Genomic DNA, 54,343 nt, shown 5'->3' with positions numbered 1-54,343 from the left:
GAGTGTGCAGGTGCGGGTGGCCCGCGCAACTGAGGTAATCGAACCGCAGCTGGTCGAACATGATATAGAGGATGTTCATCGGCGCCTCCCGCTCAGTGCTGGCACATTAATAAACAAGTGAAGCAATTTTGGCGAGGGGATCTTCTTGACCTCCTCCGCTGCCATCTGAACTATGCCCCCAGTCTTTTCTTTCCCCAATGGCATTCATGACCGGAAGTTCAGCCTCCACCACAATCCGCCCTGCCGCTATGGGCGACTGCTCCAGCCTTGCAGTCCTGTCAGTCGAGGTCTGGTCCGGCACTTATTTGCGCAACGGGATCAACGGGCATTTCGCGGACTACGTGCTCAGCCAGTATACTCCGGCGCATTTTGCAGCGGTGCTTGAAAACCCGGCCGAGCGCCTGCTGGTCTCACAGAACCGGGATGGCATCGATGGATATGTCCGGATCTCGCACGGGCGCCCCAGCCCGGCCGGCGGTGCATCCCGCACCGAAATTTCGACACTCTATGTCCAACCGCGGCATCACGGGCGCGGCATTGGTCTTTGCCTGCTGCAGGCCGGGCTGCAGCACTGCCGCGACAGCAGTTGGGACGCCCCCTGGCTCACCAGCAATTCGGACAACGCCCGCGCAATCTCGTTTTATTTGCGGAACGGTTTTGAGAAGACAGGCCAGACCCATTTCTGGATCGGCGGCAGCCGGTACCCGAACGATGTTCTCCAGCTCCGCGCACTATAGCGGGCGTCCGGGCTGATTGACCCGGCGCGCGCCCGCCCGTCATCAATCCTTCTTGCGAAAGACCTCCTCCCGTTGGGCCCGATGCGTTTCAAAGCGCCAGCGGCGGGCGGCAGCCCCTGTCTGCGGCAAGTTCCCGGCAGCCGCAGCATCAATTCGTTACAGTTTTTCAGTCACACGACGTTTTGCGTTACATTTCTCTTGCCGCGAATCATCTTCCGGCGTATCACCGACCCAACGGTCGGCTTTTCCTGCCGCCGCCACAGGAGACGCGAACACCCATGGATGCTTTCATCTGCGATGCAACCCGCACCCCGATCGGCCGCTACGGCGGCGCGCTGAGCCAGGTGCGTACCGATGACCTTGCCGCCCTGCCGATTGCCGCCCTGGCGGCACGCAACCCGGATGTTGACTGGGGCTCCTTGGATGACGTGATCCTGGGCGATGCCAACCAGGCCGGCGAAAGCAACCGTAATGTGGCCCGCATGGCGGCCCTGCTGGCGGGCCTGCCCACGTCTGTGCCCGGCACCACCATCAACCGCCTTTGCGCCTCCGGCATGGATGCGGTCGGCATGGCCTCGCGCGGGATCAAAGCGGGTGATTATGACATGGCCATCGCGGGCGGCGTCGAAAGCATGTCGCGCGCGCCCTTCGTGATGCCCAAGGCCACTTCCGCCTTCACCCGCGCCAATGCCGTCTATGACACCACCATCGGCTGGCGCTTCGTGAACAAGAAGATGCACGAGATGTACGGCACCGACTCGATGCCACAGACCGCCGACAACGTGGCCGAGGATTACGGCGTCAGCCGCGAAGATCAGGACGCATTCGCTGCCCGCAGCCAGGCCCGCTGGGCCGCCGCGCATGAGGCCGGCATCTTCAAGGACGAAATCACCCCGGTCACCATCCCGCAGCGCAAGGGCGATGATCTAGTGGTCGACACCGACGAACACCCCCGCCCCGGCACCTCGGCGGAGAAGCTGTCAGGCCTCAAGGGTGTCAACGGCCCGGACAAGAGCGTGACCGCAGGCAATGCCTCCGGCGTCAACGACGGCGCCGCGGCGATCCTGATGGCGAATGAGGTTGCGGCCGCGAAGAACGGCCTAAAACCGATGGCCCGCATCGTCGGCATGGCCGCCGCTGGGGTCGAGCCGCGCATTATGGGCATCGGCCCGGTGCCTGCCACCCGCAAGGTGCTGGCCCGTACCGGCCTGACCATCGAACAGATGGACGTGATCGAACTGAACGAGGCCTTTGCGTCCCAGGGCCTCGCCACCCTGCGCGAGCTTGGCCTTCCGGACGATGCGCCCCATGTTAATCCCAACGGCGGTGCGATCGCACTGGGCCACCCGCTCGGCATGTCCGGCGCGCGGCTGGTGCTGACCGCCGCCTACCAATTGCAGCGCACCGGCGGGCGGTATGCCCTGTGCACCATGTGCGTCGGCGTCGGTCAGGGCACCGCCCTGATCCTCGAACGCGTGTAACGAAACCCTGAGGAGGTCCCAGACATGTATGCTCAGATGATCAAATCCGAAGCGACCCAGGACGATCCGGAAAAGCTGGCGGCCTTCCAGGCGCGCATCGACGCGGGCGAGAAGATCGAGCCCAAGGACTGGATGCCCGAAGGCTACCGCAAGACGCTGATCCGCCAGATCGGCCAGCACGCCCATTCGGAAATCGTCGGCCAGCTGCCCGAGGGCAACTGGATCACCCGCGCGCCGACGCTGGAGCGCAAGGCGATCCTGCTCGCCAAGGTGCAGGATGAGGCGGGCCACGGCCTCTACCTCTACTGCGCGGCGGAAACACTGGGCGTTTCGCGCGACGAAATTACTGAGATGCTGCTTGACGGGCGCATGAAATACTCGTCGATTTTCAACTACCCGACGCTGAACTGGGCCGACATCGGCGCGGTCGGCTGGCTGGTGGACGGCGCAGCGATCATGAACCAGGTGCCGCTGCAGCGCACCTCCTTCGGCCCCTACTCACGCGCGATGATCCGCATCTGCAAGGAAGAAAGCTTTCACCAGCGCCAGGGCTATGACGCGATCCGCAAGATGGCCGAGGGCACGCCCGAGCAGAAAAAGATGGCTCAGGACGCGCTGAACCGCCTCTGGTACCCGTCGCTGATGATGTTCGGCCCGTCTGACAAGGACTCAGTCCATTCCGCCCAGTCTATGGCCTGGAAGATCAAGATGAACACCAACGACGAGCTGCGCCAGAAGTTCGTCGACCAGACTGTGCCGCAGGCCGAATACTTGGGCCTCACCATCCCCGACCCGGACCTGAAGTGGAACGAGGAGCGTGGCCACTACGATTACACCGACCCGGACTGGAGCGAGTTCTTTGACGTGATCAAGGGCAACGGCCCCTGCAACACAGACCGGCTTGCTGCCCGCAACAAGGCCTGGGACGACGGCGCCTGGGTCCGGGACGGCCTGCTCGCCCACGCCAAGAAGAAAGCCGCGCGCCAGCACGCCGCCGAGTAACCCCAAGCATTCCGGCGCTCCGCCCTGCCGCGCAGCGCCCCCTCAGCCAGGAGGATTTGAGACATGAAAAACGAATGGCCCCTCTGGGAAATCTTCATCCGCGGCCAGCACGGCATGAGCCACCGCCACGTCGGCTCCCTGCACGCGCCTGACGCCGAGATGGCGATCAAAAACGCCCGCGACGTCTATACCCGCCGCAACGAAGGCGTGTCGATCTGGGTGGTGGAAGCAAACCACATCGCCGCCTCCTCGCCCAGCGACAAGGGCCCGCTCTACGAGCCGTCGGAGTCCAAGGTCTACCGCCACCCGACCTTCTTCGACATCCCCGAAGAAGTGGGGGCCATGTAATGACCCGCGAAGAGGCATTTACCCAGTTCCTGCTGCGGATGGGGGACAACACCCTGATCCTCGGACACCGGGTCAGCGAATGGTGCGGCCACGCGCCGGTGCTGGAAGAAGACATCGCGCTGGCCAACACCGCGCTGGACCTGATCGGCCAGACCCAGATGTGGCTCGGCCTGGCCGGTGAAGTGCAAGGTGAAGGCAAATCCGCTGACGACCTGGCCTTCCTGCGCGACGCCTGGGACTTCCGCAACGTGCTGCTGTGCGAGGTGCCGAACGGCGACTTCGGCCGCACCCTGATGCGCCAGTTCCTGTTTGACGCCTGGCACTCGATCCAGCTGGGCCGGCTGATGAAATCCTCGAACGAACGGGTCGCCGCGATTGCCGAGAAGGCCTCGAAAGAGGTGGCCTATCACCTGGAACGCTCCGCCGACACGGTGGTAGGCCTGGGCGACGGCACCGAGGAAAGCCACCGCCGGATGCAGGAAGCGCTGGACTATCTGTGGCCCTATGTGGGCGAGATGTTCCAGTCCGACGAGGTCGACGCGGAAATGGTCAAGGCGGGCACCGCGCCCGATCCGGCTACCTTGCGCGAAGAATACGACGCGCTGGTCTCCCGCATCCTGGGCGACGCGACGCTGACCATCCCGGAGAGCCGTTTTGCCCATAAGGGAGGGCGCACCGGTGCGATGCACACCGAGCACCTGGGCCACCTGCTGACCCAGATGCAATGGCTGCAGCGCGCCTATCCGGGCGCCAAGTGGTAAGACAACGGCCAAAGAACTGAGGGCATCGCCCGTCCGGCAGGGCGGGCGGGAAACTCCCGCCTCGAGGGAGGCTGGACGGGTGTTGCCCGGCGCACTGCCGGGCAGAACAGCCAATGAGGGTAACCGCATGAGCCAAGTGACAACTCAGCCAAGCATTGACCAGATCTGGGAATGGCTCGACGCCGTGCCGGACCCGGAAATCCCGGTGATTTCGCTGGTGGACCTGGGCATCATCCGCGGCGTCGCCTGGGAGGGCGAAACCCTGGTGGTCACCGTCACCCCGACCTACTCCGGCTGCCCCGCCACTTCGGTGATCAACATGGACATCGAAACCGCCCTGCGCGGCCACGGCATCACCGATCTGCGGCTGAAGACCCAGATATCCCCCGCCTGGACCACCGACTGGCTGTCCGAAAAGGGGCGCACGAAGCTGGAGGACTACGGCATCGCCCCGCCCCAGCCCGCAGGCGGCCCGGAAAAATGCCCGCACTGCGGCAGTAAACATGTCACCAAGGTCAGCCAGTTCGGCTCGACCCCCTGCAAGGCCCACTGGCGCTGCCAGGACTGCCTCGAACCCTTTGATTATTTCAAGTGCATCTGAGGAGACCCTGATGGCGCGCTTTCACGACCTTGAAGTCACCGACGTCCGCAAGACCATCCGCGATGCGGTGGTTGTCACCCTGAAGCCCGCGAACGGCGCGGCTGAAGAGTTCGATTTCACCCAAGGCCAGTATCTGACCTTCCGCCGCGACTTCGACGGCGAGGAGCTGCGCCGCAGCTACTCGATCTGCGCCGGCAAGGACGAAGGCATCCTGCAGGTCGGCATCAAGCGCGTCGACGGCGGCGCGTTCTCGACCTGGGCCAATACCGAGCTGCAACCCGGCGACACCCTGCAGGCGATGGCGCCGATGGGCACCTTCTTCACCCCGCTCGATGCGGCGGCCGAGAAGAACTACCTGGGCTTTGCAGGCGGCTCCGGCATCACGCCCGTGCTGTCGATCCTCAAGACCACGCTGGCGGCGGAACCCAAATCCTCCTTCACGCTGGTCTATGCCAACAAGGGCGTGAACACGATCATGTTTCGCGAGGAGCTGGAGGATCTCAAGAACCTCTACATGGGCCGGTTCAACGTGATCCACGTGCTGGAATCCGACGCCCAGGAAATCGACCTGTTCACCGGCCTGGTCACCGAAGAAAAATGCGCCCAGCTGTTCGAGCACTGGATCGACATCAAGTCGGTTGATACCGCCTTCATCTGCGGCCCGGAGCCGATGATGCTGGGCATCGCCAGCGCCCTGCGCATTGCCGGCCTCGATGACAGCCAAATCAAGTTCGAGCTGTTTGCCTCTGCCCAGCCGGGCCGCGCCAAACGCAAGGCTGCCGCAACAGATGCTGCGAGCAGCGCCAACCAGACCAAGGCCGCAATCACCCTGGACGGCGCCACCCAGACCATCGAGATGGGCAAGGACATGACGCTGCTGGACGCGGCGCTGGAAAACGCGATGGACGCGCCCTATGCCTGCAAGGCCGGGGTCTGTTCCACCTGCCGCTGCAAGGTGCTGGAGGGCGAGGTCGAAATGGTCGCCAACCATGCGCTGGAGGATTACGAGGTCGAAAAGGGCTATGTGCTCTCGTGCCAGGCCTATCCGGTGACCGATAACGTCGTGGTCGATTACGACCAGTAACGCCTGTGCGAGGGAGGAAAGATCATGACTGACGAGATGAGCATCGCAAGCTATCTGGCCCAAGGCGGCGTGCTGAGCAACCCGTCCAACGTGCCGCCGCGCTACCGCGCCGAGCTGATGAAGATGATGGCGACCTTTGTCGACAGCGAGCTGGCGGGTGCTGCCGGCTTTGCCGACATCATCAACGAAGGCCCTGGCATCAAGGCGCGCATCGCCGCCGCCAAGATCGTGCTGGAAAAATCCGACAGCGCCGAAAAGGTGCTGCGCATCATGGGCGATTTCGGCGCCGATACAGAGCGTTACGCCGACCACCACCCCTGGACCGCGCGGCTGGAGCGGGCCGCCGACATCGGCCAGACCCGCACCAAGCACGACATGCGGCTGGCCGTGTTCAACTACCCGCTGGAAGGCTGGGCGGATGCGGTGGTGATGAACCTGCTGATGGGCAGTGCCGTTGCCGTGCAGCTGGAAGAACTGAGCCATGTCTCCTACCAGCCGCTGGCCGAGGCGTTCCGCGCCATCCAGCCGATTGAGGCGCACCACGCGGAATTGGCCGAGGAAGGCCTGATGGTGCTGGTGGAGGCGCAGGGCGCAGAGGCCCTGCAGGAGCTGGCAGACTACTGGTGGCCGCGGGTCGCAGCCAGCTTCGGCTCGGAGACCTCGCAGAAATTCGAAGACCTCAAGGCGATAGGCCTGCGCCGCACCCCGAATGCGGAGCTGAAAGCCCGCTGGGAGCAAAACGCAGCGGCCATTCTGGCCAAGGCGGGCCTGAAGCCCGCCGCCTGACCCCCAGCAAAAAGCTCCCGCCCGGGCATCCGCGCATCGCTGATGCGCAGCCCCGGTTGGGCCCGGCGCGCCTGACGGCGCGCAGGGACACCGTGGCCTGAGGCCTTGTGCAATTCCACAGGGGAATGGTGCGGGGCTGCGGAATGGCGTTTGCGGCTCCCTGCCCCCATCTTTGCAATGACGAACCGATGGAGGCAGACATGAGCACCGGCACAGCACCCCTTCCCGCAGGCACCAGCATCGGCCATGTGCATCTGAAGGTTTCGGACCTGGAGCGGGCCCTTGCATTCTACAGCGGCGTGCTGGGCTTCAACGTGACCCAGCGGCTGGGCAGCTCGGCCGCGTTCCTGTCAGCGGGCGGCTACCACCACCACATCGGCCTCAACACCTGGCAGTCGCGCGGCGGCCCTGCCCCGGCGCCCAACATGACCGGCCTTTACCACACCGCCATCCTGCTGCCGGACCGCCAGAGCCTGGCCGCGGTGCTGCGGCGGGTGCTGGACGCAGGCATCGCGCTGGAAGGCGCCGCCGATCATGGCGTGTCCGAGGCGATTTACCTGCGCGACCCCGACGGAAACGGGGTGGAGCTGTACCGCGACCGGGCTGAGGAAGAGTGGCCGCGCGGGCCGGACGGCAGCCTCCAGATGGGGTCTGACCCATTGGACTTGCAAGCTTTGCTCGCAGAGGTTGAGTAGGTCAGCAGCCCTGTCCGAATGTTTCGCGCGCGAAACAATTGGTCAGATATGCTGACTTAATGGACGCGACGTCAGATTTTGCACCGTTTCAGAATAGCTCCATGAAACCAAACGGAAAAAGACGCTTCGCCGATGCCACCCCACCGGCACCGGCGGGCGATGTTAGGTCTGGACCTCTGACCTTTCCCTGCCTACCCTAGCGGCAAGCACAGGGAGGCAGAACCATGGCTGTGGGCCGCACAATCCGCACTTATTTCAACGGCAGCTGGCAGGATGGCAATCCGGCGGTGATGCGGGCTGCGGACCATGCAATTTGGCTCGGCTCGTCGGTGTTTGACGGCGCACGGCTGTTTGACGGCGTGACCCCGGACCTGGACCTGCACTGCGCCCGCACCAATGCCTCTGCCACAGCGCTGATGATGGAGCCCACCCATTCGGTGCCGCAGATGATGGAGATCATCCGCGACGGGCTGGAGGGTTTCGCCCCCGGCGCCGCAGTCTATATCCGGCCGATGTACTGGGCCGCTGACGGCGACGAGACGCTGATCGCGCCCAAGGCGGAGAGCACCCGGTTTGCCGTCAGCCTGGAGGAGATCCCGATGGCAGCCCCCGATGCCGCCGCCACGCTGTCTCGCACCCGCTTCCGCCGCCCGGTGCTGGAAAGCGCGGTGGTGAATGCCAAGGCGGGCTGCCTGTATCCCAACAACGCCCGGATGCTGCGGGAAGCGCGCAGCAAGGGGTTCAGCAACGCGCTGGTGCTGGACGCCATGGGCAACGTGGCTGAAACCGCCACCACGAATGTCTTCATGGTCCGCGACGGCGAGGTCTTCACCCCGATCCCCAATGGCACTTTCCTGGCGGGGATCACCCGTGCCCGCCACATCAGCAACATGCGCGCCGATGGCATCACTGTGCATGAATGCGTGCTGGGCTATCAGGATTTCGAGGAAGCGGATGAGATCTTCCTCTCAGGCAACATGAGCAAGGTGACCCCGGTCACCGCGTTTGACGAGTGCCGCTATCAGGCCGGCCCCGTGGCCAAACGGGTGCGGGAGCTCTATTGGGACTGGGCTGCCAGCAACCGGTAACCTGCGCGGCCCCGCTTGCAAGTGCTTGCGCCCGTTCCGGGCCTTTCTGCGAAACGCGGCTGCCCGGTCGGGCATGGCTCAGTGCCGCGGCACGGTGCCGCGCCGCGCATCTGCGCGGCGCCCGGCCCAAAGCCGCCAAGGGTGTTTCGGCGCAGCCGGAGCATCCTGCGGCTGCGGGAGGCCCTGCGAGTGCCGCAGCCCCACCGGAGCCGGGCAGGTTTGACCGGCGGAAAGTCTAGGACCAGAAATACGCAGCGTTGACGCTGCTTTGGCTCTATTGCCTGACGGCGCAGGTTGCGCCATGATCCGCGGTGCAACAACGAGAGAGCGAAGATGCGCAAATTCCTTGTGGTCCTGGACGACAGCCGCGAATGCCTGAACGCCATGCGCTTTGCCGCGATGCGGGCGGCGCACACCGGCGCGGGCGTCACCATCCTCTCGGTGATCCCGCCGGATGAGTTCAACCACTGGATCGGCGTCGGCGAAGTGATGCGCGAGGAAGCGCGCGAACGCATCCACGCCCATTTCGAGGTTTTCGCCAAATGGATGCGCGACCGCCAGAACGTCGACCCGGACCTGGTGATCCGCGAGGGCGAGGCGGTGCCGGAAATCCTCGACTATATCGAGGGCGACCCGGAAATCGGCGTTCTGGTGCTGGGCGCGGGCACCGGGCGCAAGGGCCCCGGGCCGCTGGTCACCCAGATGACCAAGAACTCCGGCACCCTGCCGGTGCCGATCACCATCGTGCCCGGCGATCTCAGCAAGGAAAAACTGGAAGCGATCACCTGACGGGAAGGCAGACCGGGGCAAGGCAGAGGCGATGAATGGCAGGATCACATTCTGGTTCGAATTCGCCTCCACCTATTCCTATCTCAGTGTGATGCGCTTCGGCGAACTGGCCGCCGCGCGCAATGTTGCTGTGACCTGGAAGCCGTTTCTGCTGGGTCCCATCTTCGCGGCCCAGGGCTGGGACACCTCCCCCTTCAACATATATCCGGCCAAAGGGCGCTACATGTGGCGAGACATGGAGCGGATCTGCGCCGCCCGCGGTCTGCCTTTCTGCTGCCCGGACGTATTCCCGCAGAACGGGCTTATGGCGGCGCGGCTGGCCCTGGCCGCGGCGGAGGAGGACCGGATCGAACCCTTCACTCAGGCAGTGTTTCAGGCGCAATTCGGCGAAGGCGCGGATATCGCGGATGAAGGTGTTTTGCTGGGCTGCTTGCGCAAAGCGGGTCTCGGAACCGGACTGATGCAGCGGGCGCAGGCGCCTGAAATCAAATCGGCACTTCGGGCGCAGACCGAGGAGGCCATTGCCGCGGGTATTTTCGGTGCGCCCAGCTTTACCTGCGGGGCGGAACTGTTCTGGGGCGACGACCGGCTGGAGCAGGCCCTGGACCACGCGGCAGGCACCCAGATTTAGAATCGTTCCAAATCTTGACTTGCCGCGCCTCAGGGCGCATATCGGGGGCACGCTTAACGGAGACCCGACATGTTCATTCAGACTGAATCCACGCCCAACCCGGCGACGCTGAAATTCCTGCCGGGCCAAACCGTTCTGGAGGTGGGCACCGCCGACTTCCCCAGCGCTGACGCCGCGGGCAAATCGCCGCTGGCCTCCCGTATCTTTGCGGTTGAGGGCGTTACCGGCGTGTTCTTCGGCAATGACTTCGTGACGGTGACCAAAGCGGACGCTGTCGAGTGGGACCACATCAAGCCCGCCATCCTGGGCGCGGTGATGGAACACTACCAGTCCGGCCAGCCGGTGATGGCGGACGGCTCTGCCGATCCGGCTTCGGGCCATGCCGAGCATTCCGGCGAGGACGCGGAGATCGTCAACCAGATCAAGGAACTGCTGGATAGCCGTGTACGGCCGGCAGTGGCCCAGGACGGCGGCGACATCACCTTCCACGGCTTTGACCGCGGCGTGGTTTATCTGCACATGCAGGGCGCCTGCGCCGGCTGCCCGTCCTCGACCCTGACCCTGAAAATGGGCATCGAGAACCTGCTGCGCCACTACATCCCGGAAGTCACCGAGGTGCGCCCGGTTGCCGTCTGACCGGCTGCGAAAGGACATCTGATGGCTTCCGAACCGCTGGTTCTGGGATTTGACACATCGGCCGCGCATTGCGCGGCCGCTTTGCTGCGCGGGGAGACCGTGCTGGCCTCCCGGCTGGAGGAAATGACCCGCGGCCAGGCCGAACGGCTGATGCCGCTGCTGGAAGAGGTGCTGGCTGACGGCGGTGCCGCGTGGCAGGATCTTGACGCTATCGGGGTCGGTATCGGCCCCGGCAATTTCACTGGCATCCGCATTGCGGTCTCCGCCGCCCGCGGTTTGGCGCTGGGGCTGGAGGTGCCGGTTGTGGGCGCCGACGGGTTTGAAGCCCGCGCTGCCGAGGGCACCCTGCCTGCGGTGCCTGCGCCGCGCGATCAGGTCTATGCCGCCCTGCCCGGCGAAGCTCCGCGCCTTATGCCGCGCCAGGAAGCCGAGGACGCCGCCCGCGGTGCCGGGCTGGCCTTCGCGCCTGAGGCAAGCCCGGCCGGGATTGCCGAAGCCATTGCACGCATCACTGCCGGGCGTTTTGAAACCGTGACAGAGCCGCCGGCGCCGCTGTACCTGCGCGCGGCTGACGCCGCGCCTTCCAGCGACGTGCCGCCTGCGCTGATTGATGAGTGATCCGCTGACACCGGCGCAGATGGCCGCCACCCATGCCGCGGGCTTCACCCAGTCGCGGCCGTGGTCCGCGCTGGAGTTCGCAGCCCTTCTGGACAGCCCGCTGATCTTTGCCGCCGGGGATGCCCGCTGTTTCGCGCTGGTGCGGGTGATTGCCGATGAGGCGGAGCTGCTGACCATCGTGACGGATCCCGCCCATCAGCGCCAAGGGCTGGCCCGCGCCTGCATGGCAGGCTGGGAATCACTGGCATGCGCGCGCGGCGCCGCAGAAGTGTTTCTGGAAGTGGCCGAAGACAACGCGCCCGCGCAGGCGCTGTACCGCTCCTGCGGATTCGCGGAATGCGGGCGCAGGGCGGGGTATTACCGCCGCGAAGGCGCCAATCGCGCGGATGCGATCCTGATGAGAAAGTCTTTACGCTAGGCCAGTTGCGCGGATTTCGCACCAAATGGTCAAAAAGCGGTTGACCCCCTCCCTGCCCTGCAGGCTAAATTGCCGCACCCTCTAAGGCCTGAACGGGGCCGGGCAGCGGAAAACCCCCGCTGCATTCAACAAAAATGACAGTGGGAGTTAACCTGATGACCCTGATGAAACCGCTGATGGGCGCAGCCGCGTCGCTGGCCCTGACCGCAGGTGCCGCGCTGGCGGAACCGGCGCTGATCTTTGATCTGGGCGGCAAGTTCGACAAGAGCTTCAACGAGGCCGCGCACGGCGGTGCCCAGCGCTGGGCCGAAGAGACCGGCGAAACCTACCGCGAGATCGAACTGCAGTCCGAAGCCCAGCGCGAGCAGGCGCTGCGCCGCTTTGCCGAGGCCGGCGCCAACCCGATCGTGATGGTCGGCTTTGCCTTTGCCGATGCCCTGGGCCAGGTGGCTGCCGACTACCCGGACACCAAATTCACCATCATCGACATGGTGGTTGAAGGCGACAACGTGCGCTCGGTTGTCTTTAACGAACATGAAGGCTCCTATCTTGTGGGGATGATGGCCGCGATGGCGTCCAAATCGAACACCGTTGGCTTCATCGGCGGCATGGACATCCCGCTGATCCGCAAGTTCGCCTGCGGCTATGCCGAAGGCGTCAAGGCAGCCAACCCGGATGCCACCGTGATCGCCAACATGACCGGCACCACCCCGGCAGCCTGGAATGACCCGGTCAAGGGGTCTGAGCTGACCAAGGCGCAGATCAGCCAGGGCGCAGACGTGGTCTACGCCGCGGCTGGCGGCACCGGCGTCGGCGTGCTGCAAACCGCAGCCGATGAAGGCATCCTGTCAATCGGCGTCGACAGCAACCAGAACCACCTGCACCCGGGCAAAGTGCTGACCTCGATGACCAAGAAGGTTGGCAACGCAGTCTATGAGGCGTTCCAGGACGGCCCGGACATGGAGACCGGCTTCTCGGTCATGGGTCTGGCCAACGGCGGTGTCGGCTATGCCATGGATGAGCACAACGCATCGCTGGTCTCTGCCGAGATGCAGGCTGCCGTGGACGAAGCTGCTGCCAAGATCGCCTCGGGCGAGATCAAGGTGCATGACTACATGTCCGATGACAGCTGCCCTGCGCTGAGCTTCTAAGCAGAAAGCCCCAGGCCATGACGGATTCTCTTCATATTCTGTTTGCGGCCTGGGGCGACCCATCGCCCGAAGCCCGCGCCGAAAAGACGGACGCGGCCATCGGGCCGGATTTCTACTATTCCGATCCCAACACCCCCGCCCCCATCACCACACGCGACGCCTATCTGGACTATATCGCGCAGTTCAGCGCGATGATGCCGGGCGCCGCGGCGAAGGTGGTAGCCGTCTCGGAACACCACGGCCATGCACGCGCCACGGTGGATTTCGAGAAGGACGGCCAGCGCATGGTGCGCGGCCAGTATTTTGCCGATCTGCAAGACGGCAAGGTGGTGCGGCTGATCGGCTTCACAGGCATGGGAGAGCCCGATTGACCGCCCCCGCCATCGAACTCAAAGGCATTTCCAAGGCCTTTGGCCCGGTCCAGGCTAACAAGGACATTTCCATCAGCGTCGCCCCCGGCACCATTCACGGCATCATCGGTGAAAACGGTGCGGGCAAATCGACGCTGATGTCGATCCTCTACGGCTTCTACAAAGCCGACAGCGGCGAAATCTGGATCAAGGGCAAGAAGACCGCGATTCCCGACAGCCAGGCGGCGATTGCCGCAGGCATCGGCATGGTGTTCCAGCATTTCAAGCTGGTGGAGAATTTCACTGTGCTGGAAAACATCGTGCTGGGGGCTGAGGACAGCGGCATGCTGATGCCTTCGCTGCGCCGCGCCCGCAAGGAGCTGAAGGCGCTGGAGGAGGAATACGAGCTGTTCGTGGACCCCGACGCCCGCATCGACGAGATCGGTGTCGGCATGCAGCAGCGGGTGGAAATCCTCAAGGCGCTTTACCGCAAGGCCGAAATCCTGATCCTCGATGAGCCGACCGGCGTGCTGACGCCGTCTGAGGCCGACCAGCTGTTCCGCATCCTCGACCGGCTGCGCGCTGAAGGGAAAACCATTATCCTGATCACCCACAAGCTGCGGGAGATCATGGAATACACAGACACGGTGTCCGTCATGCGGCGCGGTCAGATGACCGCTACCGTCAAGACGGCGGAGACCAGCCCGGAGCATCTGGCGGAGCTGATGGTGGGCCGCAAGGTGCTGTTGCGCGTCGACAAGGTGCCCGCGCAGCCCGGCGCCCCGATCCTGGAGATCGAGAACCTGAAGGTTGTGGACAGCGCCGGCGTCGAACGCGTCAAGGGCATCGACCTCACCGTGCGCGCAGGCGAGATCGTCGGCATCGCCGGTGTGGCCGGCAACGGCCAGTCGGAGCTGCTGGAGGTTCTGGGCGGCATGCGCCCCGGCACCGGCAGCATCAAGCTGCATGGCACCCCCCTGCCGCTGAACGGCCAGGGCTCCGATGCCGCTGCGCGCCGCGCCGCCCATATCGGCCATGTGCCGGAGGACCGCCAGCGCGAAGGCCTGATCATGGACTTCCACGCCTGGGAGAACGTGGCCTTCGGCTACCACCGCGACGCGGCCTATCAGAGCGGCATTCTGATGAACAACACAGCGCTCCGGGCCGATACCGAGGCCAAGATGGTGAAATTCGACGTGCGCCCGCCCGATCCCTGGCTGGCGGCCAAGAATTTCTCCGGCGGCAACCAGCAAAAAATCGTCGTGGCGCGCGAGATCGAGCGCAACCCCGACCTGTTGCTGGTCGGCCAGCCGACCCGCGGCGTCGACATCGGCGCCATCGAATTCATTCACAAGCAGATCGTCGAGCTACGCGACCAGGGCAAGGCGATTCTGCTGGTCTCGGTCGAGCTGGAGGAGATCCTGTCTCTGGCGGACCGGGTTGCGGTGATGTTTGACGGCATGATCATGGGCGAACGGCCCGCCGATCAGACCGATGAGAAAGAACTGGGCCTCTTGATGGCCGGTGTCGCGGGGGAGGCCGCGTAAATGGACAAGATGCCGAAATGGGCCGATGTGGTCCTGATCCCGCTGATCAGCCTGATCCTGGCCGCTCTCCTGTCGGCGCTGGTGATCCTCGGGATCGGCGAAGACCCGGTGGCTGCGGTCAAGCTGATGGTCGATGGCGCCCTGGGCTCCACCTATGGCTGGGGCTACACGCTCTATTACGCCACCAATTTCATGTTCACCGGGCTGGCGGTGGCGATTGCCGCCCATGCGGGCCTGTTCAACATCGGCGGCGAAGGCCAGGCGATGCTGGGCGGGCTTGGCGTGGCGCTGGTCTGCCTGCTGATCCCCTGGCCGCACTGGACGCTGGCGCTGGTCTTTGCGGCCCTTGGCGCGGGCCTTTTCGGGGCCGCTTGGGCCGCGATCCCCGCCTACCTGCAAGCCAAGCGCGGCAGCCACATCGTGATCACCACCATCATGTTCAACTTTATCGCCGCGGCGGTGCTGAACTATGTGCTGGTCAATCTGCTGCGGCCCGAAGGCTCAATGGACCCGGCCACCGAACGCTTCCCCGAGGCGGTGCACCTGCCCTCCCTGCATGAGCTGCTGGCGCCGATCGGGATCGAGTTTTCAAAATCGGCACCGGCAAACGTCAGCCTTTTGGTGGCCGTCGGTGCCTGCCTGTTTGTCTGGCTGCTGATCTGGCGCACGCCGCTGGGGTATGAAATCCGCTCCCTCGGCAAATCGGAGCCGGGCGCGCGCTATGCTGGCATCTCTTCGGTCCGCACCATCATGATCGCCATGCTGATCTCCGGCGCGCTGGCCGGCATGATGGCTGTGAATAACGTGATGGGCGAGGCAGAGCGGCTGGTTCTGAACGCCACCGAAGGCGCCGGTTTCATCGGCATCGCGGTGGCGCTGATGGGCCGCAACCATCCGTTCGGCGTGTTCCTGGCGGCGATCCTGTTTGGTTTCCTCTACCAGGGCGGCGCTGAGCTGGCACTCTGGACTTCGATCCCGCGCGAGCTGATCGTGGTGATCCAGGCCCTGGTGATCCTGTTCACCGGCGCGCTCGACAACATGGTGCGGATGCCGCTTGAGCGGATCTTCCTGGCGATGCGGAAGGGGCAGAACTGATGGATTTCCTGACGATCATCCAGCTGCTGGATTCCACCGTCCGCCTGGCGACACCGCTGCTGCTGGCCTGCCTTGCGGGCCTGTTCTCCGAACGCGCGGGCATCTTCGACATCGGCCTTGAGGGCAAGATGCTGATGGCCGCCTTCTTCTCCGCTGCCGTCGCTGCCGCCACCGGCAATGTCTGGCTGGGGCTTCTGGCCGGCATCGGCTCCTCGCTCTTGCTGGCGGGCCTGCACGGGGTGGCCTCGATCACCTTCCGCGGCAACCAGCTGATCTCCGGCGTGGCGATCAACTTCCTGGCCGCGGGCATGACGGTGCTGATTGCCCAGGACTGGTTCCAGCAGGGCGGCCGGACACCTTCGCTGATCGGCGGCGGGCGGTTCACCCCGTTTGACCTGCCCTTTGCCGAAAGCCTTTCCGGCGTGCCGGTGCTTGGTCCAATCTATTCCGAGCTGCTCTCCGGCCATTCGATCCTGGTCTACATCGCCTTCCTGGCGGTGCCGGCCACCTGGTGGGTGCTGTTCCGCACCCGCTTCGGCCTGCGCCTGCGCGCGGTGGGGGAAAACCCTGCTGCCGTTGACACCGCCGGCGTCTCGGTTGTCGGCCTGCGCTACGGCGCGGTGCTGATCTGCGGCCTGTTGTGCGGCATTGCGGGCGCCTATCTGGCCACCGCGCTGCAGGCGGGATTCGTCAAGGACATGACCGCGGGCCGCGGCTTCATCGCGCTGGCCGCGCTGATCTTTGCCAAGTGGCGGCCCTGGCATGCCATGGGCGCCTGTCTGCTTTTCGGCCTGCTGCAGGCGATCGCGCTGCGGTTCCAGAACATCGAACTGGGCGGCATCACCATCCCGGTGCAGGCGATGGACGCGCTGCCCTATGTGCTGACGGTGGTGATCCTGGCCGGCTTCGTCGGCAAGGCGATCCCGCCCCGCGCCGGCGGCGAACCTTATGTGAAAGAGCGCTGAACACAGCACCAGAAACAAAGAAACGCCCGGCCCCGCCGGGCGTTTCTGTATCCCCCCTTCGTCTATTCCCGGTCAAGGACCGCGGCAGCGGCGGCGCGCAGGCGCCGTTCACCCTTGACGCGGAGAAAATTCGAATAGGTCCTCTGCGGGACAGCCCTGCCCCTCAGAGGCTTCTCAGCAGTCTCTCGTTCCGCCGCTCGCAGAGCGGCGCCCGGCCCAAGGCTGCCAAGGCGAAGGCGCTGCCCTTTACCTGCAGGCGCGGGAGCTTACGCCCTTAGGTCCAGTTCACCACCCTCTGTCGGTCCTGTCCTCCGCATTGCCGCCTGGCCGGTTGACCCGGCGCCTTCCGGTTGCTGTATGGCCCCATGCACATCTTCCTTCCCATCGCCGAGGTCTCGGTCAACTTTCTGCTGCTGCTGGGCATCGGCGGCGCCGTGGGGGTGCTCTCGGGCATGTTCGGGGTCGGCGGCGGCTTCCTGATCACGCCGCTCCTGTTCCTGATCGGCATTCCGCCGGGGGTTGCGGTTGCCACCTCCGCCAACCAGGTGGTGGCCTCGTCAGTGTCCGGGCTGATGGCGCATTTCCGGCGCCGCACGGTGGACCTGAAGATGGGCTATGTGCTGCTTTGCGGCGGCCTTTTGGGCGCCGCGCTGGGAATGGCGGTCTTCAACTGGCTCAAGCGGCTTGGTCAGGTCGATCTGGCGGTGCAGCTGTGCTATGTGCTGTTCCTCGGCGTGATCGGCGCGCTGATGTTCATCGAAAGCATCAATGCAATCCGCAAGGCACGGCAGGCGGGTGGCGCGCCCGCCTACAAGCGGCGCCAGCGGTCCTGGGTACATGCCCTGCCCTACAAAATGCGGTTCAAGGCCTCCGGGCTCTATATCTCTGTGATCCCGCCCGTGCTCGTCGGCTTCGGCGTTGGCATCCTGTCGGCGATCATGGGCGTCGGCGGCGGCTTCATCATGGTGCCTGCGATGATCTACATCCTCGGCATGCCGACCAAGGTGGTGATCGGTACCTCGCTGTTCCAGATCATCTTTGTCGCCGGGTTCACCACGGTGATGCATGCCACCACCAACCACACGGTTGACGTGGTGCTGGCACTGTTCCTGCTGATCGGCGGCGTGGCAGGCGCCCAGCTGGGCACCCTGATCGGCGCCAGGCTCAAGGCCGAGCAACTGCGTGTTCTGCTCGCGCTGCTGGTTCTGTCGGTCTCGGTCAAGATCGGGTTCGAACTGCTGCTGGAACCTGCCGACCTGTTTTCCCTGACTGTGCTCAATCTGCCCTGAACCGCGGGCCGGCAGCTATAAGTCCAGTTTGCAACGGCAAATCAGTCCTGCACGCTGCAGAGCGGCATAGATCATTGATTTTTGATATGACTGCGGTTTAACAAAGAACATGCAGATCTACCTTCCCATAGCTGAGGTCTCAGTGAATGCCTTCCTTCTCCTGGGCCTTGGGGGAATGGTTGGGGTTCTCTCGGGCATGTTCGGAGTTGGCGGCGGCTTCCTGATGACGCCGCTTCTGTTCTTTATCGGCATCCCGCCCGCGGTGGCGGTGGCCACCGAGGCGAACCAGATCGTCGCTTCCTCTTTCTCCGGCGTGCTGGCGCATTTCCGAAGGCGCACGGTCGACATCAAGATGGGACTGGTGCTGCAGGCCGGCGGCCTGATGGGCGCGGCGCTGGGGGTTGTGGTGTTCAACTACCTCAAGGCGCTCGGCCAGGTCGATCTGCTGGTCAAGCTCTGCTACGTCGTCTTCCTGGGCGTGGTCGGCGGGCTGATGTTCATCGAAAGCCTGAACGCGATCCGCAAGTCCAAGAAGGCAGGCGGCGCCGCTCCGGCGGCCCGGCGCCAGCGCGGCTGGGTGCATGCGCTGCCGTTCAAGATGCGGTTCCGCACGTCGGGCCTCTATATCTCGGTGATCCCGCCCATTCTGGTCGGCGTCTGCGTCGGCATCCTCGCGGCGATCATGGGCGTCGGCGGCGGCTTCATCATGGTGCCCGCGATGATCTATATCCTCGGCATGCCGACCAAGGTTGTTGTCGGCACCTCGCTGTTCCAGATCATCCTGGTCACCGGCTTCACCACCATGCTGCACGCCACCACCAACTATACCGTGGACATCGTGCTGGCGGTTCTGCTGCTGATCGGCGGCGTGGTCGGCGCCCAGATCGGCACCCGCATCGGCGTCTACCTGAAAGCCGAGCAGCTGCGCATTCTGCTGGCGCTGATGGTCATCGCGGTCTGCGTGAAACTGGGTCTCGACCTGCTGCTGCAACCCTCCGAACTGTTCACGCTCGGCGACGCGGGGGGCCACTGATATGCGCAAGCTGATGCTTTCCGCCCTGACCGCCGCCGCCCTGGCGCTGCTGCCGCAGTCCGCGGCTTTGGCCGCCAAGGAAGAGGTGGTCCTGGGCCTCAGCCAGGACCGGGTCGCGATCACCGCCACCTTCGATGGCTCGGAAATCCTGATCTTCGGCGCGGTGAAACGGGAAACCCCGATCCCTACCGATGAACCTCTAGAGGTTGTCGTGGCTGTGTCCGGCCCCGCCCCCGCCGTGATGGTTCGCCGCAAGGAAAAGAAGGTCGGCATCTGGGTCAATGTCGACAGCGTGCTGGTCGACTCGGCCCCGGCCTTCTACGCGGTTGCCACCAGCGCGCCCTTTGACACGGTGCTGACCGACACCGAGGACTTGCGCTACCGCGTCTCCATCGAACGCGCGATCCGCTCGGTTGGCGCGGCGATGCACATCCGCGGCGCCCAGGCCTTTGCCGATGCGGTGGTGCGGATCCGCGAGAAGAACGGACTCTATTCGCTGCGCGAGAACACCGTGGCGGTGGATGAGCAAACCCTGTTCCGCACCGCCATCAAGATGCCCGCCGACCTGACAGAGGGCGATTACCAGACCCGCATCTTCCTGACCCGCGGCGGCGAGGTGGTGTCGAGCTACGAGACCACCATCGACGTGCGCAAGGTAGGGCTGGAGCGGTTCCTGTTCTCCCTCTCGCGCGAGCAGCCGTTCCTGTACGGCCTGATGTCGCTGGCGATTGCCATTGCCGCCGGCTGGGGCGCCTCAGCAGCCTTCAGCCTGCTTAGAAACCGGTAAGAGGGGCGCGGCCCCTAAGGCGGAAACGAAGAGGGGCCGCGCCCCTCTTGGCCTTGCGGCCAATTCACCCCTAAGTATTTGCAGCAAAGAAGAAGCCCCGGTTTCTCCTTTCTGACAATCTTCCCGTCCCGCGGCCCGGCAGGCGGCTTTGCCGCCGGGAGGGGAGGCGCGCTGCGCGTCAGCGCAGCGCCACGCCCAACGGGAGCGGTGCATCCTGGATGCGCCAGCGACGGGCGGGAGCGCTCAGCCGCGGCCGATGTAGGGCATCTTGGTCGCCATTACCGTCATGAACTGGACATTGGCCTCCAGAGGCAGATTGGCCATGTACAGCACCGACTTTGCCGCGTCCTCAACTGCAAAGGTGTGCATCGGTTCAGCGCCCGGGCTGGCCTCGGCGTGGCGCTGGCTCAGATCCTCGACCATCGGGGTGCGGGTGTTGCCGATGTCGATCTGGCCGCAGGCAATGTCAAAGGGGCGGCCGTCCAGTGACAGGCTTTTGGTGAGGCCGGTGATCGCCGCCTTGGTCGCGGCATAGGGCGCTGAGTGCGGGCGCGGCACGTAAGCGGCGATGGAGCCGTTGTTGATGATCCGCCCGCCCTGCGGGGATTGCTGCCGCATCTGCCGGAAGGCGGCGCGGGCGGTCAGATACATGCCAGTGAGGTTCACGTTGACGGAGGCAAACCAATCCTCCAGCGGGATTTCGTCGATGGTGCCCGGCGGGGTGAAGATGCCCGCGTTGTTGAACAGCACATCCAGTCGTCCTGCCGCCATCACAAAGCTGTTCACCGCATGATCGACCGCTGCCGGATCGGTCACATCGGCGGGCAGCACATGGGCGCTGGCGTGCCCCTGCGCCACCTCCTCCAGCATCTCCGCCCGGCGCGCGGCCAGGCCGACCTGCCAGCCTTCGGCCAGGAATAGCTCCGCCACGGCGCGGCCGATGCCGGAGCTGGCGCCGGTGATCAGGATTGATTTGCTCATGCCGGGGTCTCCTCCTGTGCTTCCAGCGTCAGCGCGGCAGCAGGCACCGCCTTCAGGTCATCCACCGGCAGCGGGCCGGTGGGCTTGGCCAGCCGGTTTCGGACCACCCAAATCAGCCGTTCCTGGGCGCGGGTAATCGCCACATAGGCCAGCCGCTTCCACAGCGGCTGCCCCGCCTCCACCCGGCCCATGCGGGCAGCGGCATAGATGTCGGGAGCAAAGACCTGCGCGGTCTCCCACTGGCTGCCCTGCGCCTTGTGGATGGTCACCGCCGCGCCATGCAGGAAGGTGGCGCCCATGCGGGCCGCATAGGGAATGAAGGGCTCTTCCTCATCCGGCTTCTCGATTTTGACGATGGACGCCGCAGAGACCTGCGGATCCTCTGCCCCCATCACATGCAGGCGGGAGAACCCGGGCTTGCGGCCGGAGCCGAGGAAGATCACCTGCGCCCCCTTGATCAGGCCGCGGGCCTCCAGGTCCAGGCGTTTCTTGCGGTGCTTCATCGGCAGTTCGATACCGTCGCAGATCAGCGGCTCACCCGCGATCAGTTCATCCTCCGGCGCGCCATGCACAGTCCGGAACGCATTGATCAGCCGGATACGGGTGTTATTGCGCCACACCAGAACCGGCGACCGCGCCATCAGGTCGACCTCCACCCGCTGGCCCCAGACCACGCGGTCATCGCGGCGTGCGGTGTCTTCGATCATCCGTTCGAAATCCTCGAACCCCAGCTGCGGGTCGGCCAGCGCGTGGGCCAGGTCCAGGATCGGGTTGCCCGCCTCCTGCCGGTGGATGCGGTTCAGGATCAGGCGGCGCGGCTCCGGCAGCGCATCGAACACCATCGACCCCGACTGGTTCACCGGCGCCAGTTGCGCCGGGTCGCCGAACAGGATGAGGTTCGGGAAGATCTCCTTCAAGTCCTCGAACTGGCGGTCGTCCAGCATCGAGGCCTCATCGACAAAGCCGATGTCCAGGGGCTCCTCGCGCCGCTTCCAGCCGGTGATGAAGTCGGAGCCGCGCAGGCCGGCGGCAGCGAGGGCGCCGGGGATCGACTTGTTCTTCTCGTAAAAGGCGGCGGCACGGGCCAGCGCCTCCTCTGTCAGCCCTTCGATTTCGGGCTGATCGCCCTGCCCGGCCAGCCATTCGGCGATCTTCTCAAATTCAGGGTCGTAGACCGGCGTGTAGAGAATGCGGTGGATGGTGGTCGCGGGCACCCCGCGCAGGCGCAGCACGCTGGCGGCCTTGTTGGTCGGCGCCAGGATCGCCAGGGTGCGGCGGTCATCGCCCTTCTTGCGGCTCTCATAGTCGCCGGAAACAACCTCGACCCCTGATTGTTCCAGCGCCTTGTAAAGCTCCGCCAGCAGCAGCGTCTTGCCCGATCCCGCCTTGCCGATCACCGCCATCACCCCGGCATCGCCGCGAGGCGGGTGCAGCAGCCCATCATCAAGGTCCACCCCCGCCTGGCGCAGGAGTTCGGTCACGCTGTCATAAGCGGTGGCCTGGTCATCGGAAAACTGTACGGGCAGAGCTGTCATGGCGCGACCCTACATCCGCGGAGCCGGGTCCGCCAGCGGAACCGGCTCCGGCCAACAGTTATCTCAGGCCGTAAGCGCCATCGGCTCCAGCGCCTCTGCGCTGCCAAAGGAAAGATCGAACCACAGGCGCGACAGTTCCGGCGAGATGCCTGCCTTGCCGGCCACGTTCTGATAGACCTGCGGCGCGTATTCCCACAGCCCCAGGCAGATGCGGTCCCGTCCTTCTCCCCGGGTGCCGATCACCTCCGGGCTGAAACCCAGGCTGCGGTAGATCCGCACCATGCGGCGGTCGAAAACACCGGCGAAATGCTGGACGCTGAAATTGCGCATGATCTCCACCCCGCCCAGGGTCAGCGCGCCGACCACATTGCGGCCCGCCTGGCGTGACAGGCAGAACCGGGTGCATTCCCAGATCAGCGGGCTGCAGACCGGCACACCGCCCGCGAGGTCCAGAAACACGTCATTAACCATCACCGGGCCGGTGGTCGGCAGGAACCGCATGGAGCCGCCGTGGCTGCCATCGGGCATTTCCCAGATCACATAGAGCGGGTCCAGCGCGTCATACTGATCGCGTTCCTCGCCGTTCCGGTCGACCTGCACGTCCCAGCCGAGCCGGGTCTTGAACTGGTCCGCCCGGTCCCGGAACATCGACTGCGCCAGATCAGCGTGAGTGTGCAGATCGCGGCCATAGATATAACGAAGCATGATTTAGTCCCCTTCTGGTTGAACAGTAGGGACAGGGTACGGCCATTAACCACAATCTCAGAGTGTATTTACGGTAGCTTTCACACCCGCGCGTTAAATCACAATCAAACCGAGCGACATCGCCCGGGCAATTGCATGGGTGGTATTGATCGCCCCCAGCTTGAAGCGGGCGCTTTCGATGTAGACGCGCAGCGTATGCTCCGAGATCGACAGGGTCTTTGCCACCTGCGCGCGGCTGTAGCCGATCGCCAGCAGGGTCAGCGCGTCCACCTCGCGCGGCGACAGCGGCTGGGCCTGATCCGGGCTGCGGTCGGGCTCGAACTCCAGCGCCTTGCGGTTGAAGTAATGCGCCATCAGGATCATGTCGCGGCTGTAGCGCTCGGTCAGCTTTTCCCAGGTTTCATCGTCGCAGTTATGGCTGACCGTGAACACGGCAAACTGCCCGTTCGGCCCGCGGACCGGGATCGAATAGCCCTGGTTTCCAACCCCGTGCTCCAGCGCGTCCTTCAAAAATTCGCGGGCCGGTTTCGGCGACCAGTCCAGACGTTTCCAGTCAACCGGGTGAAAGCGCTGGTAGCAGCCGGCCACAACCGGATCGACGCGGACATAGGCCTTTTCCTGGTACCGTTCGACCCAAGCCTGCGGATAGGTGCCGAAATAGTAGTGGTCGCCGGCGCTGTCGACCCAATGGTACATCGCATGGTCGACACCAAACACGGCACAGACCTGCTCGATGATCTGCTGAAGACCATCCAGTGTACCGGTGGCGTCCAGCGCCTCCAGGATACGGTCCAGTTCTGCTTTGCCTGCCATTGTTCGTTTGCCGCCGTAATTCGCTGCTTTGGATGTGATTGCTGCAATACCCGATGCTCGGGGCATGGCAGTTAACTTCGGCTTTGTTTGCAGCGGCTCAGTTGGCCTGGTCAATGGCACTTCTGACTTAATGGTCAAATTTTACCAAAGGACGCCGTTTATAGGTGTCCGGCGGCTGCCGCATGCCACCCAAGGTTTACCCCACTTGCATGATTGGGCGCAATCCTCCCCGAAACAGCGAGGCAGCTACAGGTAAGCATCTGAAAAAATGAAATTATAAATGAAATTTCCCGCGAACCGCCGGCGCGATTCGCGGGAAGGATTTTTGCCCGGGCTTGGCGTACCCCTCAGTCTCAGGCGTCAAGCACGTCCTGAAGGGTGCGCAGGCCGGTCTTCGGCGCCTGCACCAGCACCGACATGTTGCCCGGCAGGTGCTCGTTGCGCAGCATCTTCATGTGCGCTTCGGGCAGGTCGTTCCAGGTGAACACTTCGGACATGCAGGGGTCCAGGCGGCGCTCAACCATCAGCTTGTTGGCAGCCGCGGCCTGCTTGAGGTGGGCAAAGTGCGAGCCCTGCAGGCGCTTCTGGTGCATCCACATGTAGCGCACGTCGAAGGTCAGGTTATAGCCGGTGGTGCCGGCGCAGATCACGACCATGCCGCCCTTCTTCACCACGAAGGTGGAGACCGGGAAGGTGCTTTCGCCCGGGTGCTCGAACACCATGTCGACGTTCACACCCTTGCCGGTGATATCCCAGATCGCCTTGCCGAACTTGCGGGCTTCCTTGAACCATTCGGCATATTCCGGAGTGTTCACCGTGGGCAGCTGGCCCCAGCAGTTGAAGTCCTTGCGGTTCAGAACGCCCTTGGCGCCCAGCCCCATGACGAAGTCGCGCTTGCTCTCGTCCGAGATCACGCCAATGGCGTTGGCGCCGGCGGTGTTGATCAGCTGGATCGCATAGGAGCCGAGGCCGCCGGAGGCGCCCCAGACCAGCACGTTCTGACCCGGCTTCAGGTCGTGCGGCTCATGGCCGAACAGCATCCGGTAGGCGGTCGCCAGCGTCAGCGTGTAGCAGGCGCTTTCTTCCCAGGTCAGGTGCTTGGGCCGCGGCATCAGCTGCTGAGCCTGCACGTTGGTGAACTGGGCGAACGATCCGTCCGGGGTCTCATAGCCCCAGATCCGCTGGCTGGGGGAGTACATCGGGTCGCCGCCGTTGCATTCCTCGTCGTCGCCGTCGTCCTGGTTGCAGTGGATCACCACCTCGTCACCGACTTTCCAGCGCGTAACCTTGGCGCCCACCGCCCAGACGATACCCGAAGCATCGGAACCCGCGATATGATACGGCGCCTTGTGGCCGTCGAAGGGCGAGATCGGCTTGCCCAGGGAAGCCCAGACGCCGTTGTAGTTGACGCCGGCCGCCATCACCAGAACCAGCACCTCGTGGCTGTCCAGCTGCGGCACGTCGACAACCTCCTGCACCATCGCGGTGTCGGGGTTGCCATGGCGCTCCTTGCGGATCGCCCATGCGTACATCTTCTTGGGCACATAGCCCATCGGGGGCATTTCGCCCATTTCATAGAGATCTTTCTCGGGCGCCTCGTACGACATGACGTCAGTCTGGGTATCCAATGCCATGATGGCCTCCTTGTGTATCCTGTCCTTTGCCGCGGTGCAGAATCGCGGCGATTACCTGAGGGATAGGATTGGAAGAGTAATATTGCAACCACTTTTGCGGCATTTGGGTAATTTTATGACCCTGCGGATGCAGCATTGCCTTTAGCAGGTGCAGAAAAACCACGGCTTCCGCCGGGCAGTTCGCTGCCTCCGGGCAGCAGGTGGCGGATCGAATTGGCATAAAACGCCAGCAAATCCTGGCGGTCCTCGACCGGCACAACTTGCCCGCCGTTCTCGGTGACCAGGCCGCGCCGCAGCAGATGATGCAGTCCCGTCTCGGCCGCATAAGGCAGGTTTTCCCGCGGGATATGCACCTGCGCCAGCGGCATTGCCGCGACCAGATCTTCCAGCCGGTGTTCGATGGCAGCGCGGCTGAGCGGGCCGTGTCGCAGCAGGATGGCCGCGATCAGAGGCACGGGCAGCACCGGAACAATGGCGCTGATCCGCTGCATCAGCTCCCGCGCCAGCGGTTTGGTGATATCGCCCTCGCGCCCTGCCCCGAACCCGGCCAGGCTGAGCGGGCGGCCGAAACTCACCGCGGCATAGCCGGCCCGGCGGTGGCGGCCGGTCAGCCACAGCCACAACTGCCGCAGCAGCCGCAGCGCCACCAGCCCGATCCGGGCGCGGAAGCGGCGGTCGCCCGCCTTGGCGGCAGAGGTCAGGATCTTGTCTTCCAGCACCCGGTCGTAATTCAGCGCCACCGGCACAAACACCACGTCACGGCGGTCCGGATCGCATCCCTCGACGATGTATTTCAGCAGCCCCAGCTTGGGCGCGGCCAGCGCGCCATCGAGGCTCAGCCCGCCCTCGGGAAACATCGCCTGGGTGGAGCCGCCGCGGGTGGCCAGCCGCACATAGGCGGCCAGCACCTTGCGGTAGAGATCATTGCGCGAGCGGCGGCGGATGAAATAGGCGCCCATCGCCCGGATCAGGCGGCTGAGCGGCCAGACCCGCGCCCACTCCCCCACCGCGTAAGACAGCGCCGAGCGTTCCGCCGCCAGATAGGTCACCAGCACGTAATCCATGTTGGAGCGGTGATTCATCACGAAAACGACAGTGGACTTGGGGTCGATGGCCCGCAGCGCCTGCTCGTCCTGGTGCCCCAGCCGCACCCGGTAGACCGCGTTGGACAGAAACCGCGCTGCCCGGATCGCCAGGCTGAAATAGGCAAAAGCGGAAAACCCGGGCACGATCTCGCGCGCGTATCGGCGCACCTGCTCAAACGCCACGTTTTCCGGGATTCCCTCCGCCGCCGCATGGTCCGCTGCCGCCTGGGTCACCTGCGGGTCGTGGATCAGCCGCTGGATCATGTCATAGCGGCGGGTCAGCTTGAACGGCTCGATCGGGCGTTCCAGCCGCTGATTCAGCCGCGCCACCGCGCGCTCCAGCCGCCGCCGGAAGAACCATCGCACCGACGGGAACAGGAAGTGCGACGCAAAGGTCACCGCGGCAAAGCCCACGATCAGCACGAATAGCCACAGCGGCAGTTCCACGGTTTGCGTCATAGTTGAACAGTTGCCTATGGCCTCCGCCTTTACAAGCGCCAAGCCACCCGGGATTCCCGCCCCGGCAGCGGAATTGCCGCAACGCAGCGAATTGACATGGGTTGAAAATTGCAGTTTACATCAGCGTGACGAAATAAAATTACCGCCACACTGACTCGCGAGGCCCGACATGCCGCAGATGCAAAAAGACCGCCCCTGGCTGATCCGCACCTATGCCGGCCATTCCACGGCATCGGCATCCAACGCGCTTTACCGCGCCAACCTGGCGAAGGGGCAGACCGGCCTGTCCGTCGCCTTCGACCTGCCGACCCAGACCGGCTATGACAGCGACCATGTGCTGGCCCGCGGCGAAGTGGGAAAGGTCGGCGTTCCGGTCTGCCACCTGGGCGATATGCGGGCGCTGTTCGATCAGATCCCGCTGGAGCAGATGAACACTTCGATGACCATCAATGCGACCGCACCCTGGCTGCTGTCGCTTTATATCGCGGTGGCCGAGGAACAAGGCGCTGATGTGTCGAAACTGCAGGGCACGGTGCAGAACGACCTGATCAAGGAATACCTCTCGCGCGGCACCTATGTCTGCCCGCCCAAGCCCAGCCTCAAGATGATCGCGGATGTTGCAGAGTACTGCTACACCAACGTGCCCAAGTGGAACCCGATGAACGTCTGCTCCTACCACCTGCAGGAGGCCGGCGCGACGCCGGAGCAGGAGCTGGCCTTTGCGCTGGCCACCGCGCAAGCGGTGCTGGATGAGCTGAAGCCGCGCATCGCCCCGGAGGATTTCCCGGCCATGGTCGGCCGCATCTCCTTCTTCGTGAACGCGGGCATCCGCTTTGTCACCGAGATGTGCAAGATGCGCGCCTTTGTCGATCTGTGGGACGAGATCTGCGAGAAGCGCTATGGCGTTGCCGACCCCAAGTTCCGCCGCTTTCGCTATGGCGTGCAGGTGAACTCGCTGGGCCTGACAGAGCAGCAGCCGGAGAATAACGTTTACCGCATCCTGATCGAGATGCTGGCGGTGACATTGTCCAAGAAAGCCCGCGCCCGCGCCGTGCAGCTGCCCGCCTGGAACGAGGCTCTTGGTCTGCCCCGCCCCTGGGACCAGCAGTGGTCGATGCGGATGCAGCAGATCCTGGCCTATGAGACCGACCTCCTGGAATACGGCGACCTGTTCGACGGCAACCCGGCAGTCGACGCCAAGGTGGAGGAGCTGAAGGAAGGCGCCCGCGCCGAGCTGGCCAACCTGGAATCGATGGGCGGCGCTGTCGCCTCCATCGAATACATGAAGGGCCGCCTGGTCGACTCCAACGCCGAGCGACTGAACCGGATCGAGAAGAACGAGACCGTGGTGGTCGGCGTCAACAAGTGGACTGAGGGCGAACCCTCGCCGCTGCAGACCGAAGACGGCGGTATCATGGTTGTTGACCCGGCGGTGGAGCAGGAACAGATCAGCCGCCTGAATGCCTGGCGCGGCGCACGCGACAATGATGCGGTGCAGTCGGCGCTGGCCGCCCTGCGCGCCGCAGCGCAAAGCGGCGCCAATATCATGGAGCCTTCGATTGCTGCCGCCAAGGCCGGCGTCACCACCGGTGAATGGGCTGAGGAAATGCGCAAGGTCCACGGCACCTACCGCGGCCCGACCGGCGTGTCGGCCTCGGTGTCGAACAAGACCGAGGGGCTGGACGACCTGCGCGATGCAGTCAACGCGGTCAGCGACGTGCTGGGCCGCCGGATCAAATTCGTGGTCGGCAAGCCGGGCCTGGACGGCCATTCCAACGGCGCCGAGCAGATCGCCTTCCGCGCCCGCGACTGCGGCATGGACATCACCTACGACGGCATCCGCATGACCCCGGCCGAACTGGTGGAAGCGGCGCAGAAGGACGACGCCCATGTGGTTGGCCTGTCGATCCTGTCGGGCAGCCACCTGCCGCTGGTGGAGGAAATGATGCAGCGCATGCGCGACGCCGGGCTGGACCACATTCCCGTGGTGGTCGGCGGCATCATCCCGGACGAGGACGCGCAAAAGCTGAAATCCATGGGCGTGGCCCGCGTCTACACGCCCAAGGATTTCGAGCTCAATTCAATCATGAGCGACATTGTCAACCTGGCAAAGCCACCTGAAATTGCAGCAAATTGATATTTAATAGGCAGTTTCCTGCAAATCGCCAAAAAAGATGCTGAAATGCGTCTGGCAATTGGGCCATAAGGAATGACATACCGGCTTTTCCGGTATGTCATTTTTATATGGAGTTCAGAATGACCTTCGATCTTTCAGCTATGAGCAGAAAAGAGCTTCTGCAGCTGCAAAACGATGTTGAAAAGGCATTGCAGGAAGCAGAACTGCGCGAGCGTCAGGAAGCCCTGAAAGCCGCCGAAGAAGCTGCCGCAAAATACGGTTTTTCGCTGGATGAAATCGCCAGCGCATCGCGCCAGGGCGCCAAGAAAACCAAAGCTGCCCCGAAATACCGCAACCCGAACAACCCCGAGGAAACCTGGACCGGCCGCGGCCGCAAGCCGCATTGGGTGCATGCCGCGCTGACCGCCGGCATGGATATCTCCGACCTGGAAATCTGACGCCTAGCGGAGCAAAGCCATGACCATTCATATCGGCGCCGCACCGGGCGAGATTGCCGAAACCGTGCTGATGCCCGGCGACCCGTACCGCGCGAAATGGGCGGCTGAAACCTTTCTGAAAGACGCCCGGCTGGTCAACGAAGTGCGCGGGATGCTGGGCTATACCGGCACCTGGAACGGCCACCGGGTCACCATCCAGGGCAGCGGCATGGGCATGCCCTCGCTGTCGATCTACGCCAATGAGCTGATCCGCGATTACGGCGCAAAAACCCTGATCCGCATCGGCTCCTGCGGCGGCATGCAGGACAAGGTCAAGGTCCGCGACGTGATCCTGGCCATGACCGCAAGCACCGTGAACAGCCCCTCCAGCGGTATTTTCCGCGAGCTGAATTTTGCCCCCTGCGCCGACTGGGGCCTGCTGCAGGCGGCCGCCCAGGCGGCTGCCAAACGCGGCTCAGCCACCCATATCGGCGGCATCTACTCCTCGGACGTGTTCTATGACGAACGCCCCGACCTGAATGAGCAGATGGTGCGCCATGGCATCCTGGGCGTCGAGATGGAAGCGGCGGAACTCTACACGCTGGCCGCCCGCCACGGCTGCCGGGCATTGGCGGTGCTGACCGTGTCCGACCACCTGGGCACCGGCGAGGCCTTGCCCTCGGACCAGCGCGAGCGCAGTTTTGGCGATATGGTTGAAATTGCGCTGGAGGCAGCATTTAGCTGACGTTGCGTGAATTCATTTTTGGCAATGAAAAGGGCAGCGGTTTCTCCGCTGCCCTTTAATATTTCCTGATTGCGAAGCGCCTGGCGGCAACTCGGCTGTTTTCCGATCGGAAGAAATTTGGCAGCACATTCCGGTTAAATGCGAAATTCGCGTGGTTCAGCCGCGGCCATGGCTGCGGTCATAGCCATTGGGCGGCGGGCTTTTCCAATCGCCCAGCGCACCCTCTGCCGGGGCAAAAACTTCGACCAGCATCGGGTAGCAGGCGGCGGTATCGCTGGAATGCTCCGCCGAACAATCCCCTCCCGGACAAGCGCTGAGGCTGCCCAAAAGGTCGATCTCGGCAAAAAACTCCAGGTAATCGCCGGGGCGCACCGGGCTTGCCTTCATGAAATACTGGCCGGTATCGCGGGTGAAGCCGGTGCACATGAAGACGTTCAGGACATCATGCACAAGCGGCTCCGCCTCCGCCAGGGAAACGCCCAGATGATCTGCCAGCGCCCGGGTCAGGTTGGAGTGGCAGCAGTGGTGGTACTGGCTGCCCGCCAGCAGGTTTCCGGTATAGGGGTCGCAGCGGGTGCCGATCACGTCATGCACCGAGCCGCCGAATTCGTCGATACCGTACCAGCCCAGCGTGTCCGCCACGACGGTCGCCATCGGACGCAAATGCGGGAAACTGGTCCACATCCGCTCGCCGGTGGTGATGTGGGTGCCATGAAGGGCGCGGGTCTTGCCGGAATAGAACCGCTCGCTGAGATCGGTCTTGTTCCACAGGTTGAGATCGCCCACCTGCGGCCCCTCGATTGAGGTTATGCGGAAGAAATGCCCGGCGGGCACCTCGAAACAGGCAGCATCGCGGGGCGGCACCCGCACCTCGCCGGTTTTCACCGCGCTTTCCCGCGCCTGGCTGTACAGCGCCAGGTCCGGCACCGGCAGGGTCTCGTTCGGGTAGCAGATCACCGGTTTGACGGCGCGGCGGGCCGCAGCGTCGGCGGGGGCAGCGGGAGTGCTGGACATGGGGGCAAACCTTCCTGTTCGTTTGCCCCATCAAGACCTCATCCCCGCCGCGGCGCAAGCCCTTCGCGCAGCAGGCACCCCTGCAGCTGCAACCGTGCCCTGTCAGGTGCTGCGCTGCGGATTACGGCAGATGCGGGGGGCGGCTTCCCCGGGTTCCACGGCACCGCAAGAGACGCAACGCCAGTGCCCTTCGGACTTGACCTGCCGCCAGCGGCAATTGCGGGTGAGATCCATCGCACGATGGCGCCACAGGAAGTAGCAAAGGACGCCAACCGCAAGGGCAACAACAAGTATCATGCGGCCTGTCTAGCCCTGACGGCACGGCCCTTCAAATGCAAATCCCGCACGAGGACCCCGGCGGCCCGCTTCACGCAGCCTGATAGTATTCGAACAGCTGGTCCCGCTCCGGCGCCTGCCCGCTCTGCACAAGTGTTTCGGGGGTGTAGTAGGCATAGGCCTGCTCCAGCGCCTCCAGCGCGGCGCGGGCAGCTTCGGCTTGCTGCTCTTCCAGAGTTTCTACGGATTTCATCGGGTGGTCTCCTTACTTGCGGCACCATCCTCCCTTACCCCGAAACATAGCCGCTGCCGTCCCCGCACGCACCGGATGTTTTTGCAGCTTTGCCATGCAATTATCGCAAGCCGGCCCGCCCTGTCTTTATCAGCCGATCAGCAGATGCCCGGCCAGCCCCAGCGCAAATCCCGCGACCGCCCCCAGCGCAGGGGCGCTGCTGCGGTTGCTGTGCGCCTTTGGGGCGATGTCCTGAAACAGCAGGTAAAGGATGCCGCCCGCAGCAAAGATCATGATTGCCCCCAGCACCGAATGGGCTTCCGCCAGCCAGACCAGCCCGGCCAGCGCGCAGGCAGGTCCCAATGCGGCCAGCCCCAGAAACAACAGCAGCACGTGCCAGGCCGGGCTGTCGCCGCTCCAGACCTCGCGGAAGGCGGCAAAGCCCTCGGGCAGGTTCTGCAGGAAGATCATCAGCGCCAGCAGCTTGGCGGTGGCGGCATCCGCCACCAGCATCGCCCCCAGCGCCATTGCCTCCGGCAGGTAATCCAGCAGCATCGCCAGCAGCAAGGCGCCGCTGCCCCCGTGACGCTGAAGAACGGCATCGGTCAGATAGAAAACCAAGCCTCCCGCGGCAAACAGGCCAACCGCCCAGACGGGCGGCAGCGCATCGGCCGCTTCCGGCACCAGCACCAGCGCCACTGCCGAGGCCAGCGCGCCGCCGCCAAAGGCCGCAATGGTGTGCAAAACCCGGTCGCGCAGCACCGGGTTGCTAATGTGCTCACACCAGGCCAGAAGCCCGCCCAGCGGCATCGAAAGCCCGGCAAAGCCGGCAAGTAAAACGGCGTAGAAATGCGGTTGCATTCCGGCACCTTAGGGCGGCATCTGCCGCCGCTCAACCTGTTTGGATCAGGTGTTGATGCAGGAGGTCGCCTGCGCCGCCTGCGCCACAGTCACATTCGGCCCAGGCTGCACGTTGCGCAGCACCGTCGCCCCGGCCCCATGGCCCAGGAATTCGGTGCTGATCCGGACCTCTCCGGTGATGCCCGCGGCTTCGATACAGCCTGGGATCCTGGCATCCGTCGCCGCCAGCTGGCCGCCGATCCGGTCGTGATCCGTTGCCGTCATGCAGCCCGCCAGAAGGGTCAGCGCACCCGCGGCACATCCAAGTAACTTCATGCCCGAAATCCGTTGTCTGCTGAAAACATGCCCCCGGTTTCGCAGGAAACCGGGGGCCATGCAATTTTCATCACTCGAAACGGCGGATCCTCGCGGACTGCCTGCGGCACTCAGACCGCGCGTTCCACCATCATCTTCTTGATATGCGCAATCGCCTTGGCCGGGTTCAGGCCCTTGGGGCAGGTCTTGGCGCAGTTCATAATGGTGTGGCAGCGGTAGAGCTTGAACGGATCCTCCAGCTGGTCCAGACGCTCGCCCGTGGCTTCGTCCCGGCTGTCGATGATCCAGCGGTAGGCGTGCAGCAGTGCGGCCGGCCCAAGGTAACGGTCGCCGTTCCACCAGTAGCTCGGACAGGAGGTCGAACAGCTGGCGCACATCACGCATTCATAGAGGCCATCGAGCTTCTTGCGGTCCTCGATGGACTGCTTCCACTCTTTCGCCGGGCGGTTGGTCTTGGTCTCCAGCCACGGCATGATCGAGGCATGCTGGGCATAGAAATGCGTAAGATCCGGGATCAAGTCCTTGACCACCGGCATATGCGGCAGCGGGTAAATCGCCACATCGCCCTTGATCTCATCCATGCCATAGATGCAGGCCAGCGTGTTGATGCCGTCGATGTTCATCGCGCAGGAGCCGCAGATCCCCTCGCGGCAGGAACGGCGGAAGGTCAGGGTCGGGTCGATCTCATTCTTGATCTTGATCAGCGCGTCCAGGACCATCGGGCCGCAGCTGTCCATGTCGACGAAATAGGTATCGACCCGCGGGTTCTGGCCGTCATCCGGGTTCCAGCGGTAGATCTTGAACTTGCGCACATTGCTGGCGCCTTCCGGCTTGGGCCAGGTCTTGCCAGTGGTGATCTTGGAGTTCTTCGGGAGGCTGAATTGAACCATGGTCTGTCTCCTTAGAACGTCCGCGCCTTGGGCGCGATTTTCTTGAGGCTGATGCCGCCTTCGTCTTCGGTGGTCAGCGGATCGGTGATCACCGGACGGTAGGACAGATCAACCTTGTTGCCCTCCACGCGGGAGACGGTGTGGACGCGCCAGTTCTCGTCGTCGCGGGTGGCGTAATCCTCATGCGCATGCGCACCGCGGCTTTCCTTGCGGGCCTCAGCGCCGACGATGGTGGCCAGCGCGTTCGGCATCAGGTTGGTCAGCTCCAGCGTCTCCATCAGGTCGGAGTTCCAGACCAGCGAGCGGTCGGTCACCTGCAAATCGTCAAGCTTGGCCGCAATCGCGGTCATCTTCTCAACGCCTTCCTTCAGGGTCTTGTCGGTGCGGAACACCGCCGCGTCCGCCTGCATGGTGCGCTGCATTTCCAGCCGCAGGTCCGCGGTCGGGATGCCGCCCTTGGCGCTGCGCAGGGTGTCGAAGCGGTCGAACGCCTTGTCGACAGAGGCCTGGTTCAGCACCGGGTTTGCCGCGTCGGCGTCCACGACCCTGCCCGCGCGGATGGCGGAGGCACGGCCAAAGACCACCAGGTCGATCAGCGAGTTGGAGCCAAGCCGGTTGGCGCCGTGCACCGAGGCGCAGCCCGCCTCGCCCACGGCCATCAGGCCGGGCACCACGGCGGTCGGATCGTCGGTGGTCGGGTTCAGCACCTCGCCCCAGTAGTTGGTCGGAATGCCGCCCATGTTGTAGTGCACGGTGGGCAGAACCGGGATCGGCTCCTTAGTCACGTCGACACCGGCAAAGATCTTGGCGCTTTCCGAAATGCCCGGCAGCCGCTCCGCCAGCGCCTCGGCCGGCAGGTGGGACAGGTTCAGGTGGATATGGTCGCCCTCGGCGCCCACACCGCGGCCCTCGCGGATTTCCATGGTCATGGAACGCGAGACATAATCGCGCGGCGCCAGATCCTTGTACTGGGGCGCATAGCGCTCCATGAACCGCTCGCCCTCGGAGTTGGTGAGGTAACCGCCCTCGCCCCGCGCGCCCTCGGTGATCAGGCAGCCGGAGCCGTAGATGCCGGTCGGGTGGAATTGCACGAACTCCATGTCCTGCAGCGCCAGGCCTGCCCGCGCCACCATGCCACCGCCGTCGCCGGTGCAGGTATGCGCCGAGGTGGCGGAGAAATACGCACGGCCATAGCCGCCGGTCGCCAGCACCACCATCTTGGCGTTGAACACATGCATGGTGCCGTCATCCAGCTTCCAGCACACAACGCCCTGGCACTGCCCGTCCTCGGACATGATCAGGTCGATGGCGAAATACTCAATGTAGAATTCCGCGTTGTTCTTGAGGCTCTGGCCGTACAGCGTGTGCAGGATCGCGTGGCCGGTCCGGTCGGCAGCAGCGCAGGTGCGCTGCACCGCCGGGCCTTCACCGAATTCGGTGGTGTGACCGCCGAACGGGCGCTGGTAGATCTTGCCTTCCTCGGTGCGCGAGAACGGCACGCCGTAGTGCTCCAGCTCGTAAACCGCCTTGGGCGCCTCGCGGGCCAGATATTCCATCGCGTCGGTGTCACCCAGCCAGTCGGAACCCTTGACGGTGTCATACATGTGCCACTGCCAGCTGTCCGGGCCCATGTTGCCCAGGGAGGCGGCAATACCGCCCTGCGCCGCCACGGTGTGGGAGCGGGTCGGGAACACTTTGGTCACACAGGCCGTGCGCAGCCCCTGTTCCGCCATGCCCAGCGTCGCGCGGAGGCCAGCCCCGCCGGCGCCAACCACGACCACGTCATATTCATGTGTTTCGTATTCGTAAGCAGCCATTGAAAAAGACCTCGGGGAGTTACAGGGCCAGGCGGATCAGCGCATAGGCGCTGGTCGCGGCGACGGCATAAGACAGGCAGTTGACCAGGATGATCGTCAGGCGGCCTTTGAAGCCGTGGACATAGTCCTCGATCATGATCTGGGCGCCGGATTTGAAGTGCATCATGCCGACCCAGATGGTCAGCGCCGCCACGAGTGCCGGGAACGGGCGGGAATAATAGGCGGTGATCTCCTCATAGGAGCCGCCCAGCGCCGGACCGAAGGTGAAAACAAACAGCGGCACCAGGATCAGCAGGGCAATGGAGCTCACCTGCATCGACCAGTGATGGCTGGTTCCGGATTTTGCAGCGCCCATGCCAACGGCGCGTTTGCGGTCAGTCAGATATCGCATCGCGTGTGTCCCCAGCTTAGACGATGATAATGGTGAGTACGGTCAGAACCGCCGAGCCGATCACGACAATCCAGCCCAGCTTCTCGGCCTGCTCCAGATCCAGCATATAGCCGTTGTCCCAGATCAGATGCCGGATGCCGGCCAGCGTGTGGTACCACAGGCCCAGCACCGACAGGGTCATCACCAGATCGCCGAACCAGCTGGTCAGCAGGCCGTTGGCGATGGCGAAGTACTCGGGCGAGGTAGCGGCGGCCAGGAACCACCAGGCGATCAGCAGCGCGGAAACGATCAGCGCGTTGCCGGTGATCCGCGTCAGGATCGACGTCACGGAGGTCAGCTGCGGGCGGTAGACCTGCAAATGCGGCGAAAGCGGGCGGTTGCCCCGATTGACATCGGCCATGTTGGCTCCTTTTCAGGTTGGCTGACGACGTTTTAGCCGATTTTTACGGCGTGTCACCCGAGTGATCGGTTAAAAACGGCAGGTTTCTCGCCTGTTGGCGCTAAAACGCCACGGCTTGTGATCACAGCAAATAATTAGTGATCACAAATCCGCCGATTGAAAATTTTTTGCAGAATCAGGGCCCCTTCTGCAAATCACTGCAAAGATACAACCGCCCTCCCCGTCCCCGCAGGCAGCGCCGCGGTCTGCCGTGCCACCTCCCGCACCAGCTTCTTGCGGATGCGCGACGGGTAGTCGGCAAAGCTTGCGGCAGAGACCACAAAGGCCCCCTCGCCGCGGATTACATTCTCGAAGAAATAGGCGGTCAGATCCGGCTCGCTCTGCTCGATTGCGATGGCATTCACCGTCACATCGGCCGCCGCCAGGGCCGCATGCGCCGCCCGCGGCTCGACCCCTTCGTTGGAGAACCCGTCGCCGGAGACATCAATCACCCGGCGCTTGCAATGCGCCACCGCCGGAAACTGCTCCAAGGCCAGGAACAGCGCTTCCCCCACGGCGGTTGAATAGTTGCGCCAGGGCCGCGGCGCCTGCTCGATCCGCTGCGCCAGCGCCTCGACATCAGCGAACGTCCGAACCTCCACCCAGGGCAGCGACACCTCCTGGCGCGACTCCCCGGACCACTGCATCAGCAGCACCTGGGCGCGCGCCTTGACCAGCGCCTCGGACACCACCCCGTCGCGCAGCCCCGCTGCCAGTCCGTCCATCTGAATGCGGTATTCATCGGCATCAACAGAGCCGGAGACATCCACCGCCAGCACCAATGCCAGATCGCAGGCCGCTGCTTTCACCGGCCAGAGGGAGAGCATGGAGAAAACCAGAAGCTGCAAAACCCGCATGCCGCCAGCTTAAGCGGCAATCGCGGGAAAGGTCATCACAATTCTGCCAGCCCGGAAAATCCGCCGCCTGTTTCTGGCCGAAAATACTCCGGGGATAAGCGTCCAAAGCGCGAGGGGGCAGCGCCCCCTGCCCGGTCACTTCGGCATCAGCGCCCAGTAGTCCAGATCCAGCAGCACATCCGGCAGGTACTTGCCGTCCTCGCCCTTCAGCTGGAACGGCTCGCCGCCCTTGGTGGCCACCAGCCGCAGCCGGATCGCGCCGACACCGGGCGCCGCGGTGTCGGCCTTGTCCAGCACCTCCGACCAGGCCCGCACGGTCAGCCCGGACAGGCAGGGGTTGGCATGCGCCCCGCCATTCAGGCCGACGATCATCTGCGCATTGGCGAGGCCGTTGAACGACAGCGTGCGCGCCATCGAGATCACGTGGCCGCCATAAATCAGCCGGGTCCCGTCAGGCCGCGCGGTATTGTCGAAATGCACCTTGGCGGTGTTCTGCCAAAGGCGGGTCGCCATCATGTGCTCTGCTTCCTCGATGGTGACGCCATCCACATGGTCGATAGTCTCGCCCACCTCATAGTCGCCCCAACGGTGCGGCTCGCCGGCCAGGGTGAAATCGTAATTGCTGAAGTCCAACCCCGCAGGGATCACCAGTTGGTCCGCCGGAATCACCTTGTTAAGCTCGGGGATCACCGTCTCCGGCGCCGGGGCATCCAGGTCGCGTTTGCGCACCATCACCCAGCGCACGTATTCCATCACGCATTCGTCGCGCTGGTTCAGGCCGCGGGTGCGCACATAGACCACGCCGGACTTGCCGTTGGAGTTCTGCTTGAGCCCGATCACCTCGGACTCAGAACGCAGCGTATCGCCGGGATAGACCGGCAGCAGCCAGCGGCCCTCGGCATAGCCGAGGTTCGCCAGCGCATTGAGGGAGATGTCCGGAACCGTCTTGCCGAACACCACATGGAAGGCCGCCAGATCATCCAGCGGCGCCGAAGGCAGACCAGAGACCCGGGCAAACTCATCCGAAGAATAGAGCGCATGGCGCGCCGGGTAGAGCGCATGGTACAGCGCACGCTCGCCGCCCGACACCGTGCGGGGCACCGCGTGGCGGATCACCTCGCCCACGGTGTAATCATCGAAAAACCGGCCCGGATTGGTCTTGGCCATCAGTGCTCTCCCAGTTTGGTCTCAGGGGTGTAGGTTCCGTCCACTTCCTTCACCACCGCCTGGCCGCAGCGCATGATGCCCTTGACGGGATCAAAGGCCTGGGCCGGGCTGCCGTGCAGCTCCCAGCCTTTGTTCAGCGCATCGGTCACCTTGTGGCAAAATGCAGAGGTGTCGTCCTCGGACAAAAATCGGTACAGTTTCATGGCTTCCTATCCTGCTCCTGGGCCTAGCCGCCAAACGGCGACGGGCCAACAAGGCCGTGGACGTAGCCGATCACCGCCATCAGGACAATCGAGGCGGCAAGGAACATCCCGTCCTTGGCAATCGCGCCCTTCGGTCCCGGCTGCCAATCAGGCTCCGACCGGTTGATCACGATCTTCTCGGCAATGGACCAGGCCCACAAGCCGCCGAACAGCACAAAGGACGCCGGATCCCAATTGACCAGCAGGTGCGCCAGCGCCCACAGGCCAAAGCCCGTCAGCATCGGGTGGCGCATCTTGTAGAACAGCGCCCCCTTATGCGGGCCGGGGCTCATGAAATAGATCGCAACCAGCACCAGCAGGTTGTTGATATGTGTCAGGAACGGCGGAACCAGCGCCAGATCGAAGCTTTCGGCGGAGCGGTAGCCCAGCACCATCAGCACCACACCGGCCACGAGCACCAGCGCCACCACGCCGCGCCCGCCATTGCCCATGGAGGCGCGCATGTCCGGCGCCAGGCGTTTGAACAGGTGGCCGCCCCACCACAGCAGAAGTCCCAGGATCAAAAGCGCCATATCAGCCCCTCTTAGATGTTAAGCTGATTAACACCTATGCGGAAAGCGCGGCGATTGCATCCGCTTTTGCCAGAATCTCACGCGCCGTTACAACATGCAGGTTCTCGACTATCTTGCCGTCGACCACGGCAACACCCTGCCCTGCGGCCCGGGCCTCATCAAATGCGGCAATCTGGCGGCGGGAGGTGTCGATCTCGCGTTCGGTCGGAGCAAAGGCCGCATTGGCCACCTCAACCTGCGCCGGGTGGATCAGGGTCTTGCCGTCAAAGCCCATGTCTCTGCCTTGCGCGCATTCCGCGGCCAGCCCCTCGACATCCTTGAAAGCGTTGTAGACACCATCGACGATCACCAGCCCCTCGGCCTTGGCCGCCAGCAGGCACAGGCCCAGACCTGCCATCATCGGCATCCGGTCGGGCCGGTAGCGGGTCTGCAATTCCTTGGCCAGGTCATTAGTGCCCATCACCATGCCCTGCAGCTTGGGATGCGCCGCAATTGCCGCGGCGTTCAGCATGCCGCGCGGGGTCTCCATCATCGCCCACAGCGGGATATCGCCGGTGATTTCCGCCAGCGCGTCCAGATCCTCCGGCGCGTTCACCTTGGGCAGCAGAATCGCGTCGCAGTCCATCCGCGCCGCTGCCGCCGCATCGCCGCGGCCCCAGGGCGTGTCCAGCCCATTGATCCGCACGATCTTCATCCGCGTGCCATAGCCGCCGGCCTTCAGCGCCTGGGCCAAAGTCTCGCGGGCATTGGTTTTTTCATCGGCCGAGACCGCGTCTTCCAGATCAAAGATCACCGCGTCCACCGGCAGGGTTTTGGCCTTCTCCAGCGCACGCGCATTGGAGCCGGGGATATACAAAACCGAACGGTAAGGGCGCGCACGCGGGTCCATAGAGCCTCTCCAAAAGTTATTTTGTTGCGTAAAGCGGTACAGATTCGATTGTATACTTTCAAGTACAATTCCGCCGCAGCGCAGCGTAAGCTTTCACGCATTTGCAGCAAGCACTTGATAACAAGTGTGAATTTTCAGCGCACGCCTGGTTAACCACTTATCAGCACCTGACCGGCACACTGAAGGGCACCAAGGCACAGGACCCCGCCGCCCCACCAGGCCGCACCTGCTGCCCGCAGGCATGGGGCCTGCAAAATCGTACCGCGTCACACACCGGCCCTAACAGGGGCACCGGGGGCCGCCATCCGGCACCCCGCCCTGTCCGGCCGTTCCGGAAAGGGTAAAACGAGATGAAAAAGACCTATCTTGCACTCACGCTGGCCCTGGCCGCATCTGCCATGGCCGCCGCTCCCGCCGCCGCGCAAAGCCGCAACTGCGCCCCGCGCGACGCGGTGGTGAAACGGCTGGCCGAAAAATACGGCGAAAGCCGCCAGAGCATCGGCATGGGCCAGCAGGGCATGGTGATGGAGACCTTTGCCTCTGCCGACACCGGTAGCTGGACCATCACCGTCACCACCCCCAACGGCATGACCTGCCTGGTGGCCTCCGGCCAATCCTACGAAGTTCTGGCAGAGGCCCTGCCGAACACCGACAGCGACGCCTGAGCAGGCATTGAGGCAGGTTTCCAGGCTGCATGTTCCGCGGCCGGGGATGCCGCAGCGGGCTGCGCCTGGGCATAGAACTCAGGTCAGCCCGTCCCAGATCAGCTTGGCGCCGGTCACCGTCAGCAGCACATAGGTGAGCGCAAAGAACCAGCGCTCCGGGATCGAGTGGTGCAGCTTCACCCCCAGCCAGGCCCCCAGCAGGGCAAAGGGCGCCAGCATCAGATCCAGCGTCAGGGTCTCGCGGGTGAACATCCCCAGCCCGGCATAAGGCACCGCCTTGGCAATGTTGATGGCCCAGAAGATCAGCACAGTGCTGGCCTGATATTCGGTCTTCCGCAACTTGAGGCTGAGGAGATAAACCGCCGCCGGCGGCCCGCCTGCGTGGCTGACAAAACTGGTGAACCCCACCGCCAGCCCTGCCAGCGCACCCGCCCCGGTGGACAGCGGCACCTCCGCGGCCAGCCGCAGCCCCAGCCGCGCCCGCAGCTGCCACAGCACAAAGCCGACGGAAACCACGCCGATCAGCACCCGCATAACATCGGCATCCACCGCCGCATACAACCACGCCCCCAGCGCAACACCGGGCAGCCCGCCGCCGATCAGCAGCAGCGCAGCACGCAGATTCCAGCGCCCCCAGTAGGGTCTCAGCGTGGCTGCGTCGATCAGCATCAGCAAGGGCAGCATCAGCGCCAGCGCGGTGCCCGGCTCCAGCACCAGCGCCAGAATCGAAGCCGAGGCAAAGGCGGCGCCGGAACCGAAACCGGCCTTGGACACGCCCGCAAAAACGACCGCGGGAATGGCAAAAACGAAAAACATCGCATCAAATGCTGCCATCACCTGCCCTCCGAAATGCCCAGATTACAGACGGTTTAGCGGTATCAGCACGGTATACACAAGCATACAGCGCCGAATGCCGCAGTGCAGAACCCTTGCACGGCCCGGTTTTACGCCGTAGGCATCAGGAAATTTCAACCGGACCGGAGACATTTTCCAATGGCACGACCCAAAATCGCCCTCATCGGCGCAGGTCAGATCGGCGGCACCCTCGCACATCTCGCAGCCCTCAAGGAACTGGGCGACGTCGTTCTCTTCGACATCGCCGAAGGCATCCCCGAAGGCAAGGCGCTGGACATCGCAGAATCCGGTCCCTCCGAGGGCTTCGACGCCTCGCTGAAGGGCACCCAGTCCTACGAGGACATTGCAGGCGCCGACGTCTGCATCGTCACCGCCGGCGTGCCGCGCAAGCCGGGCATGAGCCGCGATGACCTGCTGGGCATCAACCTCAAGGTGATGAAATCCGTGGGTGAAGGCATCCGCGACCACGCGCCGGACGCTTTCGTGATCTGCATCACCAACCCGCTGGACGCGATGGTCTGGGCGCTGCGCGAATTCTCCGGCCTGCCCCACAACAAGGTCTGCGGCATGGCAGGCGTTCTGGACTCCGCTCGCTTCCGCCACTTCCTGGCTGAGGAATTCGGCGTCTCCATGCGCGACGTCACCGCATTTGTGCTGGGCGGCCACGGCGACACCATGGTGCCGTCGGTGCGCTACTCCACCGTTGCCGGCATCCCGCTGCCCGACCTGGTCAAGATGGGCTGGACCACCCAGGAGCGCCTGGACGCCATCCTGCAGCGCACCCGTGACGGCGGCGCCGAAATCGTCGGCCTGCTGAAAACCGGTTCCGCCTTCTACGCGCCGGCCACCTCCGCCATCGAAATGGCTGAGGCCTATCTGAAAGACCAGAAGCGCGTGCTGCCCTGCGCCGCCTATTGCGACGGCGAGCTGGGCGTCAAGGACATGTATGTCGGCGTGCCCACCGTGATTGGCGCCGGCGGCATCGAGAAGGTGGTGAACATCCAGCTGAACGACGAAGAGCAGGCGATGTTCGACAATTCGGTCAACGCCGTGAAGGGCCTGGTCGAGGCCTGCAAAGGCATCGACGCCTCGCTGGCCTGAGGCCCGCAGCACCCGGAAATCAGAGAGGCCCGCTTCCGGCGGGCCTTTTCTTTTGCCGCGGCGCCGCCGCTCCTGCGGCTGCCGCTTTTGATCTATGATGCGGCGGGCGCAGCCCTTGGGTCCCGGCTCGAATCACCCGCATCAAGGCTTTGTTAATTTGTGATCACACCCCCAAAACCCGTGATCACAAAACCCGGAAATCTTCGGCATTTCTCCGCTGCCTGTCAAAAAACCCTTTAACACTTGCCTTTAACACGGCCTATTGAGCAGCAGACAATTGCAGCCAGACGGGACAGTTTCAGATGAACATCCACGAATATCAGGCCAAAGCCCTCCTTCGCAGCTACGGTGCCCCGGTGTCCGACGGACGCGTGGTGCTGCGGGCCGAAGAAGCCAAGACCGCCGCCGGTGAACTCGACGGCCCGCTGTGGGTCGTGAAGGCGCAGATCCACGCAGGCGGCCGCGGCAAGGGCTCCTTCAAGGAAGCCGATGCCGGCGAGAAGGGCGGCGTGCGCCTGACCAAATCGGTGGAGGAAGCTGCCGAAGAAGCCAAGAAGATGCTGGGCCGCACCCTGGTGACCCATCAGACCGGCCCGGCGGGCAAGCAGGTGAACCGCATCTACATCGAAGCCGGCTCCGGCATCAAAACCGAGCTGTACCTGGCCCTGCTGGTTGACCGCCAGACCTCGCGCATCTCCTTTGTCTGCTCCACCGAGGGCGGCATGGACATCGAGGAAGTGGCCGCCGCCACCCCTGAGAAGATCCTGTCCTTCTCCGTCGACCCGGCCACCGGCTACCAGGCCTACCACGGCCGCCGCATCGCGTTTTCGCTGGGCCTGGAAGGCGCCCAGGTCAAGCAGTGCGTCAAGCTGATGGGCCAGCTCTACAAGGCCTTCGTCGAGAAGGACATGGAGATGCTGGAGATCAACCCGCTGATCATCGGCGACGACGGCAACCTCAAGGTGCTGGACGCCAAGGTCGGCTTTGACGGCAACGCGGTCTACCGCCACGCCGACGTGGCCGAACTGCGCGACACCACCGAGGAAGACCCGAAAGAGCTGGAAGCCTCCAAGTACGACCTGAACTACATCGCGCTCGACGGTGAGATCGGCTGCATGGTGAACGGCGCCGGCCTGGCGATGGCCACCATGGACATCATCAAGCTTTACGGTGCTGAGCCTGCCAACTTCCTCGACGTCGGCGGCGGCGCCACCAAGGAGAAGGTGACCGAGGCCTTCAAGATCATCACCTCCGATGAGAACGTCAAAGGCATCCTGGTGAACATCTTCGGCGGCATCATGCGCTGCGACGTGATCGCCGAGGGCGTGGTTGCCGCTGTGAAGGAAGTCGGCCTGAAGGTGCCGCTGGTGGTCCGCCTCGAAGGCACCAACGTCGAGAAGGGCAAGGAGATCATCAACACCTCCGGCCTCGACGTGATCGCCGCCGACAACCTCAAGGACGGCGCCGAGAAAATCGTGAAGGCGGTTAAGGGGTAAGAATGGGACTTTTGCCTGTGCCAGGCCTAATCGGTCTGCCACAGGCAAGACTAACTGGGTGCATAACGGAACTTAAGGAAACATATGCGCGCTCTTCTTTTTGTTATCGGGTTTTCTCTGATCATTGGCACGATCCAGAAACTGCTCGGAAAATCGAAGGGTAAACTGGCCGCAATCACACTTGGCCAAATCGCAGTTTCGTACGGGCTTTTCTGGCTCGCAATCGGTTCCAGCCCCAATGCTCCATTTGCAGGACAGGCAATTGCCGCATTACTTGCAGCCCCCATCGCAATGAATATCGTCAGCGGGCTTTATTTCGCTGACAAGCTTAGCAAGCAGAAAGGCTGAAAATGGCAGCCCTCACAAGCGAAAACACCATGCGTTTCAAGCGGTACTTTCCTGTTTTTTCGCGCGTTTTCGCCGATGATCCGGATTACGGCCAGTGAAAGCCGCCGTCTATCTCATAGGCTTGCAGCAGGCCACAGGCCGGGCCGCGCTGATGCAGCGGGAGCTGGATCAGGCCGGGCTCACGGCCCAGCGCATCGATGCGGTGGACAGCACCCGGGTCAGCCGCGAGGAGATGCTCACGCAGTGCGCCCCGGAGGGCAGCTGGGGCTATTTCCAAACCAAGGACATGGCCTGCACCCTGAGCCATGCCAAGGCCTGGGAGGCATTCCTGGCCTCAGACGCCGATGCGGCGCTGATCCTGGAGGATGACGTCTTCCTGTCGCCCGACACCGGCGCCTGGCTGAATGATCTGTCGTGGTGGCCCGCAGATGCCGGCATCGTTAAATTCGAGCGCTGGCGCGCCAACAAGCTGCAGGTGGCGCTTGGCAGGGATCGCTTCACCCATCTGGGCCGCGAGGTCCGGCAGATGCTGTCCCGCCACGCCGGCGGTGCAGCCTATGTGATCAGCCGGGCAGCGGCGCAGCACCTTCTGGACAGCCGCCCGTTTGCAATCACGCTCGACAACCTGCTGTTCAACTTTGATGCCTCGCTTCCGGCGCGCGCCATCAAGGTCTATCAGGTCCAGCCGGCGCTTGCCGAACAGGGCAACGAGGCGCCGGGCGAGGCAGGCGTCGGCCCGCCGCGCTACCGGCCCAAGGGCTGGCCGCTGATCCGCCAGAAACTCCGGCGCGGGATCTACGAATTCCGCGGCGGCTTCCGAATACTTCCCAGCGTGGTCCTGGGGCGGGCCACCCTCGAGAAAATCCGCTTCGACGGCCGTTCCCTGGCCACCCCGCAGACCCAACACACACATACCGCTTGAAGGAACCGACAACATGGCAGTCCTCATCGACGAAAACACCAAGGTCATCTGTCAGGGCTTTACCGGCTCGCAGGGCACTTTCCACTCCGAACAGGCCATTGCCTACGGCACCAAGATGGTCGGCGGCGTGACCCCCGGCAAAGGCGGCCAGACCCACCTGAACCTGCCGGTCTTCAACTCCGTGCATGAAGCCAAGCATGTGACCGGGGCCAACGCCTCCGTGATCTACGTGCCGCCGCCGTTCGCCGCGGATTCCATCCTCGAGGCAATCGACGCCGAAATGGAAGTGATCGTGGCGATCACCGAGGGCATCCCGGTTCTCGACATGATGAAGGTGAAGCGGGCGCTGGAGAACTCCTCCTCGATCCTGATCGGCCCGAACTGCCCCGGCGTGATCACCCCCGACGCCTGCAAGATCGGCATCATGCCCGGCCACATCCACAAGCGCGGCACCGTCGGCGTGGTGTCCCGCTCCGGCACCCTGACCTATGAGGCGGTGAAGCAGACCACCGACGTGGGCCTGGGCCAGTCGACCTGCGTCGGCATCGGCGGCGACCCGATCAAGGGCACCGAGCATATCGACGTGCTGGAATGGTTCCTGGCCGACGACGAGACCGAAAGCATCATCATGATCGGCGAAATCGGCGGCTCCGCCGAGGAAGAAGCGGCGCAGTTCCTGGCCGATGAGGCCAAGAAGGGCCGCAAGAAGCCGGTTGCAGGCTTCATCGCCGGCCGCACCGCCCCTCCGGGCCGCCGCATGGGCCACGCTGGCGCGATTGTCGCCGGCGGCAAGGGCGGTGCAGAGGACAAGATCGAAGCGATGAAATCCGCAGGCATCGTGGTCGCCGAAAGCCCGGCCGGCCTGGGTGAGGCGGTGCTGAAAGCGATCGGCAAGTAAGATGTCTCCCGCGGTGTGTCACGGCAGTGTCCAGCGCCCGTCCCGGCGGGGAGGGTGCGAAGCGCCCGCCCCGTGGGGGGCGGGACGGGCGCTGCCCGGCGCGCTGCGCCGGGCAATTGCGGCCAGTGTTTCAATTTTCATTATCGGAACAGCGTCGGCGTCGGCCTTCGACTTGCCTTCTATGGAAAATGTTGTTGCCTTCTGCTCACAACCATCTCCCGGCCCCAAGGCTTCGCGCTCTGCATTTGAAAAGCTTGGCTGGTCCCTCACGTCTGAAGAACAAGCATCTGAGTTGCGTGACTGGAGAGCAACCTATGCAACACTCTCGAGTTGGCAAAAAGGGCTCTTGCCTTATATGGCCCAAGCGATGGCCCGCTTGCGCTCAGGCGATGATAGTCTTCAGGACTTTGGCTCTCTCACAGATGCTGAACTGTTTGAAGTCGTCCTTAATAGAGACAACGCCTCCGATGAACCGCAAAGGTTTCCGGCAATAACGCCTGTTTCGGTGACACTCAACGCCCCGGACTCAGCGTCATCACGCTTGCTCGTCTCATTTTCTGAAAGCGGTAGAAGCGGCTGGAAGCAAACCTGCTCACTGTTTTCAACTGATGGCAGCGAAGCAGCCCGTACATTGGCGGCCGTCTTCAAAGATAGCTTGCCTGCTGAATTTGACCGCATTGCAAGCGGGAAGTTCGAACTTCCGCCCGTGAGTGACGATCCGACAGCGGTGTCACCGAAAGGCAGGTTCTTCCTCACGGATGCAGCCGCGATTGAGAATTCCTTGAACCTTTCATTAGACGCTCACGCCATGATCGAAATTTCATTGTCTATTGCTCCCCCCGCAGAAATCACAGCCGATGAGGCAAACCAATGACCGACCAAAGCCCCAACGACCTCTTCCACGCCTCCTCATTCATGCAGGGGCACAATGCGGAGTATCTGGAGCAGCTTTATGCCCGTTACGCCAATGACCCGAACGCGGTGGATGCCGCCTGGGCGGAGTTCTTCCGCCAGATGGGCGACGCAGAACTGGACGTGAAGGCAGAGGCCAAGGGCCCCTCCTGGGCGCGCGGCGATTGGCCGCCGGCGCCGAATGACGATCTGACCGGCGCGCTGACCGGCGAATGGCCGGCCCCGGCGGAAGCAAAGGGCGCGGGCAAGAAGATCCGCGACAAGGCCGCCGCCAAGGGCGTTGAGCTGACCGACGACCAGGTGCAGCGGGCGGTGCTCGACTCGATCCGCGCCCTGATGCTGATCCGCGCCTACCGGATCCGCGGCCACCTGGCGGCTGATCTGGACCCGCTGGGCATGCGCGCCGCCACCCCGCACCCGGAGCTGGACCCCAAGACCTACGGCTTCACCGATGCCGACATGGACCGGCCGATCTTCATCGACAACGTGCTGGGCCTGCAGGTTGCCACCATGCGCCAGATCGTCGAGATCGTGAAGCGCACCTATTGCGGCACCTTCGCGCTGCAGTACATGCACATCTCCGACCCGGAGCAATCCGCCTGGCTCAAGGAGCGGATCGAGGGCTACGACAAGGAAATCACCTTCACCCGCGAGGGCCGCAAGGCGATCCTCAACAAGATGGTCGAGGCCGAGGGCTTCGAGAAGTTCCTGCACGTCAAATACACCGGCACCAAGCGGTTCGGCCTCGACGGCGGCGAAAGCCTCATTCCGGCAATGGAGCAGATCATCAAGCGCGGCGGCGCCCTGGGAGTGCGCGACATCGTGATCGGCATGCCGCACCGCGGCCGCCTCAACATCCTCGCCAACGTGATGCAGAAACCCTACCGGGCGATCTTCAACGAATTCCAGGGCGGCAGTTTCAAGCCCGAGGACGTGGACGGCTCCGGCGACGTGAAATACCACCTCGGCGCCTCCTCCGACCGGGAGTTCGACGGCAACACCGTGCACCTTTCGCTGACCGCCAACCCCTCGCATCTGGAGGCGGTGAACCCGGTGGTCCTGGGCAAGGTCCGCGCCAAGCAGGACCAGCTGGGCGACAATGACCGCAGCCAGGTGCTGCCGATCCTGCTGCACGGCGACGCCGCCTTTGCCGGCCAGGGCGTGGTGGCGGAATGCTTTGCGCTGTCGGGCCTGCGCGGCCACAAGACCGGCGGCACCATGCACCTCGTGGTGAACAATCAGATCGGCTTCACCACCGCGCCGCATTTCTCGCGCTCCTCCCCCTATCCCACCGACAACGCGCTGGTGGTTGAGGCGCCGATCTTCCACGTGAACGGCGACGACCCTGAGGCAGTGGTGCACGCCGCCAAGGTGGCGACCGAATTCCGCCAGAAGTTCCACAAGGACGTGGTCATCGACATCTTCTGCTACCGCCGCTTCGGTCACAACGAAGGCGACGAGCCGATGTTCACCAACCCCTTGATGTACAAGAAGATCAAGGGCCACAAGACCACGCTGACGCTGTACACCGACCGGCTGGTCAAGGACGGGCTGATCCCCGAGGGCGAGATCGAGGACATGAAGGCCGCCTTCCAGGCGCATCTGAACGAAGAGTTCGAGACCGGCAAGAACTACAAGCCCAACAAGGCCGACTGGCTGGACGGGCGCTGGTCGCATCTGGACAAGAAGGACGCCGACTACCAGCGCGGCCGCACCGCGATCGCGCCGGAGACCATGGCCGAAATCGGCAACGCGCTCAGCCGGGTGCCCGAGGGCTTCCCGCTGCACCGCACCGTCGGCCGCTTCCTGGACGCCCGCGGCAAGATGTTCGAAACCGGCGAGGGCTTTGACTGGGCCACCGGCGAGGCGCTGGCCTTCGGCTCCTTGATGCTGGAGGGCTACCCAGTGCGGCTCGCAGGCCAGGACGCCACCCGCGGCACCTTCTCGCAGCGCCATTCCGGCATCGTCAACCAGGAGACAGAGGAGCGCTACTACCCGCTCAACAGCATCCGCGCGGGCCAGTCCCAGTACGAGGTGATCGACTCGGCGCTCAGCGAATACGCGGTGCTGGGTTTCGAATACGGCTACTCGCTGGCCGAACCCAACGCCCTGACCCTGTGGGAGGCCCAGTTCGGCGACTTCGCCAACGGCGCCCAGATCATGTTCGACCAGTTCATCTCGTCGGGCGAAAGCAAATGGCTGCGGATGTCGGGCCTCGTCTGTCTGCTGCCGCACGGGTTCGAGGGCCAGGGGCCGGAGCACTCCTCTGCCCGTCTGGAGCGGTTCCTGCAGATGTGCGGCCAGGACAACTGGATCGTGGCCAACTGCACCACGCCTGCGAACTATTTCCACATCCTGCGCCGCCAGCTGCACCGCACCTTCCGCAAGCCGCTGATCCTGGTCACGCCGAAGTCGCTGCTGCGCCACAAGATGGCCGTCTCCAAGGCCGAGGAATTCACTACCGGCTCCAGCTTCCACCGGGTGCTGTGGGATGACGCCCAGCACGGCAACTCCGACACCCAGCTGGTGGCGGACGACAAGATCAAGCGCGTCGTCATGTGCTCGGGCAAGGTCTACTACGACCTTCTGGAGGAGCGCGACGCCCGCGGCATCAACGATGTCTACCTGATGCGGATCGAGCAGTTCTACCCGTTCCCCGCGATCTCGATGGTGAAGGAGCTGGAACGCTTCAAGCAGGCGGAGATGGTCTGGTGCCAGGAAGAGCCCAAGAACCAGGGCGCCTGGACCTTCATCGAGCCCAACATCGAATGGGTGCTGACCCGCATCGGCGCCAAGCATACCCGCCCGGTCTATGCAGGCCGCGCCACTTCGGCCTCGCCCGCAACCGGCCTGGCCAGCGAACACAAAGCCCAACAAGCAGCCCTCGTGAACGAAGCGCTGAGCATCTGAGGATAAAGAGACATGACAACCGAAGTCCGCGTACCCACCCTGGGCGAATCCGTGACCGAGGCCACCGTGGCCACCTGGTTCAAGAAGCCCGGCGATTCCGTCAATGCCGATGAAATGCTCTGCGAGCTGGAAACCGACAAGGTGACCGTCGAGGTGCCCTCGCCCGCGGCCGGCACATTGGGCGAGATCGTCGCCGCAGAAGGCGAAACCGTCGGCGTCGACGCGCTGCTGGCGACCCTGAGCGAGGCCAACGGCGCCGCCGCAGCCTCTGCCCCTGCCGCCGCTGCGGCAGCACCGGCTCCGGCTGCTGCCCCCTCCGGCGGTGACAGCGCCCCGGTGCCGGTCATGGTTCCGTCGCTTGGCGAGTCGGTCTCCGAGGCAACCGTGTCCTCCTGGTTCAAGAAGGTTGGCGACAGCGTCGCGCAGGATGAAATGCTGTGCGAACTGGAAACCGACAAGGTCTCCGTCGAGGTGCCCGCCCCCGCTGCCGGGGTGCTGACGGAAATCATGGCCAATGAGGGCGACACCGTGCAGGCCGCGTCGCAGCTGGGCGTGATCGCCGCCGGCGCCGCCGGAGCGGCCGCTGCCCCCGCCGCGGCGCCGGCCCCGGCCGCCGCTGCCAGCGGGTCCAAGGATGTCGCCAACGCGCCGTCCGCCGAGAAGGCGATGGCCGAGGCCGGCATCGACGGGTCGCAAGTCACCGGCACCGGCCGCGACGGCCGCATCATGAAGGAAGACGTTGCCGCTGCCGTGGCGGCGGCCAAGGCCGCGCCTGCCGCGGCCCCCGCCCCGGCCCAGGTCCGCGGCCCCGTCACCGCAGACGACGCCGCGCGCGAGGAGCGGGTGAAGATGACCCGCCTGCGCCAGACCATCGCCAAGCGCCTGAAGGACAGCCAGAACACCGCTGCCATGCTGACCACCTACAACGAGGTCGACATGACCGAGGTGATGGCGCTGCGCAACGAGTACAAAGACCTGTTCCTGAAGAAGCACGGCGTGAAACTGGGCTTCATGTCCTTCTTCACCAAGGCCTGCTGCCACGCGCTGAAGGAAGTGCCGGAGGTCAACGCCGAAATCGACGGCACCGACATCGTCTACAAGAACTACGTCCACATGGGCATCGCCGCAGGCACGCCCACGGGTCTGGTTGTTCCGGTGATCCGCGACGCCGACGCGATGTCCTTTGCCTCCATCGAGAAGGCGATTGCCGAAAAAGGCGCCCGCGCCCGCGACGGCAAGCTGTCGATGGCGGAAATGCAGGGCGGCACCTTCACCATCTCCAACGGCGGCGTCTACGGCTCGCTGATGTCCTCGCCGATCCTGAACCCGCCGCAGTCCGGCATCCTGGGCATGCACAAGATCCAGGACCGCCCGATGGCGATCAATGGCAAGGTGGAAATCCGCCCGATGATGTATCTGGCGCTGAGCTATGACCACCGCATCGTCGACGGCAAAGGCGCCGTGACCTTCCTGGTCCGCGTCAAGGAAGCCCTCGAGGATCCGCGGCGTTTGCTGATGGATCTGTAAACCTTTGAGGGGAAAGCCTAGCCAGCCCTACAAAATCAGCGCGCCCAAGATTGGTGAAAGACCCAGCTTTTGGGCGCGCTGGTGCGGTATTAAATGCCCCGATTGCGGACGCATTCAATCAACGCTGGCTATGATGCGGACAAACCCTTGGAGGGGTGTGAATAAGACCGATTTTCACCTTTGCGGAACCTGCGGCACACACCTCTATCTGACCGGAAAATCCCGCCATTGGCGTTTCTTCCTAGTAGTCGTACCCATATTTTTCTCTGTAATAGTACTCATCTCAATCGCATTTAGCTGGTTGGGCTGGGTGACAACTGAAGGCCCGAAAAAAGGTGCACCAACTTTCGGTGCCTTGCCTTTGATGATGATAACGGTTTTCAGCGTGATAAGTGCAGTCAATGGACGCCGGGAAGAGGTCGAGAGCGTCAAACTTGAAGATGGCCATATCCAATGACCCTCCCGCTCTGGGGCCTTGTCTGCCTCTCCATCCTCGCCCTGATCCACGTGAGCTGCGACAGCTTCCTCTTGAAGCTCTCCGTTGGCAACGCCTGGACCGCAGGCCCGCGCGATACCGCTGTCAGCCGCGGCGCGCTGGCGGGCCGGGCGCGGCGGGCCTTCACCAATTTCCTGGAAACTGCCCCGGTCTTCATCGCCCTGGCGCTGGTCGCGGAACTGGCAGGCCTGCACAGCGCGCTGATTACCGGCGGCATCTACACTTACCTCGCCGGCCGCGCCTTTTACCTGCCTGCCTACCTCACCGGCGTGCCCTACCTGCGCACCGCCGTCTGGCTGATTGCCACCAGCGGCCTTGCGGCAATGCTCGCGGGGGTGCTCCTCGCATGAGCTTTCACCTTTCCGAAAATACTCAAAATGGCTCCGCCCGGGCCGGGGACAGCGCCGCAAATCTGCGGAAACTGCTGCAACACCCGCCTTTCTTGAGTGGAATCAAAGCACTCCTTACCCTTACCGGGGCATCCTGCCTTCAATACGGAAAAGGAGTATAACCAATGGCAACCCATGTTCTCTGGCAGGCCGATGTGGCCGATTTCGATGCCTGGCTCACCGTGTTCCGGCAGGACAAGCGCAACCGGCAGGCCGCGGGCATCACCGACATGAACGTCTGGAGCGATCCGGACCGCAAGAACCACGCCGTGGCGCTGTTCGCGATCACCGACCTGGAGAAGGCCCGCGCTTTCTTCGGCTCGGAGGAACTGGCCATGCACCTTGAACGCGACGGGGTCACCAATATCTCGATCAAGATGTTGACCCCCGTCTGATCCTAAGACCACTATCCCCTAACGCGTGTTCCGGAAAACGGAACCAGGGAGAACAGAGGAAGACAGACCCATGTCCCAATATGACGTCATCGTAATCGGCGCCGGCCCCGGCGGCTATGTCTGCGCCATCCGCTGCGCCCAGCTGGGACTGAAAACAGCTGTTGTCGAGGGCCGCGAGACCCTCGGCGGCACCTGCCTGAACGTAGGCTGCATCCCGTCCAAGGCGCTCTTGCACTCGACCCATCTGCTGCATGAGGCAGAGCACAACTTTGCCCATATGGGCCTCAAGGGTAAAAGCCCCTCGGTCGATTGGGACCAGATGAAGGCCTACAAGGACGAGGTGATCGGCCAGAACACCGGCGGCATCGAGTTCCTGTTCAAGAAGAACAAGATCGACTGGATCAAGGGCTGGGCCTCGATCCCCGCGGCCGGCAAGGTGCAGGTCGGAGATGAGGTGCATGAGGCCAAGAACATCGTGATCGCCTCCGGCTCGGTGCCGTCTTCGATCCCGGGCGTGGAGATCGACGAGAAGATTGTGGTCTCCTCCACAGGCGCGCTGGAGCTGCCGAAGATCCCAAAAAAACTGGCGGTGATCGGCGCCGGCGTGATCGGGCTGGAACTGGGCTCCGTCTATGCCCGCCTCGGCTCCGAGGTGACCGTGGTCGAGTACATGGACGCGGTCTGCCCCGGCATGGACAAGGACGTGCAGCGCTCCTTCAAGCGGATCCTGGAGAAACAGGGCCTTAACATCATCCTGGGCGCCGCGGTGCAAGGGGTGGAGACCTCCAAGACCAAGGCCAAGGTCAAGTACCAGCCCAAAAAGGGCGGTGACGAGGTCACGCTGGACGCCGACGTGGTGCTGGTCGCCACCGGACGCAAACCTTACAGCGAAGGCCTCGGGCTTGATGCGCTTGGCATCAAGATGACCGAGCGCGGCCAGATCGCCACCGACAACCACTGGCGCACCAATCTGCCCGGCATCTATGCCATCGGCGATGTGATCGAAGGCCCGATGCTGGCGCACAAGGCCGAGGACGAGGGCATGGCGGTCGCCGAGGTGATCGCCGGCAAGCACGGCCATGTGAACTATGGCGTGATTCCGGG

The 54,343-nt window shown here is 63.9% G+C and carries 60 protein-coding genes (2 of these 60 only partly in view); 39 read left to right on the top strand and 21 right to left on the bottom strand.

Translation table 11 applies throughout. The features are described 5' to 3' along the window. On the bottom strand, window positions 1-79 hold the beginning of the coding sequence (locus AB1A62_RS10450; RefSeq protein WP_366661429.1) for a sulfatase-like hydrolase/transferase. 1,547 nt of this gene lie to the left of the window's left edge; only the first 79 of its 1,626 coding nucleotides appear in the window; the start codon lies at window positions 77-79; its stop codon lies beyond the left edge, outside the window. Window positions 80-197: 118 nt separating this feature from the next. On the opposite strand from AB1A62_RS10450, the gene AB1A62_RS10445 reads away from it, so the two are divergent. The 23 genes from AB1A62_RS10445 (at window position 198) to AB1A62_RS10335 (ending at window position 19,892) form a co-directional block, all read left to right on the top strand. Beyond that, window positions 198-737 (top strand): GNAT family N-acetyltransferase, encoded by a 540-nt coding sequence (locus tag AB1A62_RS10445; RefSeq protein ID WP_366661428.1) that lies wholly within the window; start codon window positions 198-200, stop codon window positions 735-737. A gap of 278 nt (window positions 738-1,015) precedes the next feature. Next, window positions 1,016-2,218, top strand: a complete 1,203-nt coding sequence (pcaF, locus tag AB1A62_RS10440) for a 3-oxoadipyl-CoA thiolase (protein WP_366661427.1) — start codon at window positions 1,016-1,018, stop codon at window positions 2,216-2,218. 24 nt (window positions 2,219-2,242) lie between these two features. Further along, window positions 2,243-3,220 (top strand): 1,2-phenylacetyl-CoA epoxidase subunit PaaA, encoded by a 978-nt coding sequence (gene paaA / locus AB1A62_RS10435; RefSeq protein WP_366661426.1) that lies wholly within the window; start codon window positions 2,243-2,245, stop codon window positions 3,218-3,220. 63 nt (window positions 3,221-3,283) lie between these two features. Then, complete coding sequence (gene paaB / locus AB1A62_RS10430) at window positions 3,284-3,568, top strand: 1,2-phenylacetyl-CoA epoxidase subunit PaaB (protein WP_008557866.1); 285 nt, start codon at window positions 3,284-3,286, stop codon at window positions 3,566-3,568. Continuing rightward, on the top strand, window positions 3,568-4,329 hold the full coding sequence (gene paaC, locus AB1A62_RS10425) for a 1,2-phenylacetyl-CoA epoxidase subunit PaaC (RefSeq protein WP_366661425.1): 762 nt from the start codon (window positions 3,568-3,570) through the stop codon (window positions 4,327-4,329). Before paaB ends, paaC begins: the two co-directional genes overlap by 1 nt. Window positions 4,330-4,456: 127 nt before the next feature. Continuing rightward, complete coding sequence (gene paaD, locus AB1A62_RS10420) at window positions 4,457-4,930, top strand: 1,2-phenylacetyl-CoA epoxidase subunit PaaD (protein WP_366661424.1); 474 nt, start codon at window positions 4,457-4,459, stop codon at window positions 4,928-4,930. Window positions 4,931-4,940: 10 nt separating this feature from the next. Beyond that, the gene (paaE, locus tag AB1A62_RS10415; RefSeq protein WP_366661423.1) at window positions 4,941-6,014 is read left to right on the top strand and encodes a 1,2-phenylacetyl-CoA epoxidase subunit PaaE; all 1,074 of its coding nucleotides are present in this window, start codon (window positions 4,941-4,943) and stop codon (window positions 6,012-6,014) included. Window positions 6,015-6,038: 24 nt separating this feature from the next. Continuing rightward, the gene (locus AB1A62_RS10410) at window positions 6,039-6,800 is read left to right on the top strand and encodes a Phenylacetic acid catabolic protein (protein ID WP_366661422.1); all 762 of its coding nucleotides are present in this window, start codon (window positions 6,039-6,041) and stop codon (window positions 6,798-6,800) included. A gap of 200 nt (window positions 6,801-7,000) precedes the next feature. After that, window positions 7,001-7,495, top strand: a complete 495-nt coding sequence (locus tag AB1A62_RS10405) for a VOC family protein (RefSeq protein WP_366661421.1) — start codon at window positions 7,001-7,003, stop codon at window positions 7,493-7,495. 224 nt (window positions 7,496-7,719) lie between these two features. Then, a complete protein-coding gene (locus AB1A62_RS10400; protein WP_366661420.1) occupies window positions 7,720-8,583 on the top strand; it encodes a branched-chain amino acid aminotransferase in 864 nt (287 codons plus the stop codon). Between the two features lie 333 nt (window positions 8,584-8,916). Beyond that, the gene (locus AB1A62_RS10395) at window positions 8,917-9,372 is read left to right on the top strand and encodes a universal stress protein (RefSeq protein ID WP_366661419.1); all 456 of its coding nucleotides are present in this window, start codon (window positions 8,917-8,919) and stop codon (window positions 9,370-9,372) included. A 31-nt stretch (window positions 9,373-9,403) separates the two neighbouring features. Further along, window positions 9,404-10,003, top strand: coding sequence for a 2-hydroxychromene-2-carboxylate isomerase (locus AB1A62_RS10390; RefSeq protein ID WP_366661418.1), 600 nt, complete (start codon window positions 9,404-9,406; stop codon window positions 10,001-10,003). 69 nt (window positions 10,004-10,072) lie between these two features. Then, on the top strand, window positions 10,073-10,639 hold the full coding sequence (locus AB1A62_RS10385; protein WP_366661417.1) for a NifU family protein: 567 nt from the start codon (window positions 10,073-10,075) through the stop codon (window positions 10,637-10,639). A gap of 21 nt (window positions 10,640-10,660) precedes the next feature. After that, window positions 10,661-11,257, top strand: coding sequence for a tRNA (adenosine(37)-N6)-threonylcarbamoyltransferase complex dimerization subunit type 1 TsaB (gene tsaB / locus AB1A62_RS10380; RefSeq protein ID WP_366661416.1), 597 nt, complete (start codon window positions 10,661-10,663; stop codon window positions 11,255-11,257). After that, on the top strand, window positions 11,250-11,675 hold the full coding sequence (locus AB1A62_RS10375) for a GNAT family N-acetyltransferase (RefSeq protein WP_366661415.1): 426 nt from the start codon (window positions 11,250-11,252) through the stop codon (window positions 11,673-11,675). The genes tsaB and AB1A62_RS10375 overlap by 8 nt, the downstream gene beginning before the upstream one ends. 155 nt (window positions 11,676-11,830) lie before the next feature. Continuing rightward, the gene (locus AB1A62_RS10370; RefSeq protein WP_366661414.1) at window positions 11,831-12,826 is read left to right on the top strand and encodes a BMP family ABC transporter substrate-binding protein; all 996 of its coding nucleotides are present in this window, start codon (window positions 11,831-11,833) and stop codon (window positions 12,824-12,826) included. Window positions 12,827-12,843: 17 nt separating this feature from the next. Further along, complete coding sequence (locus AB1A62_RS10365; protein ID WP_366661413.1) at window positions 12,844-13,197, top strand: nuclear transport factor 2 family protein; 354 nt, start codon at window positions 12,844-12,846, stop codon at window positions 13,195-13,197. Further along, a complete protein-coding gene (locus tag AB1A62_RS10360) occupies window positions 13,194-14,723 on the top strand; it encodes an ABC transporter ATP-binding protein (protein WP_366661412.1) in 1,530 nt (509 codons plus the stop codon). The genes AB1A62_RS10365 and AB1A62_RS10360 overlap by 4 nt, the downstream gene beginning before the upstream one ends. After that, on the top strand, window positions 14,724-15,818 hold the full coding sequence (locus AB1A62_RS10355; RefSeq protein WP_174146093.1) for an ABC transporter permease: 1,095 nt from the start codon (window positions 14,724-14,726) through the stop codon (window positions 15,816-15,818). Beyond that, entirely contained in the window at window positions 15,818-16,783 is a 966-nt protein-coding gene (locus AB1A62_RS10350) for an ABC transporter permease (RefSeq protein WP_366661411.1), read from the top strand. The genes AB1A62_RS10355 and AB1A62_RS10350 overlap by 1 nt, the downstream gene beginning before the upstream one ends. Before the next feature lie 365 nt (window positions 16,784-17,148). Beyond that, window positions 17,149-18,072, top strand: coding sequence for a sulfite exporter TauE/SafE family protein (locus AB1A62_RS10345; RefSeq protein ID WP_366661410.1), 924 nt, complete (start codon window positions 17,149-17,151; stop codon window positions 18,070-18,072). Window positions 18,073-18,181: 109 nt separating this feature from the next. Then, window positions 18,182-19,105: a sulfite exporter TauE/SafE family protein gene (locus tag AB1A62_RS10340; RefSeq protein ID WP_366661409.1), complete on the top strand. Its 924-nt coding sequence runs from the start codon at window positions 18,182-18,184 to the stop codon at window positions 19,103-19,105. Window position 19,106: 1 nt separating this feature from the next. Beyond that, window positions 19,107-19,892 (top strand): TIGR02186 family protein, encoded by a 786-nt coding sequence (locus AB1A62_RS10335; protein ID WP_366661408.1) that lies wholly within the window; start codon window positions 19,107-19,109, stop codon window positions 19,890-19,892. A 243-nt stretch (window positions 19,893-20,135) separates the two neighbouring features. On the opposite strand, the gene AB1A62_RS10330 is transcribed toward AB1A62_RS10335, so the two are convergent. From AB1A62_RS10330 to AB1A62_RS10305, 6 genes are all read right to left on the bottom strand, one after another. Next, window positions 20,136-20,873: an SDR family oxidoreductase gene (locus tag AB1A62_RS10330; protein WP_366661407.1), complete on the bottom strand. Its 738-nt coding sequence runs from the start codon at window positions 20,871-20,873 to the stop codon at window positions 20,136-20,138. Beyond that, window positions 20,870-22,408 (bottom strand): AAA family ATPase, encoded by a 1,539-nt coding sequence (locus AB1A62_RS10325; protein ID WP_366661406.1) that lies wholly within the window; start codon window positions 22,406-22,408, stop codon window positions 20,870-20,872. Before AB1A62_RS10325 ends, AB1A62_RS10330 begins: the two co-directional genes overlap by 4 nt. A gap of 63 nt (window positions 22,409-22,471) precedes the next feature. Further along, window positions 22,472-23,113, bottom strand: a complete 642-nt coding sequence (locus AB1A62_RS10320) for an acyl-homoserine-lactone synthase (RefSeq protein WP_366661405.1) — start codon at window positions 23,111-23,113, stop codon at window positions 22,472-22,474. Window positions 23,114-23,206: 93 nt separating this feature from the next. Then, window positions 23,207-23,926 carry an autoinducer binding domain-containing protein gene (locus tag AB1A62_RS10315; RefSeq protein ID WP_366661404.1) on the bottom strand — a complete coding sequence of 240 codons (720 nt, stop codon included), beginning with the start codon at window positions 23,924-23,926 and terminating at the stop codon, window positions 23,207-23,209. A gap of 353 nt (window positions 23,927-24,279) precedes the next feature. Beyond that, window positions 24,280-25,560, bottom strand: a complete 1,281-nt coding sequence (ccrA, locus tag AB1A62_RS10310; protein ID WP_366661403.1) for a crotonyl-CoA carboxylase/reductase — start codon at window positions 25,558-25,560, stop codon at window positions 24,280-24,282. A gap of 113 nt (window positions 25,561-25,673) precedes the next feature. Then, on the bottom strand, window positions 25,674-27,104 hold the full coding sequence (locus AB1A62_RS10305) for a 1-acyl-sn-glycerol-3-phosphate acyltransferase (protein WP_366661402.1): 1,431 nt from the start codon (window positions 27,102-27,104) through the stop codon (window positions 25,674-25,676). A gap of 169 nt (window positions 27,105-27,273) precedes the next feature. Between AB1A62_RS10305 and AB1A62_RS10300 the strand changes: the two genes are divergently transcribed. The 3 genes from AB1A62_RS10300 (at window position 27,274) to deoD (ending at window position 30,402) form a co-directional block, all read left to right on the top strand. Then, the gene (locus AB1A62_RS10300) at window positions 27,274-29,241 is read left to right on the top strand and encodes a protein meaA (RefSeq protein ID WP_366661401.1); all 1,968 of its coding nucleotides are present in this window, start codon (window positions 27,274-27,276) and stop codon (window positions 29,239-29,241) included. A 119-nt stretch (window positions 29,242-29,360) separates the two neighbouring features. Beyond that, window positions 29,361-29,678, top strand: coding sequence for an H-NS histone family protein (locus AB1A62_RS10295; RefSeq protein WP_366661400.1), 318 nt, complete (start codon window positions 29,361-29,363; stop codon window positions 29,676-29,678). Window positions 29,679-29,697: 19 nt separating this feature from the next. Continuing rightward, the gene (gene deoD / locus AB1A62_RS10290; protein WP_366661399.1) at window positions 29,698-30,402 is read left to right on the top strand and encodes a purine-nucleoside phosphorylase; all 705 of its coding nucleotides are present in this window, start codon (window positions 29,698-29,700) and stop codon (window positions 30,400-30,402) included. Between the two features lie 156 nt (window positions 30,403-30,558). Here the strand turns inward: deoD and AB1A62_RS10285 are convergent, their stop codons facing one another. The 13 genes from AB1A62_RS10285 to AB1A62_RS10225 all read right to left on the bottom strand — a co-directional run bounded on the left by AB1A62_RS10285 (window position 30,559) and on the right by AB1A62_RS10225 (window position 40,325). After that, the gene (locus AB1A62_RS10285) at window positions 30,559-31,416 is read right to left on the bottom strand and encodes a DUF1989 domain-containing protein (RefSeq protein WP_366661398.1); all 858 of its coding nucleotides are present in this window, start codon (window positions 31,414-31,416) and stop codon (window positions 30,559-30,561) included. A gap of 367 nt (window positions 31,417-31,783) precedes the next feature. Further along, on the bottom strand, window positions 31,784-31,945 hold the full coding sequence (locus AB1A62_RS10280; RefSeq protein WP_366661397.1) for a hypothetical protein: 162 nt from the start codon (window positions 31,943-31,945) through the stop codon (window positions 31,784-31,786). Between the two features lie 129 nt (window positions 31,946-32,074). Further along, complete coding sequence (locus AB1A62_RS10275; protein ID WP_366661396.1) at window positions 32,075-32,785, bottom strand: divalent cation transporter; 711 nt, start codon at window positions 32,783-32,785, stop codon at window positions 32,075-32,077. A 45-nt stretch (window positions 32,786-32,830) separates the two neighbouring features. After that, complete coding sequence (locus AB1A62_RS10270; RefSeq protein ID WP_366661395.1) at window positions 32,831-33,100, bottom strand: hypothetical protein; 270 nt, start codon at window positions 33,098-33,100, stop codon at window positions 32,831-32,833. 110 nt (window positions 33,101-33,210) lie between these two features. Further along, on the bottom strand, window positions 33,211-33,990 hold the full coding sequence (locus tag AB1A62_RS10265) for a succinate dehydrogenase iron-sulfur subunit (protein WP_366661394.1): 780 nt from the start codon (window positions 33,988-33,990) through the stop codon (window positions 33,211-33,213). Window positions 33,991-34,001: 11 nt separating this feature from the next. Continuing rightward, window positions 34,002-35,807, bottom strand: a complete 1,806-nt coding sequence (gene sdhA, locus AB1A62_RS10260) for a succinate dehydrogenase flavoprotein subunit (RefSeq protein ID WP_366661393.1) — start codon at window positions 35,805-35,807, stop codon at window positions 34,002-34,004. 19 nt (window positions 35,808-35,826) lie between these two features. Next, window positions 35,827-36,198, bottom strand: a complete 372-nt coding sequence (gene sdhD, locus AB1A62_RS10255; RefSeq protein WP_366661392.1) for a succinate dehydrogenase, hydrophobic membrane anchor protein — start codon at window positions 36,196-36,198, stop codon at window positions 35,827-35,829. A gap of 16 nt (window positions 36,199-36,214) precedes the next feature. Beyond that, on the bottom strand, window positions 36,215-36,598 hold the full coding sequence (gene sdhC / locus AB1A62_RS10250; RefSeq protein WP_366661391.1) for a succinate dehydrogenase, cytochrome b556 subunit: 384 nt from the start codon (window positions 36,596-36,598) through the stop codon (window positions 36,215-36,217). Window positions 36,599-36,792: 194 nt separating this feature from the next. Then, a complete protein-coding gene (locus tag AB1A62_RS10245; protein ID WP_366661390.1) occupies window positions 36,793-37,494 on the bottom strand; it encodes a DUF1194 domain-containing protein in 702 nt (233 codons plus the stop codon). 135 nt (window positions 37,495-37,629) lie between these two features. Next, entirely contained in the window at window positions 37,630-38,661 is a 1,032-nt protein-coding gene (locus AB1A62_RS10240; RefSeq protein WP_366661389.1) for a MaoC family dehydratase, read from the bottom strand. Further along, on the bottom strand, window positions 38,661-38,864 hold the full coding sequence (locus AB1A62_RS10235) for a DUF1737 domain-containing protein (protein ID WP_366661388.1): 204 nt from the start codon (window positions 38,862-38,864) through the stop codon (window positions 38,661-38,663). Before AB1A62_RS10235 ends, AB1A62_RS10240 begins: the two co-directional genes overlap by 1 nt. Before the next feature lie 23 nt (window positions 38,865-38,887). Continuing rightward, window positions 38,888-39,436, bottom strand: coding sequence for an NnrU family protein (locus AB1A62_RS10230; protein ID WP_366661387.1), 549 nt, complete (start codon window positions 39,434-39,436; stop codon window positions 38,888-38,890). A 34-nt stretch (window positions 39,437-39,470) separates the two neighbouring features. Continuing rightward, window positions 39,471-40,325, bottom strand: coding sequence for a CoA ester lyase (locus AB1A62_RS10225; protein ID WP_366661386.1), 855 nt, complete (start codon window positions 40,323-40,325; stop codon window positions 39,471-39,473). Between the two features lie 350 nt (window positions 40,326-40,675). Between AB1A62_RS10225 and AB1A62_RS10220 the strand changes: the two genes are divergently transcribed. Then, a complete protein-coding gene (locus AB1A62_RS10220; RefSeq protein WP_174146117.1) occupies window positions 40,676-40,990 on the top strand; it encodes a hypothetical protein in 315 nt (104 codons plus the stop codon). Window positions 40,991-41,068: 78 nt separating this feature from the next. On the opposite strand, the gene AB1A62_RS10215 is transcribed toward AB1A62_RS10220, so the two are convergent. Then, complete coding sequence (locus tag AB1A62_RS10215) at window positions 41,069-41,824, bottom strand: sulfite exporter TauE/SafE family protein (protein ID WP_366661385.1); 756 nt, start codon at window positions 41,822-41,824, stop codon at window positions 41,069-41,071. Window positions 41,825-41,983: 159 nt separating this feature from the next. On the opposite strand from AB1A62_RS10215, the gene mdh reads away from it, so the two are divergent. From mdh to lpdA, 12 genes are all read left to right on the top strand, one after another. Continuing rightward, window positions 41,984-42,946 (top strand): malate dehydrogenase, encoded by a 963-nt coding sequence (mdh, locus tag AB1A62_RS10210; protein WP_366661384.1) that lies wholly within the window; start codon window positions 41,984-41,986, stop codon window positions 42,944-42,946. Window positions 42,947-43,248: 302 nt separating this feature from the next. Continuing rightward, the gene (gene sucC / locus AB1A62_RS10205; protein WP_366661383.1) at window positions 43,249-44,442 is read left to right on the top strand and encodes an ADP-forming succinate--CoA ligase subunit beta; all 1,194 of its coding nucleotides are present in this window, start codon (window positions 43,249-43,251) and stop codon (window positions 44,440-44,442) included. Window positions 44,443-44,526: 84 nt separating this feature from the next. Continuing rightward, complete coding sequence (locus tag AB1A62_RS10200; RefSeq protein ID WP_366661382.1) at window positions 44,527-44,790, top strand: hypothetical protein; 264 nt, start codon at window positions 44,527-44,529, stop codon at window positions 44,788-44,790. Window positions 44,791-44,884: 94 nt separating this feature from the next. Continuing rightward, on the top strand, window positions 44,885-45,712 hold the full coding sequence (locus AB1A62_RS10195) for a glycosyltransferase family 25 protein (RefSeq protein WP_366661381.1): 828 nt from the start codon (window positions 44,885-44,887) through the stop codon (window positions 45,710-45,712). Between the two features lie 13 nt (window positions 45,713-45,725). After that, window positions 45,726-46,610, top strand: a complete 885-nt coding sequence (sucD, locus tag AB1A62_RS10190) for a succinate--CoA ligase subunit alpha (RefSeq protein ID WP_366661380.1) — start codon at window positions 45,726-45,728, stop codon at window positions 46,608-46,610. Between the two features lie 181 nt (window positions 46,611-46,791). Further along, window positions 46,792-47,484 carry a hypothetical protein gene (locus AB1A62_RS10185; RefSeq protein WP_366661379.1) on the top strand — a complete coding sequence of 231 codons (693 nt, stop codon included), beginning with the start codon at window positions 46,792-46,794 and terminating at the stop codon, window positions 47,482-47,484. Beyond that, window positions 47,481-50,432 (top strand): 2-oxoglutarate dehydrogenase E1 component, encoded by a 2,952-nt coding sequence (locus AB1A62_RS10180; protein ID WP_366661378.1) that lies wholly within the window; start codon window positions 47,481-47,483, stop codon window positions 50,430-50,432. The genes AB1A62_RS10185 and AB1A62_RS10180 overlap by 4 nt, the downstream gene beginning before the upstream one ends. Window positions 50,433-50,444: 12 nt before the next feature. Next, the gene (odhB, locus tag AB1A62_RS10175; protein WP_366661377.1) at window positions 50,445-51,959 is read left to right on the top strand and encodes a 2-oxoglutarate dehydrogenase complex dihydrolipoyllysine-residue succinyltransferase; all 1,515 of its coding nucleotides are present in this window, start codon (window positions 50,445-50,447) and stop codon (window positions 51,957-51,959) included. A 157-nt stretch (window positions 51,960-52,116) separates the two neighbouring features. After that, window positions 52,117-52,416 carry a hypothetical protein gene (locus AB1A62_RS10170; RefSeq protein ID WP_366661376.1) on the top strand — a complete coding sequence of 100 codons (300 nt, stop codon included), beginning with the start codon at window positions 52,117-52,119 and terminating at the stop codon, window positions 52,414-52,416. Then, entirely contained in the window at window positions 52,413-52,805 is a 393-nt protein-coding gene (locus AB1A62_RS10165) for an MAPEG family protein (protein ID WP_366661375.1), read from the top strand. Before AB1A62_RS10170 ends, AB1A62_RS10165 begins: the two co-directional genes overlap by 4 nt. Before the next feature lie 164 nt (window positions 52,806-52,969). Then, a complete protein-coding gene (locus AB1A62_RS10160; RefSeq protein ID WP_174146125.1) occupies window positions 52,970-53,239 on the top strand; it encodes a hypothetical protein in 270 nt (89 codons plus the stop codon). A 70-nt stretch (window positions 53,240-53,309) separates the two neighbouring features. Beyond that, window positions 53,310-54,343, top strand: partial view of a dihydrolipoyl dehydrogenase gene (lpdA, locus tag AB1A62_RS10155; RefSeq protein ID WP_366661374.1) — the 5' portion only. Its footprint extends 358 nt past the window's final position; only the first 1,034 of its 1,392 coding nucleotides appear in the window; its start codon is at window positions 53,310-53,312; the stop codon falls past the right edge of the window.

This window comes from Leisingera sp. JC11 (assembly GCF_040704725.1).
Lineage (GTDB): Bacteria > Pseudomonadota > Alphaproteobacteria > Rhodobacterales > Rhodobacteraceae > Leisingera.
Note: the sequence above shows the minus strand (reverse complement) of the source record. Positions and strands in the feature narration are given on the sequence as shown.

What these genes read in the sequence shown, in the direction of transcription:
- AB1A62_RS10400 (WP_366661420.1), top strand. Translation starts at nt 7,720, where the DNA reads ATGGCTGTGGGCCGCACAATCCGCACTTATTTCAACGGCAGCTGGCAG.
- AB1A62_RS10445 (WP_366661428.1), top strand. Translation starts at nt 198, where the DNA reads ATGGCATTCATGACCGGAAGTTCAGCCTCCACCACAATCCGCCCTGCC.
- AB1A62_RS10390 (WP_366661418.1), top strand. Translation starts at nt 9,404, where the DNA reads ATGAATGGCAGGATCACATTCTGGTTCGAATTCGCCTCCACCTATTCC.
- AB1A62_RS10165 (WP_366661375.1), top strand. Translation starts at nt 52,413, where the DNA reads ATGACCCTCCCGCTCTGGGGCCTTGTCTGCCTCTCCATCCTCGCCCTG.
- AB1A62_RS10300 (WP_366661401.1), top strand. Translation starts at nt 27,274, where the DNA reads ATGCCGCAGATGCAAAAAGACCGCCCCTGGCTGATCCGCACCTATGCC.
- AB1A62_RS10365 (WP_366661413.1), top strand. Translation starts at nt 12,844, where the DNA reads ATGACGGATTCTCTTCATATTCTGTTTGCGGCCTGGGGCGACCCATCG.
- ccrA (WP_366661403.1), bottom strand. Translation starts at nt 25,560, where the DNA reads ATGGCATTGGATACCCAGACTGACGTCATGTCGTACGAGGCGCCCGAG.
- AB1A62_RS10375 (WP_366661415.1), top strand. Translation starts at nt 11,250, where the DNA reads ATGAGTGATCCGCTGACACCGGCGCAGATGGCCGCCACCCATGCCGCG.
- AB1A62_RS10180 (WP_366661378.1), top strand. Translation starts at nt 47,481, where the DNA reads ATGACCGACCAAAGCCCCAACGACCTCTTCCACGCCTCCTCATTCATG.
- paaB (WP_008557866.1), top strand. Translation starts at nt 3,284, where the DNA reads ATGAAAAACGAATGGCCCCTCTGGGAAATCTTCATCCGCGGCCAGCAC.
- AB1A62_RS10410 (WP_366661422.1), top strand. Translation starts at nt 6,039, where the DNA reads ATGACTGACGAGATGAGCATCGCAAGCTATCTGGCCCAAGGCGGCGTG.
- sdhD (WP_366661392.1), bottom strand. Translation starts at nt 36,198, where the DNA reads ATGCGATATCTGACTGACCGCAAACGCGCCGTTGGCATGGGCGCTGCA.
- mdh (WP_366661384.1), top strand. Translation starts at nt 41,984, where the DNA reads ATGGCACGACCCAAAATCGCCCTCATCGGCGCAGGTCAGATCGGCGGC.
- AB1A62_RS10245 (WP_366661390.1), bottom strand. Translation starts at nt 37,494, where the DNA reads ATGCGGGTTTTGCAGCTTCTGGTTTTCTCCATGCTCTCCCTCTGGCCG.
- AB1A62_RS10280 (WP_366661397.1), bottom strand. Translation starts at nt 31,945, where the DNA reads ATGAAATCCGTAGAAACTCTGGAAGAGCAGCAAGCCGAAGCTGCCCGC.
- AB1A62_RS10305 (WP_366661402.1), bottom strand. Translation starts at nt 27,104, where the DNA reads ATGACGCAAACCGTGGAACTGCCGCTGTGGCTATTCGTGCTGATCGTG.
- AB1A62_RS10235 (WP_366661388.1), bottom strand. Translation starts at nt 38,864, where the DNA reads ATGAAACTGTACCGATTTTTGTCCGAGGACGACACCTCTGCATTTTGC.
- AB1A62_RS10370 (WP_366661414.1), top strand. Translation starts at nt 11,831, where the DNA reads ATGACCCTGATGAAACCGCTGATGGGCGCAGCCGCGTCGCTGGCCCTG.
- AB1A62_RS10200 (WP_366661382.1), top strand. Translation starts at nt 44,527, where the DNA reads ATGCGCGCTCTTCTTTTTGTTATCGGGTTTTCTCTGATCATTGGCACG.
- sucC (WP_366661383.1), top strand. Translation starts at nt 43,249, where the DNA reads ATGAACATCCACGAATATCAGGCCAAAGCCCTCCTTCGCAGCTACGGT.
- AB1A62_RS10350 (WP_366661411.1), top strand. Translation starts at nt 15,818, where the DNA reads ATGGATTTCCTGACGATCATCCAGCTGCTGGATTCCACCGTCCGCCTG.
- paaA (WP_366661426.1), top strand. Translation starts at nt 2,243, where the DNA reads ATGTATGCTCAGATGATCAAATCCGAAGCGACCCAGGACGATCCGGAA.
- deoD (WP_366661399.1), top strand. Translation starts at nt 29,698, where the DNA reads ATGACCATTCATATCGGCGCCGCACCGGGCGAGATTGCCGAAACCGTG.
- AB1A62_RS10295 (WP_366661400.1), top strand. Translation starts at nt 29,361, where the DNA reads ATGACCTTCGATCTTTCAGCTATGAGCAGAAAAGAGCTTCTGCAGCTG.
- AB1A62_RS10275 (WP_366661396.1), bottom strand. Translation starts at nt 32,785, where the DNA reads ATGCAACCGCATTTCTACGCCGTTTTACTTGCCGGCTTTGCCGGGCTT.
- AB1A62_RS10315 (WP_366661404.1), bottom strand. Translation starts at nt 23,926, where the DNA reads ATGGCAGGCAAAGCAGAACTGGACCGTATCCTGGAGGCGCTGGACGCC.
- AB1A62_RS10330 (WP_366661407.1), bottom strand. Translation starts at nt 20,873, where the DNA reads ATGAGCAAATCAATCCTGATCACCGGCGCCAGCTCCGGCATCGGCCGC.
- sdhC (WP_366661391.1), bottom strand. Translation starts at nt 36,598, where the DNA reads ATGGCCGATGTCAATCGGGGCAACCGCCCGCTTTCGCCGCATTTGCAG.
- sdhA (WP_366661393.1), bottom strand. Translation starts at nt 35,807, where the DNA reads ATGGCTGCTTACGAATACGAAACACATGAATATGACGTGGTCGTGGTT.
- odhB (WP_366661377.1), top strand. Translation starts at nt 50,445, where the DNA reads ATGACAACCGAAGTCCGCGTACCCACCCTGGGCGAATCCGTGACCGAG.
- AB1A62_RS10355 (WP_174146093.1), top strand. Translation starts at nt 14,724, where the DNA reads ATGGACAAGATGCCGAAATGGGCCGATGTGGTCCTGATCCCGCTGATC.
- AB1A62_RS10325 (WP_366661406.1), bottom strand. Translation starts at nt 22,408, where the DNA reads ATGACAGCTCTGCCCGTACAGTTTTCCGATGACCAGGCCACCGCTTAT.
- AB1A62_RS10230 (WP_366661387.1), bottom strand. Translation starts at nt 39,436, where the DNA reads ATGGCGCTTTTGATCCTGGGACTTCTGCTGTGGTGGGGCGGCCACCTG.
- AB1A62_RS10220 (WP_174146117.1), top strand. Translation starts at nt 40,676, where the DNA reads ATGAAAAAGACCTATCTTGCACTCACGCTGGCCCTGGCCGCATCTGCC.
- AB1A62_RS10335 (WP_366661408.1), top strand. Translation starts at nt 19,107, where the DNA reads ATGCGCAAGCTGATGCTTTCCGCCCTGACCGCCGCCGCCCTGGCGCTG.
- tsaB (WP_366661416.1), top strand. Translation starts at nt 10,661, where the DNA reads ATGGCTTCCGAACCGCTGGTTCTGGGATTTGACACATCGGCCGCGCAT.
- AB1A62_RS10320 (WP_366661405.1), bottom strand. Translation starts at nt 23,113, where the DNA reads ATGCTTCGTTATATCTATGGCCGCGATCTGCACACTCACGCTGATCTG.
- AB1A62_RS10160 (WP_174146125.1), top strand. Translation starts at nt 52,970, where the DNA reads ATGGCAACCCATGTTCTCTGGCAGGCCGATGTGGCCGATTTCGATGCC.
- paaE (WP_366661423.1), top strand. Translation starts at nt 4,941, where the DNA reads ATGGCGCGCTTTCACGACCTTGAAGTCACCGACGTCCGCAAGACCATC.
- AB1A62_RS10240 (WP_366661389.1), bottom strand. Translation starts at nt 38,661, where the DNA reads ATGGCCAAGACCAATCCGGGCCGGTTTTTCGATGATTACACCGTGGGC.
- AB1A62_RS10270 (WP_366661395.1), bottom strand. Translation starts at nt 33,100, where the DNA reads ATGAAGTTACTTGGATGTGCCGCGGGTGCGCTGACCCTTCTGGCGGGC.
- AB1A62_RS10385 (WP_366661417.1), top strand. Translation starts at nt 10,073, where the DNA reads ATGTTCATTCAGACTGAATCCACGCCCAACCCGGCGACGCTGAAATTC.
- AB1A62_RS10345 (WP_366661410.1), top strand. Translation starts at nt 17,149, where the DNA reads ATGCACATCTTCCTTCCCATCGCCGAGGTCTCGGTCAACTTTCTGCTG.
- AB1A62_RS10185 (WP_366661379.1), top strand. Translation starts at nt 46,792, where the DNA reads ATGGAAAATGTTGTTGCCTTCTGCTCACAACCATCTCCCGGCCCCAAG.
- AB1A62_RS10215 (WP_366661385.1), bottom strand. Translation starts at nt 41,824, where the DNA reads ATGGCAGCATTTGATGCGATGTTTTTCGTTTTTGCCATTCCCGCGGTC.
- AB1A62_RS10285 (WP_366661398.1), bottom strand. Translation starts at nt 31,416, where the DNA reads ATGTCCAGCACTCCCGCTGCCCCCGCCGACGCTGCGGCCCGCCGCGCC.
- pcaF (WP_366661427.1), top strand. Translation starts at nt 1,016, where the DNA reads ATGGATGCTTTCATCTGCGATGCAACCCGCACCCCGATCGGCCGCTAC.
- AB1A62_RS10395 (WP_366661419.1), top strand. Translation starts at nt 8,917, where the DNA reads ATGCGCAAATTCCTTGTGGTCCTGGACGACAGCCGCGAATGCCTGAAC.
- AB1A62_RS10225 (WP_366661386.1), bottom strand. Translation starts at nt 40,325, where the DNA reads ATGGACCCGCGTGCGCGCCCTTACCGTTCGGTTTTGTATATCCCCGGC.
- paaD (WP_366661424.1), top strand. Translation starts at nt 4,457, where the DNA reads ATGAGCCAAGTGACAACTCAGCCAAGCATTGACCAGATCTGGGAATGG.
- AB1A62_RS10340 (WP_366661409.1), top strand. Translation starts at nt 18,182, where the DNA reads ATGCAGATCTACCTTCCCATAGCTGAGGTCTCAGTGAATGCCTTCCTT.
- sucD (WP_366661380.1), top strand. Translation starts at nt 45,726, where the DNA reads ATGGCAGTCCTCATCGACGAAAACACCAAGGTCATCTGTCAGGGCTTT.
- AB1A62_RS10405 (WP_366661421.1), top strand. Translation starts at nt 7,001, where the DNA reads ATGAGCACCGGCACAGCACCCCTTCCCGCAGGCACCAGCATCGGCCAT.
- paaC (WP_366661425.1), top strand. Translation starts at nt 3,568, where the DNA reads ATGACCCGCGAAGAGGCATTTACCCAGTTCCTGCTGCGGATGGGGGAC.
- AB1A62_RS10265 (WP_366661394.1), bottom strand. Translation starts at nt 33,990, where the DNA reads ATGGTTCAATTCAGCCTCCCGAAGAACTCCAAGATCACCACTGGCAAG.